Origin of the sequence: Paraburkholderia sp. RCC_158 (assembly GCF_041355255.1) — a bacterium.
GTDB classification, from domain to species: Bacteria; Pseudomonadota; Gammaproteobacteria; order Burkholderiales; family Burkholderiaceae; genus Paraburkholderia; species Paraburkholderia graminis.
Genome location: NZ_JBFUPM010000031.1, coordinates 1 through 56057, shown reverse-complemented (window position 1 = coordinate 56057; position 56057 = coordinate 1). Strand labels below are relative to the sequence as shown.

Below are 56057 nucleotides of genomic sequence, written 5' to 3'. Positions count from 1 at the left end.
CAAAAGGAGCAACCCTACAACGAGGTGTATCAACTCCTAACTGCGTTGCTGTATCAATTTATAACTGCGCGCGACAGTGGCCTCGTTCGTTCGGACCGGATCTGCGAGTTTTTAGTAAGCGTCAGCGGATCCCGTCTTGAATCGCGACTTCCCGAATGTGAAGGTGATGCTTTCGTGAGAACGAGGGCGATGCGATGGAAGATGAGAACATTAAGGCTGCAACGGCGATGGGTACGCGTCGCCCACGGCAAGGGGAAGCGTTCTGGGGCGAAATGGTCACCACCTGGAAAGCGAGCGGTGTCGGCGCTCGGCGGTTTTGCCGAGAACAGGGTCTGGCGGTAAGCACCTTCAGCCTGTAGCGCAAGAAGCTCTCAAGCCCGGTCAGAGAGATTAAACAGCCACTCGCGGTTACTGCGGATGCGGCATTCATCGTTTCCAATCTGGATGGTGAACTGGCTCCCTCAAGGCCGCTTGTTGCAACGCCAGCGGCTGATGTATCGCCGTCGCGTGACGGGGTGACGCTCTCGCTCGCTGGCGTTCGTATCGAACTGAGCGGCGTTCACGCCGAGCGCATCGTGCGATTTGTACTCGGGCAGCTCGGAGGTGGTCGGTGCTGATTGCTTCGGACGTTCGCGCTTACATCTGTCGCGACCCGGTCGACATGCGCAAGGCGATGGATGGGCTGTCTTATCTCGTCGAGCCGCTACTTGCGCAGAAGCCTGCATCGGGCAATCTGTTTGTCTTCGTGGCGCGCGATCGCTCCAAAGTGAAGATTCTTTATTGGGACCGGACCGGCTTCGCACTTTGGTATAAGCGTCTTGAAAGAGGCCGTTTCCCGTCACCCTCGTTACTCGCTCGGCGCGGCTTCACGCTCGCGGAGCTCAACGCATGGCTCGAAGGCATCGAGATCCCAACGCGAGAGCCGCACCACACCGTGGCAGTGACGCGCGTGACGTGAGGTGCTCCAGCGCAGCCCCGAGCTTGTAAACGTGGCTTGAGTTAGGCATCATGGAGCACATGCATCACCAATTTCACGAAGACAGGCGGCATTATCGACGTGCGGACTACCGCGCTGAACTCCGACCTAAAGAGCATCCAGACACAACAGAAGAGCCTGAACGATTACATCGCGCAGGTGAGGAGCCAATACTCGGCGCAGTTCACGGCGCTCAATACGTTGATGGCGACGATGAACAACAACTCGCAGTACCTGACGCAACTGTTCGGCGGCACGAATAGCGCCGGCGCACTCGCGACCAACAAGTAACGTCACGGAGAACGCACATGGAGCCCTCTGCCCTGATCGGGAAAGTGCTGGCGCTGACCGGCGAGATCGAGCAAGCGGCCGCGCTGGCCGACTGGCCCGAAGCCGCGCGGCTCGCCGAAATCCGCTCGCCGCTGATCATGTCGCTCGACGCGCAGCAGGTGCAAGGCTCGCTCGACGTGATCCGCTCGATCGTTGCGCGCGACGCGGTCCTTTACGCCGATGCGCAAGCCACCCAAGTCGAACTGCAGGCCGAATTCACGGCCGCGATGCGCCGCGCGAGCGCAGTCGATCAGTATCAGAAGGCGGCACAGCTTTAAGCGATGTCGCTTGCGCCGCTCGACGACCACGTTGGCGTTTATGTCACGGCGTCGCGCCGCGGTCGAGACCGATGCGCCGGGCTGCAGCGTTTCCTTGATGACTTGCTGCTTGAATTCCCGCAGGTATACAGGATGCCCCTGCTTGGGGCAGCCATCTTTCGTTGCACTCTCCGACATCTCGACAAACCGTAACTGAACAGCCAGTTGGACCAACAATTTGCAACGTCTTTGCGTCGATCCCATGAACGTTGACTTTCGGTTAGGTGTATTCCGCCGGGGTTGGCGCAAAAAGTCGAATGAATGGGAGCGTGAGGTCGCTTAAGCTCTTAGCGATGTTTGTGATGGGCCAAGGAATGTATCGATATAGAGTTCGACGCGGTCAATCCAGTGCGATTGAAATCACTCCGACGGCCGTCCCGTGTCTCTTGTTTGCAACGATCCGAAATCAAGAACAAGACACCGGAAACGCGGTATTTCAAGGTCAGCCAGTACGGTCATTGCACCGGTCGGCATAAGGATTCCGGCGCGACGGCGCCCGCTTCCGGTTAGCTGATCGCCGTCGGCGGGCTGACCGTATCAGAGCGCGTGACGACCAGCCTGTAACCAAACTCCCGATGCTCAAATAGCCTGCTTCTTCATCAGCAACTTCAGTAGCACGGGCAGCAACAGTAACACCAGCGGCAACTGGACAATCAGCCCGGAAATAATCGCAATCGCAAGCGGCTGCTGCATGGCCGAGCCCTGACCGAGCGCGAAAGCGAGCGGCAGCAGCGCGAGGATTGCGGCGATCGTGGTCATGGCAATGGGCCGCAGGCGATTGCGTCCCGCCGCGGTCAGCGCATCCTCGAACGGCATCTCTTCGTCGCGGGTAAGCCCTTGCAGTTCCGACACGTAGAAGATTGCCACCTCTGTCACGATGCCGATGATCATCGTCATACCCATCATCGCGGAAATATTCAGTTCGGTGCCAGTGACCCATAAGCCAATGAACACGGCGCCCGCCGCAAGCAAGGGCATTGCCATGACTGCCAGCGCTACGCGGAAACGCTCGTAAAGAAACAGCAGCAGACCGAATACCAGCGCGACCGCCGCGCCGAAGACTGTCAACAAGCCCTTGAAGGCAATCTGCTGTTGCTGATACAGGCCGCCCAGTTCGTAGTACACACTGGCCGGTAAGAGGCTTTTGTCGCCGAGCACCTTCTGCACGTCGGCGATCGTTGAGCCCAGGTCACGGCCGTCGATGCGCGCGGTCACCGCCACCATCCGCTTCAGATTGTCCCGGCTGATTTCCGGCTGCCCTGTCACAGTGATCTGGTCAGCCACGCGATTCAGCGCAAAAAGGTGACCGTCGGGCGCGCGGATCTGTAGCTGGCCCAGTTGCGTATCGGTCAATGCCGTCGCTCCCGTCACGCGCACACGAACGCCGACCGTTTTCGGTCCATTCTGGAACTGTGTGGCCACGTTGCCTTCGACCATGTCGGAAACGGCTTGCGCGATCGACTGCGGGTCCATGCCTTCTGCGGCAGCGGCTTCGGCCCGTATATGCAATTCGAGCGCGTCGCCCGCCGGATTGATACCGTCATTCACATCGACCACGCCCTGAATCTTCCCGATTCGCGCGGCCACCGCGCGTGCGGTTGTGTCGAGCGTGTTCTGGTCGTCGGAATAGATCTTGATCTGGACGGGTTGCGGAACCGCCGTCAGGTCGCCGATCAGATCTTCCATCAGCTGCGCGAGTTCGACATTCACGCCGGGCACCCGAGTCTCGAGTTTCGAGCGGATTTCTTCCATCACGGTTTCGATTGGCTCACGGTTGCCCGACTTCAGCCGCACAAAGAAGTCGCCCTTGTTGGGCTCGTTCAGATCGCCGCCGAGACCCGCGCCAGTGCGCCGTGAATAGGTCGCGACATTCGGATTCGCCTGGATGATGGTTTCGACCTGCTTCATGAGGCGGTCCGTCTCGCTGATCGAAGTGCCCGGCTGCGTGTGATAGTCGAGCACGAAGCCCCCTTCGTCCATGCTCGGCATGAAGCCGCTCCCGACGCGGGTGAAGGCGAAAGCGGCCACTGCGATGAGCGGCAAAAGACCGATCAGTACGAGAGCCGGGCGAGCGGTGACGCGCTCGACGAGAGCCGCGTAGCGCCGGTTCATCCACGCGGCGAAGCGTGTTTCGCGGTGCTCCTCGGCGTCTTTCGGCTTGAGCCAGCGATCGCACAGAATCGGCACGGCGAGCCACGTGACAAGAAAGGAAATGAAGAGGGCGCTTGCCATCGTTATTGAGAGTGCCTTGAAGAAGGCACCGGTGACGCCTGACAGGAACGCGAGCGGCACGAAAATGATCAGCGTCGCCGCCGACGACCCCGCGAGCGGCCGTGTGAATTCGAGCGCCGCGGCCATCACGCGGCCGTGAAAGGCGCGGGCGCCGCCCTCGCGCATACGCCGCGCGATATGCTCGATCATCACGATCGCGTCGTCGATCACCAGGCCCACCGCGGCGGCCATGCCACCGAGCGTCATGATGTTGAATCCCATGCCAAACACGTCGAGCAGCAGGATGGTCGCTGCCATCACGACCGGTACGAGCGCGACAGCGATTGCAGTGATCTTCCAGTTGCGCAGGAAAAAGAACAGCGTCAACGCCGCCAGTACCACGCCGATCATGATCGCGTCGCGTACGCTCGTCGCCGAGGCGATTACGAGTTCGCTTTGATCGTACCAGTTCGCCAGATGCACGCCTCGCGGCATCTGATGCTGGAATTCCGCGAGCTTCGCGCGAATCGCTTTTGCCATGGCCACGCTGTTCGCGCCCGGCTGTTGATAGACGTTGATGAGAACCGCCTCCTGGCCGTCGGCGGTCACTCGCATCCACTGGGGCACGACGCCCTGACGCACGGTCGCGATGTCGCCGAGGCGAATCTGCGTGGCGCCGTTTGCCGACACGACGACGTCGCGCAGTTCGTCGAGCTGCGTGATCCTGCTGTTCGCAATTACCAGATACAGCTTGTAGTGATCCTCAATCCGGCCGTTCGCCATCAGCACATTGCTCGCGCCGATGGCCTTCGACACATCGGCGAGCGAGAGCTTGTACGCGGCGAGCCGCGCGGGATCGATCGCGACTTCCAGTTCGTCCTGGGCGCCGCCTGTCACGTCCACGCGCGCGACACCTTCCACGGAGGAAAGCAGCGGGCGCATCTGGAACTGCGCCAGATCGCGCAAGGCGGAGAGCGACTGGTCTTTCGACGTCAGGCTGTAGGCCAGCACCGGAAACACGGTGGGGTCCATGCGGCGCACCTGCATGGAGGTGCCCTGTGGCAGCGTGGCGAGAATTTCGCTGATGGCCGATTGGGCTTGCAACGTCGCTTGCGCCATGTCGGTGCCCCAGTTGAAGTTGAGCGAAATTTCCGCCGAGCCGCGGCTGGTTTTCGATTCGACGTCGAGTACATTCGGCACGCGGCGCAGTGCTTCTTCAACAGGCATGGTGACGAGCGTGGCCATCTGCTCGGCGGGGCGGTCGCCTGCGTCGAGAGAGACGACCGCACGTGGAAACGCGACGTTGGGGAAAAGCGAGATGGGGAGCCGGAAAGCGCTCATGACGCCTGCAATCGCGAGCAAGGCGATCACGAACAGCAGCGAACGCCGATGCATCTGCATCCATTGGCCGAAGTTCATCGCGGCGCGCCTCCACTGGCTCGCACCCCGATGCCGTCTTCCAGCTCATAGTTGCCGCTGAGCACGAGACCTTCGTTAGGGTCAAGCGCACCGTCCACGCCGTAACGGTCGCCGTTCTCGACCTGGATCGCCACGGCGACTCGGCGGGCCCTGTTTTGCGCATCGACCTGGAAGACGTACGTGCCCTTGTCGCCCTTGAGCACCGCCGCGCGCGGCACGATCCAGTAAGTGCCGTTTCTCGTGGCGATGTCGGCGTTCACGCGCGTGCCCGGAATGAATGCGCTCTGTCCGAGCGGCACGTTCGCGCTCACATCGACAAGCTGGCTCTGCGGATCGATCGAGGCGCCGACCAGCACGACGCGGCCATCTATCGCTTTTTTGGCGAGCGTGGACGACAGCCCGTGCAGCGTCACTGTGTCGCCGGCGTGGATCTGGGCCGCATCCGACGGTTCCACGCCGAGCGTCACGTTGGCGTGCATATCGCTGCCGGTGCCGCCGGTCAGTTGCAGTATCGCCGCACCCGCCTGGATCTGGTCTCCCTGCGCAACCGATAGCTGAATGACCACGCCGTCGAACGGCGCGGTCACGATCTTGTTGCCACTTTCGACGCCGCTCTGGTTTTGCGCGGCGAGTGCCTGCCGCGCGTCATCCGCAGACTTGCGGGCGGCCGCGAGCTGCGAATGCGTCGCGAGCCCCTTGTCGAACAGCGATTGCGTGCGCGCGAGTTCGCCTTGTGCGAGCGTGACGGCGCTCTTCGCCTGGGTCGCGGCGAGGACGGCGACCGGATCGGCCTGCACGACGACGAGCGGCGTGCCGCGCGTCACGGTCTGTCCCGGCTGCACACGGATCTGCACGACACGCGCAATGTACGGCAGATTGATCGTGGTGACGTTGGAGGCGGAAGCCGCGACGATGCCGTAGGCGCGCACGGGTTGTGCGATGGCGCCGTGCTGAGGGCGCACCGTCTGCACTGATACCGTGGGCTTGTCGGGTGAAGAGTCCGCTGCTGCAGAATCGGCCGCGCCGGATGAATGACAGGCGGAACACGTGAAGACGACGCCAGCGGCTATCATCAGTAGCGCAATATGCACTCGCCGCGTCGCAGATAGGTTATTTCGCATTGGTTTGGGTCAAGTTCTCAGCGGGGGAGACGGCGTCGGGAATCGCGCTGCCTAGCAGCGCTTGCAGAGCGACACGCTGCTCTGCGAGCGTCTCGCGCAATGTCGCGACCTCGATGCGTTTGGTGAGTGCTGCACCTCGCGCGTCGGTATATGAGCCGAGCGTGAGGTCATGTTCCGCGTAAGCCGCGGCAGCATGCCTGGCCGCGAGATCGACGTCCGGCAACGCAGACTCGGTCTGCTGCAACTGGCGCGAGAGGATCGCGTTGTCGGCGCGCATGTGCGCTACTTCGGCGTGCGCCTCATTCAGGCGCGTTTGATATTCGTCCCGCAGACGCTGGCGGGTGGCTTTTTCGATCGCCACGTTCCCCTGGTTCCGGTTGAAGATCGGCAAACTCAGGTTGATCTGGAACCCGCTGGTATAGATGTTCGACGTGTCGCGCGCTCGCACGAAGCCCACGGACAGGCTCGGAAACTGGCTGAGAATTGCCGCGCGATATTTCTGTTCCTGCGCCTCATAGCCGGCTTGCAGCGCGATCAGATCGGGGCGGCGCTGCGCCAGTTTCGCGAGCGCGGCGTCGAGCGTTGCGTCCTGGAGCGGAGCGGTTTCGCCGGTGTCGGCGAGTCGCAGTTGTACGTCGGGCGCGAGTCCGAGCAGCGCGTTCAGATCGCGGTGCGTTTGTTCTGCGGCGCGTTCAGCGTCGGTGTACTGCTTGCGGGCGTCGCTATACGCGGTCAGCGCGGCGGTGAGTGTGTCGTCGGTGAGGTCGCCGTCGCGGCGCGCTTCGGTCATACGCTCGTAGCGTGTCAGCGAGAGATCGCGCTGTTGCCGCAAGAGCGGCAGTGTGTCCTGCTGAAAGCGCGTCTTGATGAATAGCTGCCGTGCCTGAGCGACGATCTGCCATTCCTGCCACAGCAGGCCGAGATCGGTTTTGGCGACCGTCGCATCGGCGGATTGCTTGTTCGCGCTGCGAAGCACGATCGCCATCACGTCGATGCTCAGGCCGTAACTGAAGGCGCGTGTCGTGCCCACGGCCCCTGGATAGTCGCTGGACACGCTCAACTGCGGATCGGGCAGTAAACCCGCCGAATACGCTTGGGCGCGGGCGATGCCGAGATCGTCGCGCGCGAGCTTGAGGTCTGGATTGTTAGCCACCGCAAGCATAGCGACTTCGTCGATGTCGAGTCCGTCCGACGGATCAAAACGATGTGCGGCCAACTCGGGTAGCGGCATGGTCGAAGGATCGATCTGGAGACGCTCGAGCGTCCTTTCAGATGTGGCGGTTCGCTGAGGTAAGAGGGGCTCCCGGTGGTACCACGTGCAGCCGCTCATCAGTAATGTGCAGATCGGTATCAGGGCGTGGTGTTTCAAGGACGAGCGGGCGGTCAGATGGTCCGTCGGCATGGCACGACACGTCGTGATCAAGCAACCAACCGCTGTCGTCACCGCTGAAACAGCGGCCGCTGCGATCCTGGAAACGGTCAAAATCGGCCCCCGAGAGAAAATGTATGGCATGCCGGGATGGGATGCCCAAAACAGCACGCCATTGTGCAAAATGCCTCCTTAAGAAACCCTTAACGCTCCGCTCTGCGCCTCTCAGCATGGCTGTTCGGCTCGGGGTTCGATGCTGTCGCTCCTCACGTGCGCCATCGTTCGCACCTCGATCGGCACGTGAATGCAAGCGCGCGAAACTAACGGCTGCCTGGTCCCTTGGGCGCGTCGTTCCAGGCAGCCTTGATCGAATCGCCGGAAGGACCCGGATGCCGCATAAGCATCCGCTAAGGTTCAATGCGTAGTCTGAGTCTGTGCGTCGCGATATGTCCTGGCGTTGAAGCCCAAGGTCGGACACGGAACAAGCCGGCGTGCGCAATCCACGGATCAAGTACTCGGAAGGAGTTCATCATGAAAAGTCTGTTCTCGATTAGCCTGATTGCTATCGCCACCACCCTGCCAGTTGCGAGTTTTGCGCAGCCCGCAAGCGGCCCGCTCACCCGTGCGGACGTGCGAGCGCAAAGCGCAGAGGCGGCGCAAGACCATCGCATGCAGTCGAAGGTGCACTATCCGGCTGGCCAGCAAGCCGCGAACCAGAACCCATCCGCGCAAACAGGGGGTTACGGTCCGCAAACTGGCGGATCGTCGGAATCGCGGGTGCTGTCCTCTGAAAATGCCGTCTCGTCCAGCGCGGTTGGCGGAATCTTCGCTCATCACTGAACGGCGAAAATGCTCGGTCCTTCGTCGAGACGAAACCCGCGGACGCGGCCCAACTAACCGCATTGCGGCTGCCCGTGGATTGACGGCGGCTCACCGTTGACGAAAGCGTGATCGAGGTGACCGCGGCGATTGACAATGGCGGAAAGCCAGGAGATACAGCACCATGCGATTGTTGTTAGCGGAAGACGATGAAATGATTGGCGAGCCGGTGGTGGAGTTCATGCGGCGGGCCGGTTACGCGGTCGACTGGGCACGTGATGGACGCGAGGCCGAGCTCTCACTGGATCACGATGTCTATGATGTCGTTCTGCTCGACCTCGGTCTACCGAGGGCGGATGGCGTAGAGGTTCTCAGCCGGTACCGTCGACGCGGCGGAAGCGCAGCGGTGATTATCCTGACAGCCCGCGATGCAGTTGAAAACCGAATCGCGGGTCTCGATGCCGGTGCGGATGACTATCTCGTCAAGCCATTCGATCTCGACGAACTGGCTGCCCGTGTGCGCGCGATGCTACGCCGCCGCACCGGACAAACAAACCCGCTATACACCCACGGTGACCTTACGCTGAACCCGGTTAGCCATGAGGCGTCCGTGAGGGGCGAACGGTTGTCATTGCTACCGCGGGAATTCAGCCTGTTACAGGCGCTTATCGAAGAACCGAAGCGAGTATTCACGCGTTCTGAACTCGAAGAAAAACTGTACGGCTGGGGCGAAGAGGTGGGCAGCAACACAATCGAAGTCCACGTATCCAACCTGCGGCGCAAGATAGGCGCCGAGCATATTGTGACGGTGCGCGGGGTCGGCTATCGGCTCAAGAGGGGAGAATGACGTCGATCCGCCGCTGGCTGCTTGGCTGGTTAATCGCGGGACTAGGCGCTGCCGCATTGATCGCCGGTTATGGCATCTTCCTTACGGCGCGATCAGAGGCAAGCGAACTATTTGACTACGAACTGCGCACGGTGGCGCTTTCCCTGCCGGCCACAATCACCGACAGCAAATCGCTTACGCACCACAGCCCCGACTTCGAGGGCCTCACAGAAGACAGACTTGTCATAGAGATCTGGGGCAACGCGGAGACGCCGATTTACATGTCGCTGGGCGGCATTGATCTTCCCCGGTTTCCCGCCGGCATTCGCACCATCGAGCACAAGGAGGTTCACTGGCGTCTGTTCGGCTCGCAGCAGGGCGATCGTTTTGTCCAGGTCGCGCAACCTGTATCAGTGCGCAACGATCTTGCACTGCGCCTGGCGCTACGTACTCTGTGGCCGTTGGCGCTGTTCTTTCCGGTGACCATACTGATTGTGCTTCTGGTTGTGGGCCGCGGGCTGTCACCGCTCGAAAGGATTTCAAATGCGCTCGCGACGCGTTCCTTAGACTCGCTTGCTCCATTGCGTCTGGACGGGCGCATTCCGGTCGAGCTGAACCCGCTCGTCGCTGCGTTGAACGATCTGCTCAACCGCCTGGATATCGCTTCCCAGTCGCAGCGCACATTCGTGGCAGATGCCGCTCACGAACTTCGTTCGCCACTAGCCGCCTTAAAGCTTCAGATACAGGCCGCTGAGCGTGATGGCTCAGTAGCCAGTTCCAGGACGTTCGAGCGTATCGAGGGAAGGCTCGACAGGATGATCCACCTCGTGCAGCAGCTTCTGACTCTCGCGCGCGAAGACGCGCCCCGCACTGAGCAGTTGAAAGTGGTCAGCCTGCGGCGATTGGCGGAGCGTGCAGTGGCAGATGCTTCTGTCCTCGCCGAGGCCAAAAAAATCGATCTCGGACTGGAGTGCGACGATGCTTCGTCTGCACATGACCTCTACAACGTACATGCAGAAGCCGGCGGTCTCGAAGTCTTGCTGAACAACCTGATCGACAACGCTATCCGGTATACGCCGGAACATGGCAAGGTCGACGTGATACTCGCCCGAAATGGAGCCGAAGTCAGCGTATCGGTCGTCGATAGCGGCCCCGGGATTCGCGAGGCGGAACTCGAACGGGTTTTTGACCGCTTCTATCGCAGCATAGGGAGCAGGGAGCAAGGCAGCGGTTTGGGGCTAGCGATCGCGTCGCGGATCGCAGAGCGGCAAAACGCCACGCTCAGCCTGGAAAACAATAGCGGGCGGCCGGGACTGAGTGTTGTTTTAAAAGGCCTGCGCAGCGGTTAGCGAGTGTCGCGATGATCTCGCTGAATCAGATGGCCATGCCCGCAAACGCCGCTAACCGACGCTTGCCGTGGAGCCGAGCGCGGCTTCCGCAGGTGCTTCTGGAGCTGCCATGTGCGTTGCGCAGGACAGTAACGCTGCAACGGGTCGAAGTTCGACCGCTCTAGGGAGCGCACAATCGATCCCCTTCATTGAAAAGGAGGTCGACATGGAAACACTTAATTCTTCGAGCGCTTGGCGCGTGCCATGGGACTAGGGGCGGTTGACCGGACACCAGCCCCCGCAAAACTCCGTGAGGTCTGGGCGATTCGAACACGAATTCAAATGTCATGCAACGCCCGCGAGTTCGCGCTGCTCAACTTGGCGATCCACGGCAAGCTTCGGGCGTGCGATGTTACCCGACTGCCAGTACAGGACATTTGCATGGGAGGCCACGGCAAAAGCGGCAGGCCGTGCTGCCGCGCGGCCCAAAGAGCGGCACCGCGAGCGCAGCCACCATGGCATGAGCGACGCGCCGACGCAGCCGGCAAGCACAATTCATTCGGATGCCGGTAATGCGTACGATGCCATTGCTGGTCTCCGTCAGCGTTCGCTCAAAACGAACGGCTTCCCCGTGAGACGGAGATGCAGGACGACGAGCCACAGCCGCGGGCAATCCGACGCGAGATTGACCGGTCCGGTGCACAGAGAGCCAACGCTCGCATAGCGGTCTTCGACGGCGGCCCTGAACGCGGCTTGCGCGAACTGGCGCGCGACCACTACGCCGCCCGCCATCAGCGCGATACAAGAGAGGCGGAAAGCCGCTGACACAAACAGATGCTCGACGCCCGGCTCCACGAAGACTGTCACGCAGGCGAGCAAGTCGGCGGCGACAGCCGTGAGCGAGGCTACCATCAGGTGAGCACGCACCATGTCGGCGGTGACTGGCTTCATGGCTTAATTTCGTGGCGGATGAAAAGCATGTACGGCTTGTTGCGACGAACCGGCTCCTGCTTCAGGATCCGCTCGTCACAGTCGACAAAACGTCACCGGGGTCGCGATGAATTCCATCGAGGTACTGGAGGCGCGTTGAGCCGTACTGACAACTGAACGCCACACCGCACGCTCCTGTCACTCACAAGACAGTAAGCCGTTGCGGGCTTGTAGTGAGTCAAGCTGAAGGAAACCTTAAGCAAAGCGTGGTAGAACCCGCTATGAGTGACCGAAGGCACAGGCAACGACGAAGGACCCGAGATTGACCGGTCAGCCCCGGCCGCCGCGGTGGCGGCTGGCTCGCTTTCCGGCCAATGTGCGCCGGGAAACCGGGATGCGACCGCTGTGGGTGCATCGCCACGGGAAGCCCAGATGCTCGACCGGTGCCGCGCGCGTGGCGGTTTGACCGGCTGGCGCGTTAGATCGAGCACGTCCGCTTCGGTACGGGCGGGCGTGCTCCCTGCGGACCGTGCGGAGAGTACCAATACCGCCCGCAACGCGAGCTTCGTCACGTCGCCGGCATACTTGTGGCCTCTGCGACGCGCGCGCCGCATTCGGACTGGAAAACGGGCCTTCTTTCACATCGCGATTGGAGGCCGAACTCCGTGCGCCTGATTCGGCGCGATCGTGGTCCGGCGATTGCAACTGCCACTACGAACAATTCTAGTTTTGTAGCCGGCGACTAGCAGCCGCTGAACGGAATCTGCAATCGGTCGGCCAGGAAAAAGCGGTCTCAGGTCGCTTTCTACTATTTGTCGCGATAGCAGGCGGCCTGGCAATCTGCCCACCGATCCGATGCGATCCCCTCCAGCAAGGGGCATTTGACGAAAGCGGCGTCAAAGTACGTTCAGACGATGACGGTATCCGAGGCGAGACAGGATCAGCGCTCTCGCAAAACCGCAAGGTCTGTTCCGACCGACATTCGATTGTGGCTTGTCCGCGACCGATACCGAACGCGCGCGAATAGCCGCGCCCATGCCATATCATTCGGTTCGATGCGGAACGTCATTGGGAAAAGGATACGGTGCGTGGGGGCCCGGCCATTCCGGTGCGGGCGGTGCAGTGAACACGTCGCATCCCTCAAGGCTGGCCACAAGCATGCATGTGAGGAAAACGGCCCCGAGCCTCCACAACGTCGTCGTTCGAGCGTCCATCCCGCACCTCCTGGCGCACCACACTGCTACGCTGGTTGGACCGGCGACTGGGGCGCAGGTTGCCGCGATGGCTTTGACAAAGTTTTGGCCCAACGTGTTCTTTGACGTTACGCGTGGGCGGTCCATCCTTCTGGCGCCGCCCGCTCCTGCCTATGGCATCCCTCGCCTTGCGGTTGACGAAGTTCATGCCGTCGGAACATGGCAACCGCATCGTCAAGGGCGCCAGCCTGATCTTCGAGCGACGCCGCTGCTGCCGCGGCCTGTCCGACGAGCGCGGCATTCTGCTGGGTCACGGTGTCCATCTGCGTCACCGCACGGTTGATCTGCTCAATGCCGCGCGACTGCCCTCGCAAAGCCGCGCTGATTTCGCTGACGATACGGGTCACGTCGCGCGCAGCGCTCACTATTTCTACCATGGTGACCCCGGCGTGGGTCGCGAGTTCGGCTCCATTCTGAACCTGTGCAACCGAGCCACCAATCAGTTTCCTGATTTCTTTCGCCGCTGCCGCCGGGCGTTGCACCAGTGTGCGTACTTCGCCTGCCACCACCGCGAATCCACGCCCTTCTTCTCCGGCGCGCGCGGCTTCGACGGCGGCATTCAGCGCAAGATGTTGGTCTGCAAAGCGATACCTTCAATGGCGCCAATAATATCGACGATCCTGTTCGATCCCGATGCCATGTCCGCGATCACGTCAACGACTTGGTCGACAACTTCGCCGCCGCGCGCGGCCGTTTGCGACGCGTTGTCGGCCAGCGCACTGGCTTCCCGCGTGCGTTGTCGGCGTTCTGCCTGCCCGTCGCGGTCAATTCCTCCAGTCTCGATGCTGTTTCCTGCAGCGTCGCCGCCTGCTGCTCTTTGCGCGTCGACAGATCGGCGTTACCGCTTGCGACCTCACGCACGCCGTGTGTGATCGCCGCGGTTCCATGACGAACCTCACTGAAGGCAGCAACGAGACTCTCCTGCATGCGGGCAGGTGCACCATCAGGCGGCACATCTCATTTGCGCACACGCCGGCGATTTGACCCGTGAGGTCACCGGCGGCGATCCGCTCGAAGTGCTGGATCGCCGCGTTGATTGGCCGCACGATCGACGCCGTCACCACATAGCGCGCGAACAGCCCAAGCGAGATAGCCACGAACCCGATCGCGCCAAACAACCAGCACAACTGCTGGAAATGCCTGTTGGGCCGATGCGTGCTTTCTGCTGCCGCACCTGAACATTCTCCAGCGCGAGCTGGGTGCTTTTATAGTTGCTGAACACCTCGTCAGGGGCGTGGCGCTCCGTGGTCCGGAAGGTGATGAAATCGTTCGGGTCGAGCGCCGCGACTTCACGAGCCAGCGCCTGTTTCATCAACTGCTCACGCCTGGCGCGCAGTGCGTCAGCCAGCCCCTTCTTCGCGTCGTCTGAGATTGACCCGCTCGGACGGACGGATTTGCAGTCAGAGATTCGTCGTGGTCTGGCCTCCGTTAAGCGTCGAATCGCGGGTTGTCCACAGACGGGCAGCGGGTCGCTTCTCACACCACAACGCTGCCCGGCAGTGAGCAACCCGCAGAGCGACACGGTATTTGTCTTCGCGCTGAGGTTTTCGAATTCGAGCGGAGAACAATAGCCGATGCTGCTATGCAGGCGGCGCACGTTGTACCAACCTTCCATGAACCACTGGTCGAGACTCCCAGCAGCCGTGCCATCGTGGCGATGGGCCGGCGAGGCCGGTTCGCTCTCATAAATCCGTGTCCTTTGAGGATACGGCTCCTGTCTCGCGGGCGAACCAGGCGGCCGCGTGAGAGAGTATGTCGCGCTCCATTTTTAGCTGCCGATTTTCGCGGCGCACACGCGTGAGTTCTTGGCGCCCAGCCGTGCTCAGACCATCGTGACGCACGCCGGCATCAATGTCAGCTTGGCTACCCAGTTGACTATCGTCCGCGCTAGGTTGGAACTCCTGCGCCAACTCCTCAGGCGTTCGCCCCGCCTTTACCAAGTCCACTATACGAGTCCGGAATTCCGCCGGGTACGGTGCTCAATGCCCGCCATTTTGACACCCGCTTGTCCGAAGGATAGGTGTCCGTTTCGGCGGGTCAATCTCAGTCCGACGGCGGCTGCAGCAGATAGGCCGCCAGTTCACGGTCATTATCTGCGAGCCCGGCGTGTACCCGGGTGAGCACCGCGTCGGTGGGTTTTCCCTGCGCGACGAGCGTTTCGTAGCCGCCCAGGTCGACGCGCACCTGCAAAATTGCTTCGCCGCTCGCGGCGAGGTGGCGCAAGGCGACCGCCTCTTCGGTGCACATCTTCTCGAGCGCGGCGTTGGCCGCCTTCAGATCGGCAACAGACGTGAGGATCACGAACATCAATGCGGCCGTACAGCCTGTGATCGTGAACGTCAGGCCGGTACGGACAGTGATATTTCTGAACATGGTAGTCGTCCTCGACCCGCGGAACAGAAAAAAGCGGCGAACGGATTTATCCGTCGCCGCAAGAGGAGCACTTCTCGTCGATGAATCAGCCGTGAGGGCGGCGCCCAGGATCAGAAGCGGGTGCGCACGCCTGTCGTCAGTTCGAGCTGGTTGGTCGCACCAAACGTTGATCCGACCGTATAGCCGCCATGAAGCCTCATGTAGTCGCCGGCCAGATAGACTTCGGTGCGCTTGGACAGGTGATAGAAAACCGAACCGTACAACGTTTCCTTATACCCATTGTGCAGGCCCGAAGCCGGGTCGAACGCACCGATGTTCGCGTTCGGAATATTGCCGTCCGCGTTGTAGGCGGCGTTCTTCACCCGCATCTGCTGATAGCCGAGTTCGTAATCAAGCGGACCCTTCGGCGACAGCTTGAGCGACGCGGTCCATGCATTGTCCTGACGCTGACCGAGCGCCCCCTGATTGCCGAGATAGCGGAAGTAGCCCGCATTCGCGCGCAAAATGCCGAAGGTATAGTTGCCACCCACCGAATAAGACTGGTTCGTAATGCCGGCGCGGTTCACGTGGTTGTAGAAGGCCGACACATTGAACGGCCCACCGTTATAGCCCACCGCTGCCTGATAGTTGGAGTTGGAGCCAAAACTCGTCGAGTTGCCGAACGCGTAACCGGCGCTCGCAAAGATGCCATTGCTGAAGAGCTTCTTCCAGGCGATGCCATTGTTGTAACGCGTCCCCGTCGCGCTGGCGGCATAGAAAATCATCTGCTTGAAATTGTTCGAGTTCGTCCAGCCCCCCTCTTCCGTCGTCAGCCGCGCGCTGCCATACGGGTCGCCATAGATCGTCGATGCATCGCGTGCGATGGTGTTCTGGAAACCCGCCGTAATCTTACCGAACGTGTCGTTCTCGATACCGACCCATGCATCACGGTCGAAGATCTGGCCCGGGTCTTCCATCTGGCCGTTGGCAACAACAAACTCGCTCTCCAGCCGGAATATGATCTTCGTACCGCCACCGATGTCCTCGGCGCCCTTCAGGCCCCAGCGGCTGCCACTGAACCACGGTTCACCGTCATTGCCCATGCCGATGACGTGATTGCCGTTAGCGTCCGCGTGCGTCCTGTAAGTCGGGAAGCTCAGGTCCATCAGTCCATAGAGCTGGACACTCGACTGGGCGTAAGCACCGCTCGCCCCCAATGCCCCCGCTGCGACTGCCAGGGTAAGGTACTTTTTCTTCAAGTTCGTCTCCTCAGGTTGCTACGTTGAAAGCCGGTTCTGTTCGCGGCTGCCGCGGCCCTTCCGGCTGGATACCGGGCCCGGTATGCGAATGGGGTGATCCTAGTTACCCCAATCCTTCACGCTCCTTTCCCGTACCTTTTGTACAACTAAGTGTATCCACCGATATACGTCACGACGCCCCCGCCCATTATTCCGGATCCCTCTGCCGGAGGATGTAGCCCAGGCCTCGCAGCGTCATGATCTGGGCGCTTGAGCGCGCGAGATGTTTGCGCAAGCGGTGGATATAGATGTCGATGGCGTCCGCACTCGGTTCGTCGTCCAGACCGAACACGCTTTCCATCAGCATGGTTTTCGACACCGTCTTCCCCTGTCGCAACATCAGCGTTTCAAGCACGGTGTGCTCGCGGCGGCGCAACGCGAGGGGTATGTCGTGACGAACAAACTCCCGCGTATCGGATATGTACTGCAGGTCGCCACAGGTGAGACGCGAAGTCATGCCACCCGATTGCCGGCGGATCAACGCCTTGATACGTGCGACCAGCTCCCGTGCTTCGAACGGCTTGACAACATAGTCGTCGGCACCTGCACTGAAACAGTCGACCTTGTCCTCCGTCGAACCATGCGCGGTTAGCATCAACACCGGAACGATGTCGCCGCGGCGGCGCAGTCGTGCCAGTACCTCGTTGCCGTCCATTCGTGGCAACCGGAGGTCAAGCAGCACCACGTCGTAGCGCTGCGTCGTCAGCATTGCGTCCGCCCGTTCACCGTCAGGCGCACAGTCGACCGCGAAGTTCTCCTGGCGCAGCAGATTGTTAACCCAGTGCGCGAGCTCAATATTGTCTTCCACCAGCAGCAACTTCATCGCGTTATCCTCAATCACGCCGTCTCGGCAAGCGGACCGTGACGACAAGCCCAACATGCTCCGCCTGTGACCTCAACGCGACCGTTCCACCGTGCGAATGCGCGATTTCGCGCACGATCGACAGGCCCAGGCCCGTTCCCTCGATGTCAGTTGCTCCGCGATAGAAACGTTCGAATACATGGGCGCGCGCCTCGGCCGGAATGCCAGGACCGTTATCGATCACCTCCAGTACAACTTCGTCGCCTTCCTCCCGGCACCTGGCGGTAACCCGTCCGCCCTCCTGCGTATAGCGGATCGCGTTATCGACCAGATTCGTGACGAGCGCCGTCATCAGCGTTTCGCTACCTGTGACGCACACCGTCGCGGTGAACTCCGCGCCTAGGTCGATCTTGCGTCGCTGCGCGGCCACCACGAGTTCTTCCAGTACGCACGACACGACAGCGGTCAGGTCAATGCTGGCGGGCATGTGGCGAGGCGGTGACGATTCGGCCTGAGCCAGTAGCAGCAGCTGGTTGGTCATTTCGGTCATCTTCCCGCTGCTGCGACGTATCCCCGCCAGCGCTTCGGTGAGCAGTGGTCCGCAATGGCCGCACGGCCGGGCGCACTCGATCTGAGCCGCCAGCAGGGCAAGCGGAGTACGCAACTGGTGTGCGGCGTCCGCAATGAATTTCCGCTGGTTGGTCGCATGCAGCTTCAGTCGCGCGATACACTGATTGATCGCGTCGACGACAGGGCGCAACTCGGAAGGCAGGCGCTGGATCCGGACAGGCTCCAGTTGCGAAGCGTCGCGATCGGCGACGTCATCCTTCAGTCTGATGAGCGGACGCAACTCAAAGGTCAGCCCCAGCAGGACAAGTGCCACCACGAGCGCCAGCATCAAAGCCTGCCGGACCAACTGGGGACGCCATAAGGTCTGCAGCATGGCACGGTACGATGCCTGCGTCTTCGCCACAACAACTGTCACCGGCTCCGTCGCGCCGGAGTCGTACAATTCCCGCTCATAGGCGACCGCTCGAATGAGCCGACCCTCGAGCATGGTGTCGTAAAACACGGGGCGCGGCGTTGCGCGCGCGGGAAGCGCCAGGTCGGGATTGCCGCCGAGCAGGCCCGCGCGACCCTTGACTACCCTGTAAAACACCTGATCCTGGTCGGGCGACTCGAACATCTCGAGCGCCGCCGGCGGAATCCTGGCAACCAGCACGCCATCTTCCCAGTTGACCTCCTCGCCGATGATACGCGCAGATGCGAGCAATGCGCTGTCCTGCAGAAGACCGGCAGTCGCACGCGCCGCATCATAAGACATCAGGCCGGTGACGACTACAAACACGGCGACCGGTACCAGCAGCCACCCGAGCAGGCGTACACGCAGGCTATCCATCATCGTTGACTCCCCCGCACAGGTTCCGCGCGTACTGCCACTGCGCTCAGCACCGGTCTTTTACTGCCCCTGGCTGATCGCAAGTGCCACCTTCCGCGTTCTGACGCTCAGAACGCAGCAGGTCTCCATTTCAGCAGGCGCTTTTCCAGCGTGGTCAGCAGATAGTCCGCAGTAAGCGCGACCACCGCGAGTACGATCATCGCTGCAAAAACCCCGCTGGCGTTAAATGCTCCCTGCGCGGTCGAGATTAGCAGGCCAATACCCTGCTTTGAGCCGAGGAACTCGCCCACCACCGCGCCAACCAGGGCGAAGCCGAAGCTCACATGCAGGCTGGCGAGAATCCACGACAGTGCGGAAGGAATCACGACCGAGGTGGTCAATTGGCGCTTCGATGCGCCCAGGATCTGCGCATTTGCGATCATGTAGCGGTCAGCTTCCCGTACGCCCTGGAAGGCGTTGCCGAACACGACGAAAAAGACCATGACGACGGCCAGTGCCACCTTCGACGCCATGCCGAGGCCAAGCGCGATCACGAACACTGAACCGAGGACAACGCGGGGAATTGAATTCGCGATCTGGATGTAGAGGCCGAACACGTCGGAGAGCAGTTTGTTGCGGCCGAGCACAACGCCGCAGACAATGCCGCCAACCGAACCGATCAGAAACCCAAGGAATGTTTCCTCAAGCGTGACCCAGACCTGCACCAGCAGCGGGCCCTGTGATGTGCCGTTGACGAACCAGTCGACGATCTGCTGGAAGATCAGCGACGGCATCGAGAAGAAGAATGGATCGATCCATTTCGTCCGCCCGCCGATCTCCCATCCGCCGAGCACAACCACCAGTACCAGGACACGCAGGCCGATGATCAGCGCGCGCCGCTGGCGCAGCCGTCGCTGTGCATTTCGCTCAACTGCGGCCAGCGAGGTAGCGTCGATGCCTGGTTCGGCGATGTATTCAGAGGTTGCCATGAGTGTATTTCTACCGTGAGTTTGTGTCATGCGATCTGCACTTCTTCACGCAGATCGCGCCAGATATCGCGCGAAATCTCGATAAAGCGCGGATCGTAGCGAACCTCCGACGTCACGCGCGGCCTCGGCAGATCGATCTCATAGACTTTTTTCAGCGTTGCGGGCCGCGCGCTTAGCACGAACACCCGATCGGCCAGCGCAATGGCTTCTTCGAGATCATGGGTGACGAACACCACCGAGCCTGCATTGGCCGACCACAATTGCAACAATTCATCCTGCATCAGCGTGCGCGTCTGCATGTCCAGCGCCGAGAACGGCTCGTCCATCAGCAGGATTTCCGGCTTGTTGATGAAAGTCTGCGCGAGCGCGACGCGCTTGCGCATGCCGCCCGACAGTTGATGCGGATAGTGCTTGCCAAACTTCTCCAGCCCGACGCGGCGCAACCATTCGTTCGCCTCGTCGTGCGCGGCGGACTTCGAGCGGCCGCGATACAGCGGGCCAGCCGCGACGTTATCGAGTACCGAGCGCCACGGGAACACCGCGTCGGCCTGAAACACGAAGCCGATGCGCGGATCGATGTCATCAACCGGTGCGCCCATCACCCGCACTTCCCCTGTGGTCGGCTTGAGCAGCCCGGTGATCATGCTGAGCGTGGTCGATTTGCCACAACCGGTCGGCCCCACCACCGCGACGAACTCGCCTTTGGCGACGGCCATGCTGAAGTTGCGCAACGCGACTGTCGCCTTGCCATCGGGGCTGATAAAGCGACATGACACCGAGCGAAACTCGATGACCGGCGCATCCTTGGTAACAGCGTGGTTCATTCAGTACATCCATGGAAATAAGCGGTGCCACAACGGCGGCACCGCGAGCGCAACGGGGTCTGACGACGCCCGTTGCACAAACGCTCTGAGCGCGCCAGCGATCTATTTTGAACTGACAAACTCGTTCGTGTAGGTTTTGCCCAATTCAATATGCTTGCCCTTGACCGACGGGTTGAACGCCGCCAACACCTTGAGTACGGTCGCCGGACCATCAGCCGGCATCTTGCCGTCGACGGTGTACATCGGCAGCGACGCCTTCAGGGCGCTCACGTAGAGCGACTTGTCTTTCTGATAGTCATCGGGCATCTTCGCCGCGATTTCCTCGGCGCTATGCGTGTGGATGAATTGCATCGTGCGGACAAAGGCATGCGCGAGTTTGGCGGCTTCAGCCTTGTGCGAATCGGCCCACGCGGCCTGCACGTAGAGACTCGATGCGGGGTAGGTACCGCCGAGAGCCGCCTTCGTGCCCTCGACGGAGCGCATGTCGACGAGTACTTTTGCCTCCCCGGATTTCAGCAATGCTGACACGGTGGGCTCCGTGGTCATGCCAGCGTCGATACGATTCTGTTTGATTGCCGCGATGAAGCTGGCATCTGCACCCACCGGTAGCATCGTGTATTCGGTCGACTGGATGCCGTGCTGTCCGGCGAGATATTGCGTAAGGAAGCTGGTCGACGAACCAAGACCCGTCACACCGAGCGTCTTGCCCTTCACGTCGCCCATCGATTTAAGCGTATCGGCCGCTTTCGTGGACACCATTTCAACTTCGCCCGGCACCTGCCCAAAGACGACAATCGCCTTGGCTTCCTTGCCCTTGGTCTGCAGATCGATCGTGTGGTCATAAAAGCCGACAACACCCTGGACCGCGCCGGCCAGCAGTTCGTTCTCCGCGTCTACACCGGCAGGCTGCGACAGCAGTTCGACATCGAGCCCTTCGTCCTTGAAATAGCCGAGTTGCTCGGTCAGCCGCGCCGGCAGATAGATCAGCTTCGTGATGCCCCCGACCATGATCGTGATCTTCCCGGAATCGGCAGCCGTGGCGTGTTGCGAGGTGAGGCCGAACAGCAGGCTGGAAGCAACAGCGATATGGCGAAACGCGCTCAGGTTCGGTCGCATCGATAGTCTCCGTTATTTGTCGGCAGCGAGGTGCTGCCTGTCTGCATCGATGGCGCGATTATGGCGGCATGAATCCTTCCCGCGGCTTTCATGACAAGCCCGTTTTCTTAGGGGATTTCCATAAGACGGGCCGTCGCCAGGCGCGAAAGCACGGCCAGATTGTGGTCTGCATCGGTCTCCTTTCGCCTGATCCTGGGAGTGCCTGATGCCATCGTGGAAAACCCCCACCGAAAATCCCCCTGGTGAAAGCCGGGAGAAGGATTCAGGTTCGTAGAATCGCACCGTCGATATGGAAGCCCCCTTCTGCATCCAGAGGTGACCGCGCAATCGGAAGAATGACTTTCGAGGCCGGCGTTCCCACGTCGAACACAGCGTCGGACAAACTGCCCGAACAAAAACTATCCCATCCCCTACCTGACGGCGCGCGCGCCAGTGATTCCGCCAACATGACTGACGATGGTATTGACCATTACCTGATTCGCGGCGTGACGTCGCAACGCAAACTGTTCCGGCCCGGCGATTGGGCCGAACGCCTGACCGGAGTCATCACGCTGTTCGTTGGGGAACGAGGCACCGGCATTCATATGACTTGCACGCGACTTGCGACGCCGGTTATGGAGCGGGATCTTAAATGCCTGCGCGTCGCGCAAGAGTTGCAACGTGTCTGCCCGGACGCATTTGAGTTTGTGATGCGGTTCGCCGGGGACAACGATCTGGCAGTCGACATCTGCCGTGTTGCCAACGAACGAACAGGGCGCGTTCCAAACAGTGGGCCGGAGGCTTCTGTAAAGAAAGCAAACAATGATGTGAGTGCGTCGGCGAATCCAGCTGTCTCTACCGGCGCATCAGGATTGCATACAGGACGTGATGAGGAGACCGTTGATGGAGACACTCACTGAAGTGCGTGCACCTATGTATGCACTGCGTGTGGACACCGTGCCACGGTGTTACGGACGGATGTCTCGCATGCGCGGGAGCTGGCCATCTGCGCACGATGCGACGGCCAGTGTGGCTGAGGGTTGCGGAAAGAGCGGACCCGGCGGCAGGCGTCGGCGGGGTGCTCGCGGGCCGCGAAAGGCCGTGGTAGCTTGGCCTGAAAGGGTGCCACGAACAGGTCGAATCGCGCGGATGACGCGTGGGCGCAGTCAGGGTGCAGGCTATACGGCCTATGCGGACTGCCGCCCGCAACAGACACTTTCCGGATTCAAGGTAGATTGCCATGGTTCATGTTCTGATTGCCGATGATCATCCCGTCGTGCGGGCCGGCCTCAGGCACCTCATCGCGACAACGACGGGGATCGTGGTGTCTGCGGAGGCGGCGCAAGGCACGACCGTACTCGATTTGTTGCGTAAGCGGGAATTCCATCTGCTGCTTCTCGATATGTCGATGCCCGGAATGACGGGCGTTGACCTGATCCATCAGGTACGGATCGAGTCGCGAACGCTGCCGATTCTACTGCTTGGCGAGGGCAAGGAAGCAGCCGTCGCTGCCCGGGCGCTTCGCGCGGGCGCGACGGGCTACGTCACGAAGGACGCCGATCCGGAGATCCTGCTCAGCGCAATCCGGAAGCTCGCGAGCGGAGGACGGTTTGTTGATCCGCGCCTTGTCGGCGCGCTCGTCTTCGACCCAAAGTCCAGCGACGCACCGGCCCGTGAACTGCTATCCGGTCGGGAGTTTCAGGTATTCCAGATGCTGGCGAATGGCAAGCGTATCAAGGAAATCGCCGAAACGTTTGCCCTGAGCGCAAAGACGGTCAGCACGCACAAGATGCGACTGATGCAAAAGCTCTGCATTGCCAACCAGTCAGAATTGATCCGTTATTCGATCCGGCATGGTGTGGTGGCTGCCTAGCCACGCCGATGGCGACCGAACATGAAATGCGGCACTGTCAGGTTGGCGAGCGTAGACTACGTCTATAATGAACACATAGGTGTTCTTATCATATGGCTTGATTGGCTGCGGTTGAGACAGTCCATTCTTGCGATGTGGCGAGGCGTTTTTTTAGAGTGGCGCGGTAACATGCCGCACTCATCTGATGTCTGGGCAAGGCGAAGTGCTGCCGGATCGGGCCGAAGCATAAGAGAAACGCCTGCGTGCGACGCGCATGGCGAAAACCACACATCTGGCGTTCGCGCCTGCGGGTTGCCCGGTGTGCCCAGCGGGAACAAACCGCGCTCGGTTTGGATGGCCTGCCCGACGGCGTGTAGGGACGCATTCGGGCCGTTTCCAGCACCCTCATTCTGACACCTTCGCACGCGTTTCGAGGCGGAGCGCCAAGGCGGGACCGGCAGCAGCGCCGTTGAGCCTGGAGCCGGGATCGCGGTGATAGGCACGATATTCCGCTGGCAGGATCTTCATGTGCGTCCGGAAAGTTCTGGCCAGATGAACGCCGCTGCTCATGCCCGCGCGTCGCGCAACGTTGTCCACCGGGAGGTCAGTTTCGACGAGCAGCCGGCGGGCAATCTGTAGCCGGAGATCAAGCAGATAGTCCGCAGGCGAGACACCCAGTTCACGCTGGAAGCGGCGCGAAAAGCTACTGGCGTTCATCGCCGCTGCGGCAGCAGCATCACCCGTCGTGACCGGGCGATGACAATTGTCCTGTAGCCAGCGCGCGGCAGCGCGTGCCCTGCCGGCCGGGCTGGTGCCGGACTCCCCGAGCGCGAGATTGACGACCGTCCTGGAAACGATCGAAAGTTCCTGCGCAACGCGCTGTGCCAGCATGTCGCCCAGATCGCGACGGATAAGTGCGAGTCCAGCGCTCAAAGCTTCATCAAATGCTTTTGATCTTGGACTGTCAGCATCGGGGCGCAAGGTAACCGGTGTCCCGCCAGCTGGCAGCGAGTTTCCGCAGAGATACGTAATCTGCCTCGCGTTCACACGGCCGGATGACAGCCACTGAACCGGCGGCTTCAGATTCGGGGAACACGCGTGATGATCCGGAGCCGCAACGAAAAGCGCGTCGAAGCCAAGATCCCTGTGCATCTCGAACGCATCGGTAGACACCGGCAGCGATGACGCCACCCGGACTATCCCTCCGCGCTCGGACAGGAAGGTCACATCGTACGCACCTGGACTAGCGTCAGGGCAGGTGAGCCTAGAAGCAAGACCGAACGCCTCGACGATGACGCTTGCCCCGAGGAGATCGCATCCGTCAACCAGCACGATGGCGATTCGTCGCCTGTTACGCGGCACCGGCCGCCGCGATGCCATGCTTTGAACGTCTTCCGTGTCGGCGCACTGCGTGTCGGTTCTTTTCATTCGTCTCTCCCCGCGTAACCTCTCCGTTTATCCGCCAGGCCGATTCGCCTGACATTCATTGCTCCATCTCATCGTGCCTCGGTTGAACGCGATTCCATAGGGCGAACCGCACGGATAACGAGCGGCGGCGGGCGACAATTGCCCTGTTTTCTGCGCAACAGGAGCCCAGTTGCGCCAGCGCCTCAACGGGTTGCGCGTTTTCTGGCCGCCGCAATGTCTGCCGCCGTTTTTGGCCCGCATTGCCAGCGGCACCCGTGTCATTCCAAAGAAACGCCCGCAATCGTGCGCACCCCTCCTGACATCGTTATGCGTTTTACAGCCGCGCTAAAAGCAGCCCATTTCATATCCGAAGCGGCTCAATCTGCCCGTTCTGTTCAGCTGCGACCGGTAGTCCTACGACGCCCTCATTGACAGATGTATTCATCCTGGACGGCCTCGAAAAGCCCGGTCGAAGCAGCCTTGAAATGGCTGTACTTCCGGTAGGTCTTGCCGTTGACCGTCACCGTCTCGCTCCATTCGCTTTCGTCCGCAGCCTGGCCGTGTGCTTCAACGCTTGCATTGCTTCGCGCACCGGAGCTTGAAAAACTTGCGGGCGTGGCGCTTTCCTTCGCGACAGTTTTACTGGAGGCGCCGATCGATGCGGTTACCGGATTGCTGAGCCGTGCCTCGTCCGAAGGCCATTTCGGCGCGACATAGCCCCATCTGGACGTGGCGGTATCCATGTCGATTTCCCTGGTCGACCACCCCACCACCGTTGGGCCGTCGTTGAGCGGCGACAGTTCGACGGCCACAATCTGCGGTCCACGGCGCGCGACGAGAAGGCATTTGCCACCCTCTGAAACCTTAAGCGGAATCGCATTTTTCCAGATAAGCAAGGCCGGGAACAGGACGCTGGGCGCGGCCTGCAAGATCACCGGGTTGCTCGCGAAAATGACCAGCACGGGTGCCGTCGTTTGCGCGTTGGCGCCAGCGACCGCGGCAAGCGATAGCGTCATAAGTATCAGATGATTTTTCATACGGCGCATCGGCAGGAAAAGGAGGGTTGGCATTTTCGGCGGACATCGAGAACGACCAACCCTTGAGATGCAGAGAAGGCATGGCACGTCTCCTTTTCTTCATGGTGCAGTTTGCCATCGCACGCAGGGACGCTATTTCGCCAGAGAGACCTCGATGTTGTCGTGCATGACCGGCGTTGACATCGCGTCAGCAATCTCATCATGTTCGACCTTCGCCGAAGTCGGCACTGCCTTGACTTTTTCTGCCGGGGGCTGAGCCCACGGATCCGTCATGCGCTCGCTGGCCGCGGCGACGACAGGCAGACCAAGTCGGGTGCGGACGAGCGGGTCACGATATTTTTCGTCATCCGAATACTGCGCAGCATCGGCCGCGTGGGCAAGGGGCGCGGTGGTGCCGGGGCAGAGATGGCCGGTGGCTTCGACCGCCTTGCGGTTGGCGTCGCTCTGGCACAGCAGCGCCAGAGCAACATCCGTCAGCCCCATCGCGCGGAACTCGCGCGCATCCAGTCGCCGAACGCACGCCTGATCAACCTGCGTCGTACCACCTGTCAGGCCGAAGCCGGTAACCGACACGCCGAAGCTCGTCGAGCCCATACAGGTGTCAGAGAGCGTCGTCGTGAGCGCTGGCGCCGCAATGCTCGGTGTCGTTCGCACCGAGTACGAGCTCTGGTTGTAGTCCACTGTTGCCCTCGTATCATACGCGCTCGATCCTGCGCCCGAGGCGGCCTTGCTGGCCGCGTCGGTTGCACTGCCCCCTGTCGTGCCTGCTCCAGTTGATGCCGTCGGTGCCGGCACAGTGACCGACACGCTGACGTTCGAGGAGCCGCCCGACGCGGTGGCTCGTCCGATGCCACCAACCGACGACGCGTTCGAACTGGTGGTGGCCGAAGAGTTCGAAGAGGTTCCGATGTTGTTCAGGCTGGAGCCGCCGCCCTGGCCGATGCCGACCGAACTCGAACCCGAGATTGAGCCCGACGATGAATTTGCGGTCGTATCGGCATGAGCGGCGTGCCCAACACAAAGCAGAACTGCGCATGCCAGATACAAGGTGGTCCTGGTCATTGTAAGTCTCCCGAAATAAAGGTGGAACGCCGCAACAGCAATCAACGACAAGCGATTCCAGAGCACGATTTATAGTTTTTATGCGTGTAAACGAGGCGGGGCCAGTTCGACCAATGATCTCTGCAGGCGCCGCCTCCAACGGGTCGGCTAGCGCCAGCCGCGCCCGAGCGAGCTCCATGCGTTGGCCGCCGCATCCGCGCCGGAGAGCCCCGTCGCGGACGATCCGCCGTGGCCATATCCGCCAACCGTCGAGGTGTTGGTATGGCTGGTCGACGCGTTCGTGGCGTTGCCGGTCACGCCGAAACCGCTACCTGCGAGCGCCTGCGCGTTACTGTTTGCCGCGCCGTAGTCAGTTGCCTGGAAGAAGCCGGAGCCCGACACGGCCGCGGAGGTTTGGCCAACCGACGTCGAACTCGAGCTGGAATTCGTTCCTGTCCCAGCCATCGCGACGACGGAACAAAGCGAGAGCAGCGCAGCAGCGGTTATTCTCAGTTTCATGATATGTACTCCTTATCAGACCGTTTAAGAGTCGTCCGCGTTATCGTGGCGTTCAACAGCATCCCATTCCTGCGAACTGACTCCTGGTGCCCCGAATTCAGGGCTGGCACCTGTGCAGGCGGAACGCTTAATGCCATCCGTTGCCGAGCTTGCTCCATGCGTTCGCGGCTGCGTCGGCACCCGACATGCCCCCTGCAGTCGAGCCGCCGAAGCCGAAGCCGCCGACCTGCGAGGTGTTGATGTGGCTCGTCGTTGCGTTGGTCGCGTTACCCGTGGAGCCAAAACCTGAGCCTGCGGTGGCCGAAGCGTGGCCGTTTGCAGCACCGGCGTCGGTTGCCGTAAAGTGGCCAAAGCCGATCACGGCGGCAGCGGTCGAGCCGCCGGAGGTCGAGCTCGAGCTCGAATTCGTACCCGTAGCAAAGGCCGCGACGGAAGCCAGCGAGAGGACTGCTGCTGTGATGAGATTGCGTTTCATGGTCAGTCTCCAGTTTGGAGGCGCACGGTTATCCAGCTACATGAGCGCCGGCATGTAGCAGGTATGGCAGGAGCGTTTTTGCCTGACTTCAGCCGTACTGGGTCAGGGGCACAGGACCGATCGTCGTCCCTGTAAGGACAGAGGTCCGCGCGGAATTTCTCGACGAAGTCTTCCGACTTCCGATGAAAGAGTGATCGGGATGCACTGGGCATCGAGGGCAGGAGCGCGACCCTGTTGCGTCGCCCCGTGGTCAGCTGTCTTGCTGACGGCAGCCACTGCGCCTGATGATGCAACCGAGCCAGTGGCCCTGATGCATGTTTGCTGGTTCTTCATCACTGTGCCCGGCATCGAATAATCGATGCGCTGTCTTTTATCGTTCTGTTTTGAACTACACCCGCTTTTTTATGACTCTACGGAAGATGGACTGTGAGAACCGTGGGACATCGAACATTTACGATTGCGTCCGTGAACCGTTCTGTCGGCAAGCGCTCATTCATAGCAAGGGCAAGTGCCCATGACACTTGCGGCGGCGGTCGTCATGTCGGTGGATCAACGTCGCCGTCGGGCCCGTCCACGAAGAGCCCTCGAAACGCCATGGCCTGGGGCGCCTCACCTACCGCCATGAGTTGGACGTTGACCCCTTGTCGGCCCGCATTGCCCGCTTGCACAATACAGCTTTGGTCTGCAGCGAAAACCGCGAATTATTATCGATGCAGTCCCAAGTCTTTATCGCCGCTGGTACAGCGGCCGGCAAACGGCACGGAGGGGGACGGCCATCGAAGGCTTGTATTGGCAACCGGGCGCTTCATCCCCGTCTGCTTCTCGCATGCCGCAGAGCCGTACGCGCGGCTCTCTGTCCGCTGGCTTCAATTGGGCACCGCTTCAAGGACGGTCGCCAATCTCGGCCCCGCTGGTCTGGCGCCATCCCAGCCAGGAGTGCAGCGGCAGGTTCAGTTTTTGTGTTGCCGCTTGTTCGTCTGCGGTGCCCGAATAACTTTACCCTAGCCCCGTTTCAACACGCCGCTCATGGAACCGAACGTGCAGATCTCGCGCATCCACCTCTCGGACGGGACATCACGCCTTCACACACGAAAGTTACGGCCAAGAACCGGTCAAGCAAGTCAGTATGATTCCCGTGAGGCGAGGCTAGCCGCCGTGCGGATGTAAGCGCGGGTTAGCATCGCTGCCAGAGCCACATTGAGTGGGGATGGACCGCCGCTCAACGGTCTATTTCCGGCACGGAGGCTAGCATGCAAGACGATAGCACGTTGTACGTAGGGCTTGACGTTCACAAGGATTCGATCATGGTTGCCTATGCGGTCGATATGAGCGAGGTGGAACTGCTCGGCAAGATCGGCACGACACAGATCGAAGTCGATCGCCTATGCAAACGACTGCAGTCCAAAGGGCGCCAAATCCGCGTGGTCTATGAGGCCGGCCCCTGCGGTTATGGCCTGTACCGCCAGCTCATCGACAAGGGTTTCGACTGCATGGTTTGTGCACCATCGCTGATTCCGCGCAAACCGGGCGAGCGCGTCAAGACTGACCGGCGCGACGCGATCAAGCTGGTGCGCTCTCTGCGCGCGAGTGATCTGTCTGCCGTGCACGTACCGACCGTGGAGGGCGAAGCGTTTCGCGACCTTGCCCGTGCCTGGTCATCAGCGAGAGAAGACCTCAAGCAGGCGCTGAGATGGATAGTTGTGCGTACTTGCGGAACATTCGGCACACGTCACCTCTGCACATACGCCGGTGGGGCCGAGCTGTCGGTGAAGGCACGCGACCTGCATAACGGGGGCCCAACGTTCGTTTCGCTATCCTTCAAGGCGCCCCGCGCGTTGAAGACGGGGTTGGATTTTCGCATACGCTGACCGGCATGGACCGTTAGTTGCGTGCTGCGCCGGCGCTTCTTTCTGTGGTGAGCTTTTTCGGGATTAGCAAATGCCCCCGCATGACGAGCAGTCCCGAAGTTGCCACCCTCGCTCGTTGGCACGGCCAGCGTTGCATCGACAGCTAATTCGGTCGTCGCGAAGTGCTCCGCGTAACGAGCGCCGTAAATGGCACACTGCAGAAACCGGCGGCCATCGCAATTGACAATCTACATAACAGCCATTCATCGGAAGTAAAGAGCGGGCAAAGTCATTCTGTCAAGGCCTATTACTTTGAATACCTTAAGACACTCACAGCGGCCTTAGTACCTTCGAATGAAAGAAAGTAACTCGATAAGACTAGCTTTGCAGGCCACAGCCTTCGCATTGGCCACGATGGGAACTGCCAACGCCTCAGGCTGCCTCAAGGGCGCGGTCGTCGGCGGGTCGCCAAACACTACGCGGGCCACCATGTCGTCGTCGGTGCGCTCGGCGGTTGCATGGTCGGCAGGCACCTCGCGAAGCAGCACGCTCAAGAGCAGGCTCAACAGCAAGCCGCACACCGTCAGGCAGCACGAGCGAAATAAAAGGTCGCCGGCTTGATGTCCCCGGTGGAATCAGGAAATCGCTGGTCCACCGGGCAACTGACAACTACGATTAGGTCGTCAACTCGGCGACAGACTCGACTGCGGCCACCGGAGCGGCCGCGGTCGCGCTCGTCTGCGGTGTCAATTTCACCGAAGACTTTTTGGCCGACGCTTTCTTTGCCGGCACCTTCACGCCCACAGCGTTCTTGGCAACAGTTTTCTTCGCCGTCGGGGCTTTCTTGGCAGCAGCCTTGGTGGCCACCGGCTTCTTGTCGCCCGCGGTAGCGCCGTCAATCAGGAACTTCGTCCGGTCCTTTGCATTCGCAATCCACGCTGGCGCGCGGCCACGCCCACTCCATGTCGTCGCGCTCTTAGGGTCACGATAGAGTGCTGGCTGCTGCCCGCGCAGGTAATTGCCGACAGCTTTTACTCGGCTTGCAACCTTCGCCGTCTTCTTGCCGGCAGGTTTGGCCTTGCCCGCAGTCCCCTTGGTTCCAGCTACCGTCGCTGGAGCGCCATCTGCAATCAGGAATTTCGTCCGGTCCTTCACGTTGGCAATCCACGCAGGCGGCCGCGCATGACCACTCCACGTTTCGCCTGTTTTTGGATTCAGATACTTGGGAGGTAACTTGCCCTTTGTCTTCGCCGTTCCTTGCGCTGCGTTATTCGCAGCCTTGGCGCCCGGCTTGGGTCCACGCTTTTTGCCGCCAGCGTGCGCATCAATGTCGGCAGTCGTTAGTCCGTGTTCTGCCATCAAGCTCTTAATCTTCTCGATAACAGCGCTCGACTTTTTCGCGAGCAGCGCGTCGGCTTGCGATTGCAGTCGCTGGATTTTTGCTTGCAAGGATTCCAAGGTCGCCATTCGCACCTCCGCAGTTGAGATGTCAAACTATGCCATGTTGACGAGGAGGTCGGCTAGTCACACACGAGGCCGAGCAGGGAGAGTCGGCTGGTCCGCGTCGTGTTTCCTCCTTCGACAAACAGAACAGGGCGGCGGCTTCCAGGTATCAGAGTCGTTAAATCACCTGAAAACCCAGTGTCTTCTGGGCCGCGTTTGCTACGGGTGCCAAACAAACAGTGCGGAACCAACGATGGGTCGGGCGGCACGTGCGCCAACTCAATTAGATTCCCACGAATTGCTTGCGAATTGCATCCTTGAGAACGTAGTGCAAAGTCGTCATTCCGAGCACTGAAGCGACGATGATAGTAATCCAGGAGTCTGCATCAAGTGGGACCATACCGAGCGCATTTTGCAAGGGTGGCCAATAAACTGCCGCAAGATGAAGCAGCGGGGCTGTGGCCAAAAGTGTAGTCTGTGCGGTGGCGGCCATTCGCCGCCTCGCGTCAATGGCACGGCGGTGTTTCCGGGTGGAGTAGCAGGTATGGCACCGACTGCCTTTCTGCATAACCTGAAGCACAACGGCGTCATGCATGAAGTCAACATCTTCTTGCCGGCACGACGGATAACGTTCCCCACATAGCGGACGATAGGAAAGCCACCGTCGTCGACCTGGGACATGGATGCTATGCCGTCACCGTGCGCCATGGGTTTATGGAGATTCCCAACGTCCCGGCGATTCTGGAGCTCGCCCAACAGCAGATGCCGAACTGGCACTACGAAGCCTCAGACACGTCATTCTTCCTCGCGCGCGACACGATTATGGCGACCGGCGCAAGCAAGGCGATGCCGCCATGGCGCGAGAAGCTGTTCGCATTTCTCGCGCGAAACGCAGCGCACGGGGCGGAATATTACAGCCTGCCTGCAAACCGCTTGGTGGAAATGGGCGGCCAGATTAACCTCTAAACTGGTGTGCGGACAGACTTCCAGACCACGAGGCTCCCGTGCAGTTCAGCATCCTTCGCCACCACTCAGTTCCGGGTGTAACCGGATGTGCAACAACGGCAGCCAGCGTCCCGGAAACGTCGCGGCAATCCGGCTTATTCGCGGCGGCTCACCTGCCAGAATCACATAACGTATTCTGACTGCGGTGCCGAAGGCCGTGCGCGCATCAAGGCAAACCCATCGCTGGGCAAGCAGTAGCGTCGCTGCACTAAACAGGTCAAAGGCCACCGGTGAAATACCACCCGTGGTCAGCGTTGCAGCAACGCAAAATATCAGCGCACTGACTTCGGTTATGACCAACGCCGCCAGCAGGACCGTCAGTCATGCCTTGAGCCGGGTTCTGCAAACAACCATGGATGGTCTCCCCTACCTGTTCGGGCGGCGTTTCTTTTCTGTGGTGCATTCGGTTCCAGTCGCTCTGACGGTGGCATCAACGGTGCGCAGCCGCCATATGGAGTTACGAAATCCCGACGCACTGAAGAATTGCGCTAAAGCCGTGGGACCACAGGAACGGCATCGTCGGAAAGATGGCGCCGACCGAGAACAGGCAGAACGAGACGGCAGCAGCCGACCACGGGTTGCCGCCCAGCTCCGCCGGGTCCAGTCCAAGTTCCTCCCGTGTCAACGTGTCAAGAGCCTTATCCTTGTCGCGCATCATCTGTGACGCCACGCGCTTCGCCTCATCAGCTTTGAGCCCTTTCGCGCGGTAAATCAGCGCAAGCTCGTGCTCCTCGGCCTCGGGCGACATCTCCAGCTCCTCGGCTTCCTTCGCAATCTGGGTGCTGGCGAGCTCCCGGGCGTTCGTCACCGACAGCCATTCGCCCAGTGCCATCGAGCAGGCGCCCGCTATCAGACCAGCCAGCCCTGTCAGCAGTATTGCCTTGTTGCCAGTTCCCGCACCGGCGACGCCCATAATCAGACAGAAGTTGGAGACGAGGCCGTCGTTCGCGCCCAGCACCGCTGCGCGCAGGTCGTTGCCCGACGACACTCCCTTATGCCACGACTCCGCTGCGGCGATACGCGCGCCTTGCGACATGTCCCGGTCGCCGCCATGGGCCAGCGTCTGAACCACTGCGGCGTGGTGATGCTCGTCGGCTGACATGCGCCCGGCGTCCGGTTGTCCGTGATACTTGTTGCGGTCCGCGTACTCCGCCGCAGCAAGCGTGGGCAAGACGAAACCTGCACCGAAGAACCGGACCAGTGTCTGCATCAGGCGTGTCTTGACGGCCGGACCGGTTCCCTTCGTAGAAATCCCGTTGGCTTTAAGCTTTTCCGCCCACAACTGCGCGTGCTCACGCTCTGACTTGGCCAGGTCGCTGTACACCTGCTTACGGGTCTCGTCCTTCTCGACGCTGGCAAGCGTTTCATATAGCGCGGCGCTATGGAGTTCATCAGAGAAGTTTGCCTTGAACCGGTTTATTTCCTGTTTCGATGCCATAGGGAAGTCCGTGCAAGATTTTTTCTGCACGTAGCGTAGTTGATTCAGGAGACCTTATTCATAATGTCCCTAAACCGCGCCCTAACCGAGAACGCCAACGGTTCTCATGCCGATTCGGGCGGCATCCGCATCCTGGCGTCAATTGGCGGCAGAAAGGCCCCGGCTGAACCCGTCAGAACACAATATTGGTGCGCACACCCATCACCGCTTCATGGCCCACCGGCTGCGATGCGTTCTCCGGATTCGGGATGCCACCCGCCGACGGAACGCGTACTGGAAGTCCGCCTCCAACTGCCACCATGGCGTGACCTGATACAGATACGTCGCCTCGATGATGGTCTCGGCGCTGCGCACCGGATACCCGGGCGTGGTGAACGCGCCCGTATCGCTATCGAGTCCTCGCGCATGCGAGCCAATCTTCGCATAGCCCACTGCGAGCCCTGCGATGTCGTTGTCGCGCCCCTTGAACGGCGCCTTCAACGTCACGCCACCGTTCACGCCCAGGTCTACCAGGTTGCGGTCGCCTGGTGCGCCCATGACTCTCGCAAATACGCCGACCGACTGCGGGCTGTCCGCACCCGGACGCCAGACCATCTGGTCAGCAACGGCATAGAAGCTATAGTCGCCGCGATGACTTGCCGCCACCCCGGTACTTGCCGGATTCGCCAGCGACTGTCCGGAAGTGTCGAAGCGCGGGTCCGCAAAACGTTGCGTGTTGTACCAGAAGCCCAGCTTGTAGGTTCCAGGCAAACCGCCCTGCTGTGCGTCCGTCGGATTAGCCGGGGACTGATTGATGGCGTACTGCACCTCGCCGATGAACAGCGCGCCGTTGTGCAGGTTGAAATTGGTGCCGTGGCTGTTCAGTTTCTGCGGGTCACCGACATCGCTGCCCGCAGGATTGCCGTCGAACACACCAGCCAGCACGGTCCACGAGTCGGAAGATTTTATGCGCAGCCGCACGCCCAGCGACGACAGCGGGTAGGCCAGACCGCCGGCAGGCATATCGACCGACGGCAGAATCGGCCAGCCGAACGTCAGGTTCATGAACGACATGGCGTACTGGCTCACCATGAATTCCTGGTCGAGACTCTGCTGACCGACCTTCACATCCACTTTCCCTGACAGCAACGACTGCTGGTACCACAGTTCCCAGAGCCGGGCCGTGTCATCGGCTTCGATGCCGCTCGCGCTTTGCAGCGTCAGCAGATTGCGCTGACTGAGGCGGGTGCCATGAATCTGCAACGCCGATGCATTGAAGGTGCCGCCGCCCGGCAGCCCGAACGCCTTTTGCGTGTCCACCACGACACCGAATTGCGTGAGCCCGTCGTAGGCGCCACCGCGTTTGACACCCCCGGAGAGGTTACTCAGGTATTCACTGGTTTCCTGCAGGCTGAGCGTCACACCGTGGTCGCCGAGCCAGGGCTGCAGGCCACCCATGCCACCGAAAAGTGTCGCACGGTCCCGGAAACCGGTCGGCGCAGGCGGTGCCGCCTCCGTCTTCGCCGCGTCCGTTCCGGATGGCGTCGACGACGGCGCGGCCTCGGCGGGCGTGGCGGCAGGCGCGGCTTCGTTGCTCGCCTGGGCGAGCGCGGGTTGCACAAGGCCCAGAGACAGCAGGCAGGTCAGGCTGAGGGGAGCACCGGACATCAGCAATGTGGTCTTGAGGTTTTTCTTCATGACAACTGGAGGCGAGATTATCAGGCGGACAAATCCGTTCGTTTTATGGATATCACACGCAATGTGTGGCGGAACCGTGACTGGGCCTTGTTCAGGAGAACCACCAGCTCAGTCGTAACGAGCGGCCCAGCTCTTTGCCGACGGAGGAGGTGCACAACATCGCGCCCAAGGCGGAAGCGGCTAACGTGACGGCGACAATCGCGTACCCGGTAGGCGTTAAAGGGTTGTCTGCACAGGCCACCCGAAGTGCAGCGCGCACGGCCATCTTTCCGGCCCGACGCAGGTGGCTTGCTGCTGCCGACCTGTGGGTTCCGTCGGCGTGACCTATGACGCCGGCGCGTGTCGCTGCCGACGCCTGCGTCGAAACGACAATGAGATGCGCGCGGGCGGCAACCCGTAGCGGGTGTGGCGCATGCACAGCGCCACACAAAGACGTAACAAATGATTTGACGAACATAGCCTCACTCCCGTCTAGCCTGACCAAGTCAGGCGACGTATAAAGACGTGATGGCGTCTCGCAAGTGAACTTGCGAAAGGCGGCCAAACAGAGGGAGCGTGCTGCTGACAGACCGGCAGAAAGCCAGTCAGTGATGAAGCGCGCTAACCCGACGAAAGCGAGTTAGCGGCGAAGGAGTGTTCCTGCGGCGGCTATCTCGCGGTTACTTCGCCAGCACAGGCCGGCATGGGACTTCCACTACTGGAGCATGCGTCCACGAGGGACTCCTTTTGATGAGACCGGCGGATTGTATTCGGCACGCGTGTCAAACGGCAAGTAAAAAAAGCACAAAGGACATCGCATTCCGAAACTCACTCCAGATTCTCCGGACAAACGATTGCGCTTCACCTGCTGCACCATCCGGATTCTTTCGCAACCCTTTCGTGCTGTCATTCGGAAAGGCTGTGCGGTGTCGAGAAATTATATTCGCTCTGCTTAGCGAATCATGTTGACTTCAGTTTCGCGCGCCGCCTAAAATTCGAAAATCCTCACGAACGGGGCTGATGCCTTGGACACCTGCAATAGTCGACCTTCGAACAGTTTCGCTGCCTGACCGGCAGGACGTCCGCGCTCTTTTGACCCAGCCGCCGTCCTGCCCTCAGGCAGACGGTGCGCGCCATAGTTACCCTCTCCGTGCACCCTTATTAGCGCCACATGGCCGCAGCGTTTGCGCGTCCGTGGGCACCGCGTCGCGAGCGTCAACTCGCGGCTGCGTTCGCCCGCGCCTGTCTGATTCACTGGCGAGGGCTGACGCGTGGAGCAACACGCATCTACTAACCGCAGACAAGGAGCCGCCATGCCGGACAGTGACAGTTATCCCATATGCCGCTCACCTTTATGTTTGCCTTAGGAAAGCGAGTAGACCTTCGTCGATGCGCGCATAGTGCGCCCGACCTCCAGGTCTGCTGGCTTTCCGCGAACCGCGTCAAGCCAGACGCCTGGAGAAATATCATGCACTTCGGCCTCCTTGTGCCGCAACTGCCGCACGTTGAAGAATCGGGCGTCCACTACGACGCCATGCTTGCCCTGCGCGCCAACGAACCGCACAGGCTCGCTGCATTCTGGCAGCGCCTTAAAACTCTCGTTTCGTAACCGCCCGCGCCCTTTTCCGCGATACGCATGCGACGCCGTCGTTCAGACGGTACATGCCCTTACGTATGCCGGAGGCGCGCAGTTTCCTTTCAATAACCAGAATCGGGGAAGAAGAATGGCCACTCCCGCTAACGTCTCACCGCCACGCAGCGCCGTGCTTGACACTGCGCATGTCGGCGACATCAAGGGTGCACTCGGCACCATTGCCCACCACGACACCGCCCCCCCCACCGGCTGGTGGGCACGCTTCCGAACGCTGCTCGCCATTCTCGGCCCCGGTCTCATCGTGATGGTCGGCGACAACGATGCCGGTGCCTTTGGCACGTACACCCAGGCTGGGCAGAACTACGGCAGCACGTTGCTGTGGACTATGCTGCTGCTCGTGCCCGTCCTCTTCGTCAATCAGGAAATGGTGGTGCGACTGGGTGCTGTCACCGGTGTCGGCCACGCGCGCCTCATCTTCGAACGCTTCGGTAAATTCTGGGGTGCCTTCAGCGTCGTCGACCTGTTTATCCTCAATGCGCTCACGATTGTGACCGAGTTCATCGGCATCACCTTCGTCCTCGACTTCTTTGGTATCTCCAAGGTTCTGGGGGTCTGCATTGCTGCGGCGCTAACGATGGCCGCCGTCAGCACAGGCAACTTCAGGCGGTTCGAACGCTTTGCCGTCGTACTGTGTCTCCTGAGTCTGCCGCTGGTGCCGGTGCTGGTATCGATTCACCCGCCGGTTGGCCAGATGACGCACGATTTCTTCATACCCAACTGGCCCGCCCATTCGAAGCTGAGCGATGTAATGCTGCTTGTCATCGGCATCGTCGGCACGACGGTCGCGCCGTGGCAACTGTTCTTCCAGCAGAGCTACATCGTCGACAAACGTATCACGCCGCGCTTCATGAAGTACGAGAAAGCGGACCTGTGGATTGGCATTGTGTTCGTGCTGACTGGCGCGGTGGCGATGATTTCATTCTGTGCGGCGCTGTACGCCGGCAAGCCTGAATTCGGCAATTTCGTGGACGCAGGTGGCGTGATTGGAGGCCTGGAAAAATACGCCGGTCGTACGTCAGCCACCCTCTTCGCCGTGGCTCTGCTCGATGCCTGCATCATCGGCGCTGCTGCCGTGTCTCTGTCGACCGCCTACGCGATTGGCGATGTGTTCAGGATTCGCCACTCGCTGCATCGTCCCGTGTCCGACGCGAAGGGTTTCTATGTCGTCTACTTCGGCATTGTTGCCGCCGCTGCAGCGCTTGTGCTGATTCCCGGCAGCCCGCTCGGAATCCTGACCGAAGCAGTGCAGACGCTCGCGGGCGTCCTGCTTCCCAGCGCAACGGTCTTTTTGCTGCTGTTGTGCAACGACGAGGCCATATTGGGTCCCTGGGTGAACTCAAGGAAGCTGAACCTGTTCACTGGCGCCGTCGTCTGGATACTCGTGATGCTGTCGATTATCCTCATCGCGTCGGTCATGTACCCGGACATCACCGGTCGAACCATTCTTGAGCTCCTGGGCGGGGGAACGTTGCTCGCCGTTGCGGGGTTCGCGGGAACGGCTTTTTTGCGCAAGCTCCGGCACGAGCCCGCGACCGGGGCTGTTCACGATGACGGGGTGGCCTGGCCAAAGGAGGCCCGCGACACGTGGCGTATGCCGGCCCTGAATGAGCTGCCCCCGCCGAAGCTGACGCTGTCCAACCGCGTCTGGATGGGGGTGTTGCGCGGCTATCTCCTGGTGGCGGTCGCGCTGCTCATCGTCAAGGTCGTCCAGATGACTGTGCAGCTGTAGAGAAATCGCGTCGCCCGCTGCGCAACTGACTGGCAGGGGCGACCCACGCAGAATGGCTTGTCAGATTGGGGGCTGTTCATTGGGTCTTGTGCGCATGCGATACGTCGTCCGTTTTCGAATTAGGCGTGCCGCCGCAGGCACGAATCGACTCAGCCAACATGACTCTCCATTTCACCCTGCGGCTGCTCGCCCCGCCTTTGCGTGTGGCGTGGTCATCGGCCTCGAGCGCCAGATGCGCCAGCGCACCGCCGGTCTGCGGACCATCACGCTCGTGGCTAGTGGTTCATGCCTGTTCGTTACCTCGGGGTACTGACCGGCAACGGAACCACGGGACTGACGCAGATTGCTGCTCATGTCGTCTCCGGCGTTGGTTTTCTCGGCGATCGTCGCATTGGACACACAGCCGCTCGATGCCGGACGCGTTGCCGAATTCACGTTCCGGCGTAATGGCGGGCAGCGCGAATTGCAACTGGCGATATACCACTACACGCGGGCGCGTGCCTTCGGGCGAATCGCGGCGCTCCTCGATTCATTGACGCCGGAGCAACGGGCTGCGGCGGAGCGCGAGCCGGCGTTCCTGCTGGTGCGATGCGATCTGTCGACGAACCAACGCGAGCGCTGCAGCATGTGCGGTAGTGTCGCGATAAGGCTGACAAGGCCTGATCAACTGGTTGCTAGCTTCGACGCTGATTTTGTACACAGCGGTCGAACAAGCCCGAGGCGCACATCGATGTCGAGCACTGCGTGCTGATGATGCTGCGATATGTTTCGGTATGCGAAGATGAAGGTATCAACAGGTCGAACACGATCGCGACGCTGGGCAGAGCGTCGACGATGCTGCGAAAGGCCCGGACGTGAGATCAGTTTTGGCAGTGCCGGCTTTGTCGCGGTAAGAATCGAAGGTCGAGCGAGATCGATATGAAAAGTACTGCTTACGTTGCCGGTTCGTAGAATTGATCGGCAGCGGACCGATGGGTCCCGCGAGCACACTTCATCTGCCCTTTCACGATCATGTGCATGAACTCGATGCCGGCCAAAAGGATCCGGGCACAGCGAAAAGTTTTGAACCCCAGCATGGGGCGCGTGCGTCGCTTGATCGCCCGATGGTCCTGCTCGACAACATTGTTGAGGTATTTTGACTGGCGGATCCTGATGGGCGTTTCACGATCATCATTGAGCGCTTCGAGTGCGGCGAGATTGGCGCCGCTTTTGTCAATGGTGACGGTCTCGGGCACGCCATTCTGGGCGATCAACTTCTCAAAGTAACGCCGGGCTGCAGTCTTGTCCCGACGGGCGCGTATCAGAAAGTCAATGGTGTTGCCGTCCTTGTCGACGGCCCGGTAAAGATACCGCCATTCGCCCTCGACGCGAACGTACGTCTCGTCCATGCGTCAGCTCTTGCCAACTGGCCGCTTGCGCAGGCGGAACGCTTTCTCCAGCACCGGCAGCAGCTTGACGGCCCAGCGGTGCACAGTCGAATGATCGACCGAAACGCCGCACTCAGCCATCATTTCTTCGAGGTGCCGCAGGCTCAGTGGATAGGCCACGTACCAGCGCACGCTAGTCAGGATCACGTCGAGCGGATAATGCAGGCGTTTGAGCACTAGGGCCACCGCCGGATTCAGCTTCGTCATCGAGCTTTCGGTCGTTCATGTCATTCCGCGCATCATACCGGTTCGCCTTATCGCAACAGAACCAAGTAATGTCCCACGAGTACAACCGCTTCGGCGCAGAGCGCGCGCTGTTTGCTGTGCGCGAGCGCCGGCCGTTCGCTGCGCCCGGTGGGCGACCTGGTTCGCTTCGTGTAGCACCCGGTAGAACGTCGATTCTAACGCTTCGACGCTTTTACCGTTGAATGCATTGCTTTATCGCATCGCCATACCAAATAGCTCAACTGGTACAAACTCTACGGCAGTACAACAAATTTCGTCCTGCGTGACGGCCCGCCTTGCGGCTCACGATTAAAGCGTTCGCGATCGGGGCGCTCGTCACGACCCCACCGGGCAAGCTACAGCGTCGCCGTTACTCCGCCATCCACGTAAAGAATGTGGCCGTTCACGAAGTTCGACGCGTCGCTCGCCAGAAACACAGCGGCGCCGACGAGATCTTCCACATCGCCCCAGCGTCGCGATGGCGTGCGTCCAATCAACCACTCGCTGAACGTTTCATCGTTGACGAGCGCCTCGGTTAGCTCCGTCTTGAAATAGCCCGGCCCAAGTCCATTGACCTGGATGCCATGTTGCCCCCAGTCGATTGCCATGCCTTTCGTCAGCATCTTCACCGCACCCTTGCTCGCGGTGTAGGCAGCGATATTGGGACGGCCCAGTTCGCTTTGCACCGAACAGATGTTGACGATCTTCCCGCGCTTGCGAGCAATCATGTGCCGCGCGACCGCCCGACCAACCAGGAACACGCTGTCGACATTGGTCCTCATCAATTCTTCCCATTGGGCATAGGAAAACTGTTCGAGCGGCGCACGGCGTTGCATGCCGGCGTTGTTGACAAGAATGTTGATCGCACCGACGCCGCGTTCTATATCGGCGACCGCAGCGTCGACCTCAGTGGCCGATGTCACATCGAAACTCGCGGCGTGAACGGTCGCGCCTTCATCGCGCAAACGGCTGACAGCCTCTGCCAACCTCGTCGCATTGCGACCATTCAGAATCACTTCGGCGCCGGCACCTGCCAATCCTTTGGCCAGCGCATAACCGATACCCGTACTCGACCCGGTAACCAGAGCACGACGCCCCGACAGATCGAACATCTTCAGATTGTTGTTCAACTCAACTCCTCTTCAACGCTAATTCATCCGACTTCAGTCCAGCCACGTCCAGCGTGCCTAGCCATTGCATGACCTCTCTGAGACCGCACGCGCTGCGCAGCGAAGCGGAAGAAGGTGGAGCACACCATCTTCCCCTACAGTTGACTCGAGCGTTGCAAATTGATCCGCCACCAATGCCGCTGGAAAACTCATGATCCAGCCGCCCAGAAACCCGTGCTATCGATGCCGACAAGGTGATGTCGAGAAACATAAATCTCAGCCCGGCGACACGCGCGCACATGCGCTCCCGATAGCAACGTCGCAACGCGGAACGGTACACCACCATCCATGCGCATCATCCACGAGCTCAGGGAGACGGTCCATCCACGGTTCGCTGTCACGGTCGCACACCGCGATTCCACGACGTATCCTGTCACGGCTTTGCGGCGGGTGATGGTCGTCCCTTTCGATGAAAACGCCCTCCAGCGCCACGGCCATCTCGCGTGCAAGCGCCGACTTGCCAGAGCCTGACACGCCCGTCACCACTACTTTATGTGTCACGTTGCAAATCCAGCCACGTCCTCTCGGCAGGCGATCCAATGAATCGCGCCGGCCATTCGACCGGCAGCGGTGCGAGGATGCAAGCCCACCGCTACGTCACACACTTTCTGCCTCAGGACACCGGCGTGAACTTGAGCTGGTCGATCGGCGTGACCTTGTCGGTCCGGGTCAGGCCATAAGGCGTCTTCGGTCCGAGCCACTTGTCGAAGATACCGCTCATCTCGCCGCTCTGTTCCATCGATGCGAGGGCCTTGTTGACCGCGCTCAGCATGGCCGGCTCGTTCTGCCGCAATCCCACCGCGATCGGCTCGATCAGCATCGGCTCCGACGCAATCGCCACTGCTCCGTCCGTGCCGTCCACCTGCTTCGCGATCTTCGTGGCGGTCATCTGATTGGTCACGAAACCTTTGACCTTGTTCTGTTCGAGTGCCAGAAATGCCGAGCTGGTATCGTGAAACGTCACCGCCTGGCCATCCTTGATCGAGATTGGAATCGACTGAGCGGACGTTGAGCCGTCGGCAGCGCTGATTTTCTGGCCCGCGAAATCGGTCAGTTTCTTGCTCGCGTCCGCCTTCTTCACGACAAGAACTTCCTTGGTGGAGTAGTACGAGTCGCTAAAGGCAATCTGCGTAGCGCGAGTTTTGGTGTAGGCCAGGTTGGCGACCACAATGTCAACGCGCCCCAGCTTCAATTGCGGAATGCGGGCCTCGACAGCCAACGGTTCGAGCTTCGCCTTCACGCCCAACTGTTTCGCCACCGCGTTGCACAGGTCGACGTCCATGCCTTCGAGCTGGCGCGTCTGCGCATTCGGATACGAGAACGGCTCAACGTTCGAATACACACCGCAGCTCAACTCGCCGCGGCCCTTGATATCGGCCAATTGATCGGCATGTGCCGGGGCAATCGATGCAACGGCGCCGCCAACGACCAACATCCCCGCGAAAATCTTCTTTACCTGCATCGTGATGCTCCTGAAGTTTATGTGTAAAGCAATCGACTGCTGATCAACGGTGGTCAAACTGAAACTGAATCTGAATCTGAACCTGTATCTGTGCCGCGAAAGCCATACCGCCTTGCTTGCTTCAATGCTTGCCTCAATGCGAGCGAAGATCGGACAGGAATCGCTGCGCCCGCTCGTGTTTCGGGCGCAAGAAAAATTCCTCCGGCTCAGCCGTTTCGAGAATCTTCCCTGCGTCCATAAACCAGACGCGATCGGCAACCTCGCGCGCAAACCCCATCTCGTGCGTGACGCACATCATCGTCATGCCTTCCTGCGCGAGGCGCTTCATCACGTTCAACACTTCGCCGACCATCTCGGGATCGAGCGCGCTGGTAGGTTCGTCGAACAACATTGCCGGCGGATCCATCGCCAATGCTCTCGCAATCGCCACACGCTGCTGCTGGCCACCGGACAATTGCGGCGGAAACGCACTGGCCTTGTTCGACAGGCCAACGCGCGCGAGCAAATCCGCCGCTTTACGTTCCGCATCCGCGCGCTTGAGGCCGTGCACGCGCATCGGCGAAAGCGTGATGTTGTCCAGCACCGACAGATGCGGAAACAGGTTGAATTGCTGAAACACGAAGCCGACACGGCTGCGGTAAGCATTCAGACCCAGCTTCTTGTCGTGAATGTTTTGACCGTCGAAGAAGATCTGCCCGCGGTTGATCTCCTCGAGCCGGTTAACGGTGCGAATCAGCGTCGACTTACCCGATCCTGATGGTCCGCAGACCACCACGACTTCGCCTTTGCGGACTTCGGCGTTCACGTCCACGAGAGCGTGATATTCGCCGTACCATTTGTTGACGCTGGAAAACTTGATCATGCGAAATACCTCGAAGTGATTGAGCGCCTAGTTCTCGCTGGGCAGCGGATCGGTCAGCGCGACGTTGGCCGCCTTCCGGGTCCTCGATACCGCACCGGCCCGCTTGCGCGTCACGCGCCGCTCCAGATACTGTGCAAGCTGTGTGAGCGCGTAACACAGCGCGAAATAACTCAAGGCGAGAATCAGGTACACGGGAAAGGGCTTCGTCAGCAGCCGGTTGTTGATCTGATCCGCCGCGAAGGAGATTTCCTGGACGTTGATGATGTAGCCCAGCGAGGTCTCCTTGATCGTCGATACGAACTGCGTGACCATGCTCGGCACCACGTTGTAAAGCGCTTGCGGCAGGATGACTGCCCGCATGGTCTTCATGTAGCTCATGCCGAGCGCTCTCGAGGCTTCCGTCTGCCCTTTCGGCAGCCCCTCGATGCCCGCACGGATGATTTCCCCGAGATAGGCCGAGTCATAGATGACGAGCGCGCACAGCATCGTGACAAACCCGGTGACCGGATAGCCGGTCAGAACAGGCACGAGAAAGTACACCCAGAAAATCACCATCAGGAGCGGGATGCCCCGCACCATGTAGACGAGACCTGTGGCCGGCGCCCGCAGAAACCGGAAAGGACTGATGCGGGCCAGGGCGACCAGGATACCCAGGGGAAATGCGATGACGAGCGCTGAAAGCGACAGCAAGATCGTCAGTACGATGCCGCCTAGCGGGCCATGCGGATACTGCCCGATGAGCAGCAGTGTCCAGTTATCGCGCAGGATATCGAACATGTCACTTCACTCCCGGAATGCGGTAGTGCATCGCGATTTTGGCGCCGCACAGCATGATGACGAGGGAGAGGCCGAGATACACCGCCGTGGCGATGAAATACGACTCGAAGGACAGAAAAGTTTCGTTCTCGATCTGTCGGGTGACATAGGTCAGTTCTGCCGCGCCGATCGCCATCGCAAGACTCGTGTTCTTGAACAGCAATACTGCGTGATTGACCATCGGCGGAATTGCATTGCGCAGCGCTTGCGGGAGCACGACGAAACGCATGACGTTCAGGAAGTTCAGACCCAGTGCGCGCGAAGCTTCGTACTGACCGTAGGGAATCGCACGCAATCCGCTGCGGATATCTTCGGAGAGATAGGCTGCGCTGCACAGGCCGATCGCCACGACCGCAAAAATGAACTGACCGTTGTAGTGGTTCAGCACGGTCTGCACCGATTCCGGCAGGACGTTCGAAATGCCGAAGTACCAGAACAGGATCTGGACCAGCATCGGCACATTGCGATGGTAGGCAACGAATGACGCGACAAACGCCGTCGCGAGGCGATTGTTGGTCAGGCGGATCAGCGTGAGAAGAATGCCCACCACCAGCGACAGTATCCACGCCAGTGCGGCCATCGCGAGGGTGAGCTCGATCCCATGGAGAAACAGCACCCCATAGTCGCCTCGCAGCACCGTCGCCAGGTCAAAATGAAGTTTCATGTTGCACGTCCCAATGATTCGGATCGAAGCGATGATCCGGGTCTGACTCGACCCGCGGCACCATCGTCATTCCCCCGGAAGCCGTCATTGACTTCCGGGTTGAATTGATACTAGCTCGCGAAAAAAGGCTGTTGCAGAGGCCTTTCTTCTGGTGCAATAAGTTTCGGGAATGATGAATCGGAACGGCGTCCGGCAATGCGACAGGCGTGGTTGTGCATGGCGTCTGTCTCCAGTATGTAGCGCCTCTGCGGGCGCCTCATCGTCAGTGGCGCGCCCCTTTGTCGGAGCGCTCACGCTTGAGAAACAACGGCGGTACTACACCGGCGCAGCATGCTGCGCCGGTCATCGCTCAGGCTGCGGCTGTCGGGCGCGTCAGTACTCGCGGGTTGACCGGTGTCGGCGGCTTGCCGGCCGCTGCGCCGTGCCCTAGAGCGGCGATCAAATTGTCTGCGCAAAGCGCGGCCATCGCGCGCCGCGTGCTGACAGACGCACTGCCGATATGCGGCGTGAGCACCACATTCTTTTGCGCAAGAAGCGCCGGGCAGATAACCGGTTCACCTTCGAATACATCCAGACCGGCCGCCGCGATGCTGCCTTCGTTCAGCGCCACCGCCAAAGCGGCATCGTCCACTACGCCGCCGCGTGCGATGTTGGTCAGCGTGGCCGACGATTTCATCTGCTTGAGCTCCGCGGCGCCAATCGCGTGATGTGAGCTGGCCGAGTAAGGCACCACGATGATGAGGTGATCCGACTCGCGCAACAGCGTTTCCTTGTCGACATAGCGTGCCTTGCAGCTCTCCTCGACATCGGGCGCCAGTTGCGAGCGATTGTGATAGATCACGCGCATGCCGAAGCCGAATGCGCCACGTCGCGCAATGGCCTGCCCAATACGTCCCATGCCGAGAATGCCGAGCGTCGAACCATGCACGTCGTTGCCGACGAACATGTCGAAGCGCCCGGTTTTGGTCCATTCGCCGGCACGCAGGAAATGTTCCGACTCGGTGATGCGGCGCGCCGTTGCCATCATCAACGCGAAGCCGAAGTCGGCGGTGGTATCCGTCAGGACGTCCGGCGTATTCGTGACCAGCACGCCGCGCGCGGTACAGGCTTCCACGTCGACGTTGTTGTAGCCCACGCCGATATTGCATACCGCCTTCAACTGCGGGCAAGCGTCGAGCAAGGTCGCGTCGATGCGGTCGCTGCCGGCCGTCATGGCCCCCACCTTGCCCTGCAGCCTGGCAATCAGCTCTGGTTGCGTCCAGATCGTGTCGTCAGGGTTGTCGGTCACGTCGAAGTTCGCGCGCAGGCGATCGACGATATCCGGAAATGACGCACGGGTAACCAGTACCGATGCACGCATGGAAAACCTCCTAGTTGAACTCTGGATTGCACTTACTCGTTGTGATCAGCGGGATCGCGTTTGATCGTCGTCAGCCCGCCCGGCACCTGCAGCGTGGGCAGAATTTCCATATTGCTGATGTTGACCGCGAGCGGCGCGGCGATCGCAAAGGCGATGGCGTCGGCAATATCGGACGGCAGCGGCAGCTCGAAGCCGTCGATGAACTGCTTGCGCGCCGCCTCGATGTCGCCATGCACGTGGCCAAAAATATCGGTCGCGACACGGCCCGGACAAATCTCCGTCACGCGTACACGCCTGCCGGTCGCATCCACTCGCAACTGGCGCGACAACGCATGGATGCCGGCCTTCGTCGCGGAGTAAATGGAGTTGCCGTTGAAGTTGTAGATCCCTGCGATCGAGCTGATATTGACGATATGGCCGCGATCGCGGGCAACCATACCCGGCATGGTGAGCCGCACGATATGCAGAACGGCTTGCAGGTTGACTTCCACCTGAAGGTCGATGTCTGCGGCAGCGGCATCCAGAATCGAACCTTTCGTCGATACGCCGGCGTTATTCACGACGATATCGAACTGCACTTCCTGCGTCAGCTTCGTGACGGCCGGCAGATCGCACACGTCGATCGCGTGCGGGATGCAACCGGTTCGCTCCGCCAGCTCATTCAGACGTTCCGCGTTGCGAGCGAGCGCATGCACTTCGAGTCCTTCACGGCAGAAGCGCTCGACGATCGCAGCGCCCATTCCGGTCGAAGCGCCCGTCACCAACGCGGTCTTGTAGTCTGAAAACGGCATGAATGACCTCTATCTGTAGTTCTGAACTGTCGCCCTTTGAGGCGTGCGATAAGCCTGTTACCAATGTATACGCCGTGAAAACGCGGGGCAAAGACGGATTGGCTTTGTGGCGATAAGACTGGCTTATGGTTGGTCGATTCGGGTTGGCCGATGCAGGTTGGCCTGCGCGCGCCTAGCGTACAAGCTTCGACACCGGCACGACGCGCCCGCCCGCTGATTCGATCACGCCGCGCACCGTGCGCGCGAGTTCGACCGCACCAGGCGTATCGCCGTGCAGCAGGATCGATTGGACCGCGATCTTGAGCTTGTTCCCCGTGATCGTCGTGATCGTGCCGTCTTCGAGCAGTTCCTTGACGCGTGCCAGGACGGCCGCGCGGTCTTTAATGACCGCGCCTTCCAGCTTGCGTGACACGAGCGCGCCCTGATCGTCGTACGCACGGTCGGCGAGAAACGTGTTGGCCGTGCGCATCCCGATGTGATCGGCGGCCCGTTCGATTTCCGTGTTCGTTGAAACGCTGATGATCAGATCGCGGTCGAATTCGGCGAGCGCCCGCACCAGCGGCTCGGCCAGTTCATACGATGCCGCAGCCATGTTGCCCAACGCGCCGTGAAAGCTCATGTGCGTGACCCGATGTCCGGCCCGCTTCGCGATGCCCGCCAGCGCGCCCATCTGATACACGACGTAATTCGCCAGTTCAAGCGGGTCCGCTTGAATCTGCCGCCGGCCGAAGCCCATCATGTCGGGAAAGCCGACATGCGCGCCGACGTCGATCTGGCGCGCGAGAGCCATCCGCACCGTCTTGTCCATGATGACGGGGTCGCCCGCGTGATAGCCGCATGCGACGTTGGCGGACGAGACGATATCGAGCATCGCTTCGTCTTCGCCCATTTGATAGGGTCCAAAGCCTTCGCCCAGGTCCGCGTTCAGGTCGATTTCCACTATCCACTCTCCATTCTTTAAGCGGTCTGTGCCGGGCTATCCGCAGCGGACCACACCGGCTCAGTGTCTATCTATCGATATACGTCTACGCCGACGGCGAGAGTTCGAGCAAGGGCGTTCCGTAACCGACCGTTGCGCCATGCGCGACGCACAAGCGCATAACCATGCCATCCGCCGACGCGACCACAGGCACGCACAATTGCGCGATCTGCAGCAGGCCGACAATGTCGCCCGGTTTGACGTGATCGCCCGCGCTCACTAACGGCGTTGAGCGTGCCGGATGCGTCGACAGAAAGATGCCGGCCGACTTTGCGGTGATGCTGACGGCCTGCGTCTGCGTCCGCGCCGTGTCCGCTGCGCACGCGAGTCCGCCAGGAACCACAGCCGAAACCGCCTGCGCCGACGCCGGCGCATCCGCACCGATCGAGCAAGGCGCCTGCTCCATCGTCAACCGAACCGTCGCCCCTGGCTTGCTGATTTCGATGAACTCGATATCGACTTCTGCAAGCCACGACGTGATCTGCCGAAGCTCGCCGATATCCACTTCGATTTTCTGTGTCATGTGTCAGTGTCGGGAAGGGCAAAACAGTGCAACGAGATTGCGCACCCTGACGAGATAGCTGTCCAGTTCTTCCAGCGCCGTGACGGCTTCCGCGTACGTCGTCTGAGCAAAGCGAATCTTGGTACCAATACGCGCCTGCGCGAGCCGCCACAAATCGGCTTCGATCACGGTGCCGATCTTCGGATAGCCACCCGACGGTTGCGCATCCCGCAACTGAATGATCGGCTGGCCGCTATGCGGCACCTGGATCACGCCCGGCACGATGCCGTGCGAGCGCTTTTCGATCGAATGCGTCGCGACCAGGGTTGGACCTGCGAGGCGATATCCGTAGCGATCGCTCTGCGGCGTCACTTTCCACCCATCGCGCCAGAACGCTTCGAGCGATTCCGGCTCGTAGCAGTCGTACTCCGCGGCCGGCAGCACGCGCACCACGGTTTCGCCTGCGTCGGCTGCGGGAAGGGACAGCGGCGCGGGCAACGAGTATTCAGGCGGCACCGTGCCGAAACCCGCGGCGAGCACCGCATCTTGCGGCACGACGCGCTCGGCGAGACCCACTGCCTTCACCACATCGCCCTTCTGCAACTGACGACCGTTGAAGCCGCCGAACTGGCCGCGCAACTGCGTGCTGCGAGAGCCAAGCACCACCGGTACATCGACACCACCCGCGAGCGACAGGTAACAGCGCGTGCCACTGGTCGGCACGCCGATCGTCAGCACGTCGCCTTGTTTCGCATGCACGGTCCACCACGGCAGCACGGGCCGGTCGCCCAAGCGCGCCGAACAGTCGGCACCGGTGATGGCGAACGAAAGATCTTCAAGGAAGCGGATACGGAAGGGAAACATCGGAATTTCGATGCCGGCCGCGTCGTCCGGATTGCCGAGCAACAGATTGCCAACCGCGAGCGCCAGGCGGTCCATCGCGCCGGCCGTACCGACGCCGTAGCGCAGATAGCCTTCACGCCCCTGGTCCTGCACCGTCGCGAGCGCGGACGAAGACAGTATCTCGATCATGAAACAATCCTCTCGACGCGAAACCGGATCATGTCGCCAGGTGCGAGCGTGGCCGGGTTATCGCGCGCGGGGTCGAAGAACGACATCGATGTATGACCGATCGTGTTCCAGCCGCTCGGTCCCGTCGATGCCGAGACCCCGGTCTGCACGCCACCGATCGACACCGCGCCGCCAGGCAAGCCCAGCACCGGCACCTTGCGCCGCGGCGTGGCGATACGCGGGTCCATACCGCCCAGATAGCAGTACCCCGGATGGCTGCCGAGCGCATAGACCGTGTAGAGCGGCGCGCAGTGCAATTGCACGACCTCATCGACAGAGAGGCCTGTGTGATTCACCACGTCCTGCAGATGCGGCCCGAACTCGCCGCCGTATTCCACCGGCAAGTCCACCACCCGCCCTTCGATCTGCAACTCGCCCGCCGCGGCCCACGCGTCGCGCAACGCGGCGCCGAGCGAGTCCGGGTCTGCGGGCGGCGTGGAAAACGTCAGCATCAGATTGGTCACACCGGGTACCGCTTCACGCACGCCCGGCCATGATTCGACCTCGCGGGCGAGCGTCCAGATGCGGCGTTGCCCATGCAGATCGAGCGCGCCCGGCGCTTCGAACAGCATGGCCATCGTCCCCAGCATGCTGATGCAAAGCGCCTGCTCCGATTCATCCTGTTTCATCGCAAGGACAGTCCTCTGTGAATCCGGACGCAGCCGTTCGACTACATCCCCGTGCGCAATCGACGCATGCTCAACAGTCAGCGTCATGTCTGTTTCCTCTTTGCGAGCCAACGCTCCAGATGATGAATATCGACGCCGCCCTCACTGAACCCTGCGTCCTCGAGCATGGCCTGATGCAATGGTACGTTGGTACGAATGCCTTCGATGCGCATCTCCGAGAGCGCAATGCGCATGCGCGCCAGCGCCTCTTCGCGGGTTGCGCCGTGGGTGATCACCTTGGCGATCAGTGAGTCGTAATACGGCGGCACGACCGCGCCGCCACTCATATGCGAGTCCACCCGCACGCCATTGCCACCCGGCAGTTCCCAAACGGAAATCTTCCCCGGACACGGGGCGAAGGTGAACGGGTCCTCGGCGTTGATCCGGCATTCCAGCGAATGCCCGAGCGTGCGAATGTCCGGCTGACGAATCGTCAACGCGTGCCCTTGGGCGATCCGGATGTGTTCCCGCACGATGTCGACGCCCGACGTCATTTCCGTCACGGGATGCTCGACCTGCAGCCGAGTATTCATTTCGATGAAGTAGAACTGGCCGTTCTCGAACAGGAATTCGAAGGTGCCCGCGCCGCGATAATTCGTCTGCCGGCAGGCCTCGACGCAGCGCTCGCCCACTTGCCGGATCAACTCCGGGTCGATGCCTGGTGCGGGCGCCTCTTCCAGGACCTTCTGGTGACGCCGTTGCAGCGAACAGTCGCGCGAACCGAGCCACAGGGCATTGCCGTGCGTATCGCACAAGACCTGAATTTCGACGTGACGCGGATGCTCGAGAAACTTCTCGACATAGAGTTCGGGCTTGCCGAAGGCGCGGCGTGCTTCTTCGCGCGTCACCGACACGGCTTCTAGCAACTGCTCGGGACCCGGCACGACGCGCATGCCTCGGCCGCCGCCGCCGCCCGCCGCCTTGACGATCACCGGATAGCCGATCTCCTGCGCGACCCGCAGGATCTCGGTGGGATCGTCCGGAAGACCCCCGTCCGGGCCCGGCACACAGGGCACGCCGGCCGCGCGCATGGCCCGTTTGGCGGCAACCTTGTCGCCCATCGTTCGAATGGAGTCGGGCTCGGGGCCGATGAAGGCCATGCCGGCGGCTTCGACCTGCGCCGCAAAATCCGCGTTTTCCGACAGGAAGCCGTAGCCGGGGTGAACCGCTTGCGCGCCGCTCACGTGCGCCGCAAACAGGATTGCGGCACGGTTCAGATAACTCTGCCCCGGCGCGGCGGGACCGATGCACAGCGCCTCGTCGGCGAGCCGCACATACCGGGCATCGGCGTCGGCCTCGGAATGGACTGCGACGGTTTTCAGACCGAGTTCTCGGCAGGCGCGCTGGATTCGAAGCGCGATCTCGCCGCGGTTGGCAATCAGTACTCTGTTGAACATGGTCGATCAGCCGATCCGGAACAGCGGCTGCCCGGATTCCACTTCGCTGCCCGGAGCCACAAGAATCTCCAGAACGGCGCCACTGAGTTCAGCCTCGATCGCGTTGAACATCTTCATTGCCTCGATCGTGCAGAGCATCTGCCCTTCCTTGATCGTGTCGCCGGTATTCACGAAGGGCGCTTCGCCCGGCGCCGGCGTCAGATGAACGACACCGAACATGGGCGCACGAACGAATTGCGGCTCGCTGGCAGTTGCGCGGGCTGCACTGGGAGCGTCGACGGATTGCGCAGGCTCGGCCAGCGGTGATTGAGCCCCTTGGCTCCCTTGCGTCCCCTGGGTAGACGCCACGGCTACACGTTCATCGCCCGAAGGCGCCTCAGCCCGCTTGCCGCGCCGTTTCGCCTTCACAAGCTTGACCCGTTCCTCACCTTCGATGACTTCGAGCTTGGCCAGCGGAGAGTCCGCCAACAGGTCGATAAGCGCCTTAATCTTCTGGAGATCCATCTTTGAGTCCGTAGCCGGTTGGACGCGCGCCGGTCGATTGGCGTGCGCGAAGCACCGCTGGGGCCGTACGGCAACCCGATTCAATCTCCGGTTGCCCCGCCCGCCTGACGGCTAGCCTCGTCGCGCCGGCTCACTGCGAGCCGGGGCGATCGACGATGGACTCAATGTATCCGGCGCATAAAAAATGCGCCAAGAGGGTTTGGCTTTGTAGCGATAAGGCGCGCTTATGTATCGGCGCCGGACTCGAAACGCACGTCGAGCGCAAGGTCGCCGGCCAATTCCAGCAAGATATCCTTGACGGCCGCGGCGGGCTCGGAAAGCGGCAAATGGTCGGACAGACAGACCGAAAGCGGAATCTTGATGACGGGTGAAACGATCCGGCATTGCACGACGTCGCCCGCCGCGGCCACGACCCGTGCGGTGGAATCGGGCAGGATGGTCGCACCGATCCCGGCGCTCACGGCGGCCGACAACGTCGACGCGGATTCGATTTCGGCCACGACCTTGGGGATCATCTGCACGCGCGCGAAACCCTCGTCGACGTACTTGCGCAGATAGTTGTATGGACGCGGCAGCAGCAAAGGCACGTCGCGCAACGCCGTCACGGCGACCTGCTCCTGCGTGATCCCCATGCTGCGCGGCGCCACGAGGAACAATTCCTCGTTCATCAGAAGCTGGAACGACAGGCCGTGGACGGGCTTATCGCCATACAGCACGGCCATGTCCATACGCCCGTTCATGATCAGCTCGCTGAGCGTCGTGCCGAAATTCTCGTTGATGTAGAGCAGGATGTCCGGATGCCGGGCGCGCACGGTCCGCAACAGCGGCAGCGAGAGCGCCGACGCGCCGGTGCCGGGCGCAAGCCCCACCGAAACCTGGCCTGACAGCGTCTGGCCGGCGCCCTTCACGTCGGCCTGAGCCTGTTCGTACTGGCGCAGGATCAACTGCGCGTGGCGATACAGTGTGGCGCCCGCCTCAGTGGCCGTGACGCCCCGCTTGGTGCGCACGAGCAGCTGCTGCTGGAACTCGTCTTCGAGCGTGATCAACTGCTGGCTCAGCGCCGGCTGGGCGATATGAAGCACTTCGGCGGCCTGCGTCAGGCTGCCGATATCGACGATCTTCACGAAGTACTTCAAACGCCGCAGGTTCACGGTAGTCGCGTCTCAACGTTAAGTGATGGCAACGATGATAGGGCAAGCGCCGCCCCGCGCACAGTGCTTAAAAAAACCTCACTCCCGCTTCTGCAACGCTAAAAGCGTGGCCTGTCAGCGTATTCCCGCATGGACCCCGATCGGTAAATGCCGGACGCGCACGCGTACCGTCCTGTCATAAGTGGATGTTATTGCGCCAGCGGAAAGACGTCTTGGCTTGAACTTTTTCGCGCGCTTAAGGTGAAGCCTCATCAAATGCCGTTGAGGAGTCAAGTGTGAGTGCATCGCGAATTGCCGCCCGCGTCCAACGAATCAAACCTTCGCCGAGCAGCGCCGCGGCGGACCGGGCCGCGGAACTGCGGCGGCAGGGGAAGACCATCGTCAACCTCGTGGTCGGCGAGCCCGATTTCGATACGCCCGCGCACATTCGCCAGGCCGCTTTCGACGCGATGGAACGCGGCGAAACGCGCTATACGCAAACCGCGGGCACACCGGCGCTGCGCGCCGCCATCGCGGCGAAACTGCAACGCGAGAACGGCCTTTCGTACGATCCCAAACACATCATCGTGACGTGCGGCGCCAAACACGCGATCTTCAACGCGCTCGCCATCACCGTTGAATCAGGCAATGAAGTCCTGATTCCCGCCCCCTACTGGGTGTCCTACCCGGACATGGTGCTCGCCTGCGACGGCGTGCCGGTCGTCGTGCCCTGCACCGAAGCAGACAGTTTCAAGCTCACGCCCGCCACCCTCGAAGCGGCGATCACGCCCAACACGCGCTGGCTGATCATCAATTCGCCGACCAATCCCACGGGCGCAACGTATAGCGCCGCAGAACTGCGCGCATTGGCGGGTGTGCTGTTGCGCCACCCGCAGGTGCTGGTGATGATGGACGACATCTACGAACACATCCGGTTCGAAGGCGAGGCATCAGAGCACCTCCTGTCGATTGAACCCGAACTCAGCTCGCGCACCCTGGTTGTCAACGGCGTGTCCAAGACCTACGCGATGACCGGATGGCGCATCGGCTACGCCGCCGGCCCCGCCGACCTGATCGCGGCCATGGACACGCTCCAGTCCCAATCCACCAGCAACGCCAGTTCGATCAGTCAGGCCGCGGCGCTCGCGGCGCTGAACGGCGACCAGACATTCGTGCAGCAATCGGTGCGAACCTATAAAGAACGCCGCGACCACGCACTCGAAGCGCTCAACGCGATTCCCGGCATCAGTTGCAAAACGCCAGGCGGCGCTTTCTATCTGTATGTCAATTGCAGCGGCATGATCGGCCGCACCACGCCGCAAGGCAAGCGCATCGAGGGCGACGTGGATGTCGTTCTGTATCTGCTCGAGCACGCCGGCGTCGCACTGGTTGCCGGATCGGCGTATGGCGTTTCGCCTTTCTTCCGGATGTCGATCGCGACAAGCATCGACATTATCGATGAGGGCTGCCGGAAGATTGCCGCCGCGGTCGCCGCACTGAACTGAGAGTAAGGCGACGACGTGAATACGTCACGTCGTCGCTTTGTAAAAAAGACATGCCGCGCCGAGAGGACGTGGCAGTCGGTTTGGAGTTTTCCATTTTTCGTCAATCTGCAAGGGGATCTACTCGTGAAAAAGCATACATTAGGCATACTAACTGGATTAGGACTGGCAGTTTCTGGGATCGCGCACGCGCAGTCGAGCGTCACCCTGTACGGCATCATCGACGAAGCGGTGCGCTATGACACCCACCAGAACAAATCCGGCGGGAAGCTTTTCACGATGGGTAGCGGCGGCGAGATTCAGGGTAGCCGCTGGGGTCTGCAGGGTACTGAGGATCTCGGTGGCGGCCTGTCCGCGATCTTCCAGCTCGAAGGCGGCTTTACACCGAATACCGGCGTGACGCAGCAATCCACGCCGTCCGGCACCGCCCGCCTGTTCGGCCGCACCGCGCTGGTGGGCCTGAGCAGCACGTCCTACGGTACGTTGACGATGGGCCGGCAATACACGCTGGTGCATGAAATGGGCTGGACGCACGATATCTATGCGTTCGCCAATTACACCGGCACGGTCGGCTTTCAGGGCGCCGGTCTGACGGGCGGCGGCCGTCTGGACAATTCCGTGCGATATACCTCGCCGACGCTTGCCGGTTTTACCCTCAAGGGCTCGTATACGTTTGGCGGTGTAGCGGGAAATACTCACCAGAACTCGTCGCCGAGCTAAGCTCGAATCTGGTGTATGGGGGATTTGAGGCGGGAGATTGAAGGCGGTGGAGGTTTCAGCTGAGAATC

At 61.0% G+C, this 56057-nt stretch carries 49 protein-coding genes and 9 pseudogenes; 20 read left to right on the top strand and 38 right to left on the bottom strand.

Going from position 1 to position 56057, the window contains the following annotated elements:
* From AB6809_RS33380 to AB6809_RS33365, 4 genes and pseudogenes are all read left to right on the top strand, one after another.
* Nucleotides 1-342 (top strand): hypothetical protein (locus tag AB6809_RS33380; RefSeq protein ID WP_371028172.1); only part of this gene is annotated, 342 nt, incomplete at its 5' end.
* Nucleotides 343-610: 268 nt separating this feature from the next.
* Nucleotides 611-958: an IS66 family insertion sequence element accessory protein TnpB gene (gene tnpB / locus AB6809_RS33375; protein ID WP_371028171.1), complete on the top strand. Its 348-nt coding sequence runs from the start codon at nucleotides 611-613 to the stop codon at nucleotides 956-958.
* A gap of 54 nt (nucleotides 959-1012) precedes the next feature.
* A pseudogene (fliD, locus tag AB6809_RS33370) lies at nucleotides 1013-1267 on the top strand (flagellar filament capping protein FliD); the annotation flags it as partial.
* A 17-nt stretch (nucleotides 1268-1284) separates the two neighbouring features.
* Nucleotides 1285-1584: a flagellar protein FliT gene (locus AB6809_RS33365; RefSeq protein WP_371028170.1), complete on the top strand. Its 300-nt coding sequence runs from the start codon at nucleotides 1285-1287 to the stop codon at nucleotides 1582-1584.
* A 36-nt stretch (nucleotides 1585-1620) separates the two neighbouring features.
* Here the strand turns inward: AB6809_RS33365 and AB6809_RS33360 are convergent.
* The 4 genes and pseudogenes from AB6809_RS33360 to AB6809_RS33345 all read right to left on the bottom strand — a co-directional run.
* Nucleotides 1621-1761, bottom strand: a pseudogene (locus tag AB6809_RS33360) (transposase); the annotation flags it as partial.
* 441 nt (nucleotides 1762-2202) lie between these two features.
* Nucleotides 2203-5253 carry an efflux RND transporter permease subunit gene (locus tag AB6809_RS33355; protein WP_371028169.1) on the bottom strand — a complete coding sequence of 1017 codons (3051 nt, stop codon included), beginning with the start codon at nucleotides 5251-5253 and terminating at the stop codon, nucleotides 2203-2205.
* A complete protein-coding gene (locus tag AB6809_RS33350) occupies nucleotides 5250-6215 on the bottom strand; it encodes an efflux RND transporter periplasmic adaptor subunit (RefSeq protein WP_371028168.1) in 966 nt (321 codons plus the stop codon). Before AB6809_RS33350 ends, AB6809_RS33355 begins: the two co-directional genes overlap by 4 nt.
* A 148-nt stretch (nucleotides 6216-6363) precedes the next feature.
* Nucleotides 6364-7605, bottom strand: a complete 1242-nt coding sequence (locus tag AB6809_RS33345) for a TolC family protein (RefSeq protein WP_371028167.1) — start codon at nucleotides 7603-7605, stop codon at nucleotides 6364-6366.
* 85 nt (nucleotides 7606-7690) lie between these two features.
* Between AB6809_RS33345 and AB6809_RS33340 the strand changes: the two genes are divergently transcribed.
* The 4 genes from AB6809_RS33340 to AB6809_RS33325 all read left to right on the top strand — a co-directional run bounded on the left by AB6809_RS33340 (nucleotide 7691) and on the right by AB6809_RS33325 (nucleotide 10737).
* Nucleotides 7691-7939, top strand: coding sequence for a hypothetical protein (locus AB6809_RS33340; protein ID WP_371028166.1), 249 nt, complete (start codon nucleotides 7691-7693; stop codon nucleotides 7937-7939).
* 335 nt (nucleotides 7940-8274) lie between these two features.
* Entirely contained in the window at nucleotides 8275-8583 is a 309-nt protein-coding gene (locus tag AB6809_RS33335) for a DUF4148 domain-containing protein (RefSeq protein WP_371028165.1), read from the top strand.
* 163 nt (nucleotides 8584-8746) lie between these two features.
* A complete protein-coding gene (locus tag AB6809_RS33330) occupies nucleotides 8747-9409 on the top strand; it encodes a response regulator (protein ID WP_371028164.1) in 663 nt (220 codons plus the stop codon).
* Nucleotides 9406-10737: a sensor histidine kinase gene (locus AB6809_RS33325; protein ID WP_371028163.1), complete on the top strand. Its 1332-nt coding sequence runs from the start codon at nucleotides 9406-9408 to the stop codon at nucleotides 10735-10737. Before AB6809_RS33330 ends, AB6809_RS33325 begins: the two co-directional genes overlap by 4 nt.
* A 579-nt stretch (nucleotides 10738-11316) precedes the next feature.
* Here AB6809_RS33325 and AB6809_RS33320 read toward each other — a convergent pair.
* The 10 genes and pseudogenes from AB6809_RS33320 to AB6809_RS33275 form a co-directional block, all read right to left on the bottom strand.
* Nucleotides 11317-11667, bottom strand: a complete 351-nt coding sequence (locus AB6809_RS33320; RefSeq protein WP_371028162.1) for a hypothetical protein — start codon at nucleotides 11665-11667, stop codon at nucleotides 11317-11319.
* Nucleotides 11668-12967: 1300 nt separating this feature from the next.
* Nucleotides 12968-13614: pseudogene (locus AB6809_RS33315) on the bottom strand (methyl-accepting chemotaxis protein).
* Between the two features lie 342 nt (nucleotides 13615-13956).
* Nucleotides 13957-14514 (bottom strand): hypothetical protein, encoded by a 558-nt coding sequence (locus AB6809_RS33310; RefSeq protein ID WP_371028161.1) that lies wholly within the window; start codon nucleotides 14512-14514, stop codon nucleotides 13957-13959.
* 428 nt (nucleotides 14515-14942) lie between these two features.
* On the bottom strand, nucleotides 14943-15272 hold the full coding sequence (locus AB6809_RS33305) for a Tar ligand binding domain-containing protein (RefSeq protein ID WP_371028160.1): 330 nt from the start codon (nucleotides 15270-15272) through the stop codon (nucleotides 14943-14945).
* A gap of 110 nt (nucleotides 15273-15382) precedes the next feature.
* Nucleotides 15383-16510: a porin gene (locus tag AB6809_RS33300; protein WP_371028159.1), complete on the bottom strand. Its 1128-nt coding sequence runs from the start codon at nucleotides 16508-16510 to the stop codon at nucleotides 15383-15385.
* A gap of 187 nt (nucleotides 16511-16697) precedes the next feature.
* Entirely contained in the window at nucleotides 16698-17372 is a 675-nt protein-coding gene (locus AB6809_RS33295; protein ID WP_371028158.1) for a response regulator, read from the bottom strand.
* 10 nt (nucleotides 17373-17382) lie between these two features.
* The gene (locus tag AB6809_RS33290) at nucleotides 17383-18753 is read right to left on the bottom strand and encodes a sensor histidine kinase (RefSeq protein ID WP_371028157.1); all 1371 of its coding nucleotides are present in this window, start codon (nucleotides 18751-18753) and stop codon (nucleotides 17383-17385) included.
* Nucleotides 18754-18857: 104 nt separating this feature from the next.
* Complete coding sequence (locus tag AB6809_RS33285) at nucleotides 18858-19718, bottom strand: ABC transporter permease (RefSeq protein ID WP_371028156.1); 861 nt, start codon at nucleotides 19716-19718, stop codon at nucleotides 18858-18860.
* A 26-nt stretch (nucleotides 19719-19744) separates the two neighbouring features.
* Complete coding sequence (locus AB6809_RS33280) at nucleotides 19745-20542, bottom strand: ABC transporter ATP-binding protein (RefSeq protein ID WP_371028155.1); 798 nt, start codon at nucleotides 20540-20542, stop codon at nucleotides 19745-19747.
* A gap of 102 nt (nucleotides 20543-20644) precedes the next feature.
* Nucleotides 20645-21658, bottom strand: coding sequence for an ABC transporter substrate-binding protein (locus AB6809_RS33275; protein ID WP_371028154.1), 1014 nt, complete (start codon nucleotides 21656-21658; stop codon nucleotides 20645-20647).
* 335 nt (nucleotides 21659-21993) lie between these two features.
* Between AB6809_RS33275 and AB6809_RS33270 the strand changes: the two genes are divergently transcribed.
* Nucleotides 21994-22557 carry a DUF3579 domain-containing protein gene (locus AB6809_RS33270; RefSeq protein ID WP_371028153.1) on the top strand — a complete coding sequence of 188 codons (564 nt, stop codon included), beginning with the start codon at nucleotides 21994-21996 and terminating at the stop codon, nucleotides 22555-22557.
* A gap of 320 nt (nucleotides 22558-22877) precedes the next feature.
* On the top strand, nucleotides 22878-23510 hold the full coding sequence (locus AB6809_RS33265) for a response regulator (RefSeq protein ID WP_371028152.1): 633 nt from the start codon (nucleotides 22878-22880) through the stop codon (nucleotides 23508-23510).
* 384 nt (nucleotides 23511-23894) lie between these two features.
* Here AB6809_RS33265 and AB6809_RS33260 read toward each other — a convergent pair whose 3' ends face one another.
* From AB6809_RS33260 to AB6809_RS33250, 3 genes are all read right to left on the bottom strand, one after another.
* The gene (locus AB6809_RS33260) at nucleotides 23895-24917 is read right to left on the bottom strand and encodes a helix-turn-helix domain-containing protein (protein WP_371028151.1); all 1023 of its coding nucleotides are present in this window, start codon (nucleotides 24915-24917) and stop codon (nucleotides 23895-23897) included.
* 404 nt (nucleotides 24918-25321) lie between these two features.
* Nucleotides 25322-25933 carry a hypothetical protein gene (locus AB6809_RS33255; protein ID WP_371028150.1) on the bottom strand — a complete coding sequence of 204 codons (612 nt, stop codon included), beginning with the start codon at nucleotides 25931-25933 and terminating at the stop codon, nucleotides 25322-25324.
* Nucleotides 25934-26065: 132 nt separating this feature from the next.
* Entirely contained in the window at nucleotides 26066-26614 is a 549-nt protein-coding gene (locus AB6809_RS33250) for a hypothetical protein (protein WP_371028149.1), read from the bottom strand.
* Nucleotides 26615-26660: 46 nt separating this feature from the next.
* On the opposite strand from AB6809_RS33250, the gene AB6809_RS33245 reads away from it, so the two are divergent.
* Entirely contained in the window at nucleotides 26661-26936 is a 276-nt protein-coding gene (locus AB6809_RS33245; RefSeq protein ID WP_371028148.1) for a hypothetical protein, read from the top strand.
* A 206-nt stretch (nucleotides 26937-27142) separates the two neighbouring features.
* On the opposite strand, the gene AB6809_RS33240 is transcribed toward AB6809_RS33245, so the two are convergent.
* Both AB6809_RS33240 and AB6809_RS33235 read right to left on the bottom strand, forming a co-directional pair.
* Nucleotides 27143-27493 carry a hypothetical protein gene (locus tag AB6809_RS33240; protein ID WP_371028147.1) on the bottom strand — a complete coding sequence of 117 codons (351 nt, stop codon included), beginning with the start codon at nucleotides 27491-27493 and terminating at the stop codon, nucleotides 27143-27145.
* Between the two features lie 127 nt (nucleotides 27494-27620).
* Nucleotides 27621-27968 carry a hypothetical protein gene (locus tag AB6809_RS33235; RefSeq protein ID WP_371028146.1) on the bottom strand — a complete coding sequence of 116 codons (348 nt, stop codon included), beginning with the start codon at nucleotides 27966-27968 and terminating at the stop codon, nucleotides 27621-27623.
* A gap of 1250 nt (nucleotides 27969-29218) precedes the next feature.
* Here AB6809_RS33235 and AB6809_RS33230 point away from each other — a divergent pair.
* Nucleotides 29219-29653: pseudogene (locus tag AB6809_RS33230) on the top strand (transposase); the annotation flags it as partial.
* 516 nt (nucleotides 29654-30169) lie between these two features.
* Nucleotides 30170-30420 (top strand): annotated as a pseudogene (locus tag AB6809_RS33225) (hypothetical protein).
* Between the two features lie 70 nt (nucleotides 30421-30490).
* Here the strand turns inward: AB6809_RS33225 and AB6809_RS33220 are convergent.
* Nucleotides 30491-31282: an H-NS family nucleoid-associated regulatory protein gene (locus AB6809_RS33220; RefSeq protein WP_371028145.1), complete on the bottom strand. Its 792-nt coding sequence runs from the start codon at nucleotides 31280-31282 to the stop codon at nucleotides 30491-30493.
* A gap of 418 nt (nucleotides 31283-31700) precedes the next feature.
* Between AB6809_RS33220 and AB6809_RS33215 the strand changes: the two are divergent.
* Nucleotides 31701-32224 (top strand): annotated as a pseudogene (locus tag AB6809_RS33215) (hypothetical protein).
* A 45-nt stretch (nucleotides 32225-32269) separates the two neighbouring features.
* Here the strand turns inward: AB6809_RS33215 and AB6809_RS33210 are convergent.
* From AB6809_RS33210 to AB6809_RS33200, 3 genes and pseudogenes are all read right to left on the bottom strand, one after another.
* Entirely contained in the window at nucleotides 32270-32563 is a 294-nt protein-coding gene (locus AB6809_RS33210) for a hypothetical protein (RefSeq protein WP_371028144.1), read from the bottom strand.
* Between the two features lie 157 nt (nucleotides 32564-32720).
* On the bottom strand, nucleotides 32721-33701 hold the full coding sequence (locus AB6809_RS33205) for a VIT1/CCC1 transporter family protein (protein ID WP_371028143.1): 981 nt from the start codon (nucleotides 33699-33701) through the stop codon (nucleotides 32721-32723).
* A 172-nt stretch (nucleotides 33702-33873) separates the two neighbouring features.
* Nucleotides 33874-35378: pseudogene (locus AB6809_RS33200) on the bottom strand (carbohydrate porin).
* A gap of 1447 nt (nucleotides 35379-36825) precedes the next feature.
* Between AB6809_RS33200 and AB6809_RS33195 the strand changes: the two are divergent.
* The 4 genes and pseudogenes from AB6809_RS33195 to AB6809_RS33180 all read left to right on the top strand — a co-directional run bounded on the left by AB6809_RS33195 (nucleotide 36826) and on the right by AB6809_RS33180 (nucleotide 39491).
* The gene (locus AB6809_RS33195) at nucleotides 36826-36966 is read left to right on the top strand and encodes a hypothetical protein (protein WP_371028142.1); all 141 of its coding nucleotides are present in this window, start codon (nucleotides 36826-36828) and stop codon (nucleotides 36964-36966) included.
* 115 nt (nucleotides 36967-37081) lie between these two features.
* Complete coding sequence (locus AB6809_RS33190) at nucleotides 37082-38740, top strand: NRAMP family divalent metal transporter (protein ID WP_371028141.1); 1659 nt, start codon at nucleotides 37082-37084, stop codon at nucleotides 38738-38740.
* A gap of 158 nt (nucleotides 38741-38898) precedes the next feature.
* Nucleotides 38899-39121 (top strand): annotated as a pseudogene (locus AB6809_RS33185) (MgtC/SapB family protein); the annotation flags it as partial.
* Nucleotides 39093-39491 (top strand): tetratricopeptide repeat protein, encoded by a 399-nt coding sequence (locus AB6809_RS33180; RefSeq protein WP_371028140.1) that lies wholly within the window; start codon nucleotides 39093-39095, stop codon nucleotides 39489-39491. The pseudogene AB6809_RS33185 and the gene AB6809_RS33180, both read left to right, overlap by 29 nt.
* A 181-nt stretch (nucleotides 39492-39672) precedes the next feature.
* On the opposite strand, the pseudogene AB6809_RS33175 reads toward AB6809_RS33180, so the two are convergent.
* From AB6809_RS33175 to nac, 15 genes and pseudogenes are all read right to left on the bottom strand, one after another.
* Nucleotides 39673-40374 (bottom strand): annotated as a pseudogene (locus tag AB6809_RS33175) (IS6 family transposase).
* A gap of 374 nt (nucleotides 40375-40748) precedes the next feature.
* Nucleotides 40749-41504, bottom strand: coding sequence for an SDR family NAD(P)-dependent oxidoreductase (locus AB6809_RS33170; protein WP_371028174.1), 756 nt, complete (start codon nucleotides 41502-41504; stop codon nucleotides 40749-40751).
* Nucleotides 41505-42174: 670 nt separating this feature from the next.
* Nucleotides 42175-43023: a transporter substrate-binding domain-containing protein gene (locus AB6809_RS33165; RefSeq protein WP_093641600.1), complete on the bottom strand. Its 849-nt coding sequence runs from the start codon at nucleotides 43021-43023 to the stop codon at nucleotides 42175-42177.
* 133 nt (nucleotides 43024-43156) lie between these two features.
* Nucleotides 43157-43885, bottom strand: a complete 729-nt coding sequence (locus AB6809_RS33160; RefSeq protein WP_371028139.1) for an amino acid ABC transporter ATP-binding protein — start codon at nucleotides 43883-43885, stop codon at nucleotides 43157-43159.
* Between the two features lie 27 nt (nucleotides 43886-43912).
* Nucleotides 43913-44662, bottom strand: coding sequence for an amino acid ABC transporter permease (locus tag AB6809_RS33155; RefSeq protein ID WP_371028138.1), 750 nt, complete (start codon nucleotides 44660-44662; stop codon nucleotides 43913-43915).
* Between the two features lies 1 nt (nucleotide 44663).
* Nucleotides 44664-45365, bottom strand: coding sequence for an amino acid ABC transporter permease (locus AB6809_RS33150; protein ID WP_371028137.1), 702 nt, complete (start codon nucleotides 45363-45365; stop codon nucleotides 44664-44666).
* Nucleotides 45366-45714: 349 nt separating this feature from the next.
* Complete coding sequence (locus AB6809_RS33145; RefSeq protein WP_371028136.1) at nucleotides 45715-46725, bottom strand: 2-hydroxyacid dehydrogenase; 1011 nt, start codon at nucleotides 46723-46725, stop codon at nucleotides 45715-45717.
* Between the two features lie 32 nt (nucleotides 46726-46757).
* On the bottom strand, nucleotides 46758-47516 hold the full coding sequence (locus tag AB6809_RS33140; RefSeq protein WP_371028135.1) for an SDR family oxidoreductase: 759 nt from the start codon (nucleotides 47514-47516) through the stop codon (nucleotides 46758-46760).
* A gap of 172 nt (nucleotides 47517-47688) precedes the next feature.
* Entirely contained in the window at nucleotides 47689-48456 is a 768-nt protein-coding gene (locus tag AB6809_RS33135) for a LamB/YcsF family protein (RefSeq protein WP_200619686.1), read from the bottom strand.
* An 85-nt stretch (nucleotides 48457-48541) separates the two neighbouring features.
* Complete coding sequence (locus AB6809_RS33130) at nucleotides 48542-49018, bottom strand: acetyl-CoA carboxylase biotin carboxyl carrier protein subunit (RefSeq protein ID WP_371028134.1); 477 nt, start codon at nucleotides 49016-49018, stop codon at nucleotides 48542-48544.
* Nucleotides 49019-49021: 3 nt separating this feature from the next.
* A complete protein-coding gene (locus AB6809_RS33125) occupies nucleotides 49022-50029 on the bottom strand; it encodes a biotin-dependent carboxyltransferase family protein (RefSeq protein ID WP_200619684.1) in 1008 nt (335 codons plus the stop codon).
* On the bottom strand, nucleotides 50026-50697 hold the full coding sequence (pxpB, locus tag AB6809_RS33120; protein WP_371028173.1) for a 5-oxoprolinase subunit PxpB: 672 nt from the start codon (nucleotides 50695-50697) through the stop codon (nucleotides 50026-50028). Before pxpB ends, AB6809_RS33125 begins: the two co-directional genes overlap by 4 nt.
* Before the next feature lie 83 nt (nucleotides 50698-50780).
* On the bottom strand, nucleotides 50781-52133 hold the full coding sequence (accC, locus tag AB6809_RS33115; protein ID WP_371028133.1) for an acetyl-CoA carboxylase biotin carboxylase subunit: 1353 nt from the start codon (nucleotides 52131-52133) through the stop codon (nucleotides 50781-50783).
* A 6-nt stretch (nucleotides 52134-52139) separates the two neighbouring features.
* Nucleotides 52140-52637, bottom strand: a complete 498-nt coding sequence (gene accB, locus AB6809_RS33110) for an acetyl-CoA carboxylase biotin carboxyl carrier protein (RefSeq protein WP_371028132.1) — start codon at nucleotides 52635-52637, stop codon at nucleotides 52140-52142.
* Nucleotides 52638-52861: 224 nt separating this feature from the next.
* Entirely contained in the window at nucleotides 52862-53788 is a 927-nt protein-coding gene (gene nac / locus AB6809_RS33105) for a nitrogen assimilation transcriptional regulator NAC (RefSeq protein WP_371028131.1), read from the bottom strand.
* 275 nt (nucleotides 53789-54063) lie between these two features.
* Between nac and AB6809_RS33100 the strand changes: the two genes are divergently transcribed.
* Complete coding sequence (locus tag AB6809_RS33100; RefSeq protein ID WP_371028130.1) at nucleotides 54064-55272, top strand: aspartate transaminase; 1209 nt, start codon at nucleotides 54064-54066, stop codon at nucleotides 55270-55272.
* Between the two features lie 15 nt (nucleotides 55273-55287).
* Complete coding sequence (locus AB6809_RS33095; protein WP_371028129.1) at nucleotides 55288-55989, top strand: porin; 702 nt, start codon at nucleotides 55288-55290, stop codon at nucleotides 55987-55989.
* Nucleotides 55990-56057: the final 68 nt, after the last annotated feature.

Excerpts from the sequence above, each read along its gene's own strand:
- AB6809_RS33275 (WP_371028154.1), bottom strand. The coding sequence starts at position 21,658 with ATGCGACCGAACCTGAGCGCGTTTCGCCATATCGCTGTTGCTTCCAGC.
- AB6809_RS33220 (WP_371028145.1), bottom strand. The coding sequence starts at position 31,282 with ATGGCGACCTTGGAATCCTTGCAAGCAAAAATCCAGCGACTGCAATCG.
- AB6809_RS33280 (WP_371028155.1), bottom strand. The coding sequence starts at position 20,542 with ATGAACCACGCTGTTACCAAGGATGCGCCGGTCATCGAGTTTCGCTCG.
- AB6809_RS33270 (WP_371028153.1), top strand. The coding sequence starts at position 21,994 with ATGACTTTCGAGGCCGGCGTTCCCACGTCGAACACAGCGTCGGACAAA.
- AB6809_RS33305 (WP_371028160.1), bottom strand. The coding sequence starts at position 15,272 with ATGTTCAGAAATATCACTGTCCGTACCGGCCTGACGTTCACGATCACA.
- AB6809_RS33290 (WP_371028157.1), bottom strand. The coding sequence starts at position 18,753 with ATGATGGATAGCCTGCGTGTACGCCTGCTCGGGTGGCTGCTGGTACCG.
- AB6809_RS33255 (WP_371028150.1), bottom strand. The coding sequence starts at position 25,933 with ATGAAAAATCATCTGATACTTATGACGCTATCGCTTGCCGCGGTCGCT.
- AB6809_RS33190 (WP_371028141.1), top strand. The coding sequence starts at position 37,082 with ATGGCCACTCCCGCTAACGTCTCACCGCCACGCAGCGCCGTGCTTGAC.
- AB6809_RS33295 (WP_371028158.1), bottom strand. The coding sequence starts at position 17,372 with ATGAAGTTGCTGCTGGTGGAAGACAATATTGAGCTCGCGCACTGGGTT.
- AB6809_RS33180 (WP_371028140.1), top strand. The coding sequence starts at position 39,093 with ATGTCGTCTCCGGCGTTGGTTTTCTCGGCGATCGTCGCATTGGACACA.
- AB6809_RS33170 (WP_371028174.1), bottom strand. The coding sequence starts at position 41,504 with ATGTTCGATCTGTCGGGGCGTCGTGCTCTGGTTACCGGGTCGAGTACG.
- AB6809_RS33205 (WP_371028143.1), bottom strand. The coding sequence starts at position 33,701 with ATGGCATCGAAACAGGAAATAAACCGGTTCAAGGCAAACTTCTCTGAT.
- AB6809_RS33235 (WP_371028146.1), bottom strand. The coding sequence starts at position 27,968 with ATGAAACGCAATCTCATCACAGCAGCAGTCCTCTCGCTGGCTTCCGTC.
- AB6809_RS33365 (WP_371028170.1), top strand. The coding sequence starts at position 1,285 with ATGGAGCCCTCTGCCCTGATCGGGAAAGTGCTGGCGCTGACCGGCGAG.
- AB6809_RS33335 (WP_371028165.1), top strand. The coding sequence starts at position 8,275 with ATGAAAAGTCTGTTCTCGATTAGCCTGATTGCTATCGCCACCACCCTG.
- AB6809_RS33285 (WP_371028156.1), bottom strand. The coding sequence starts at position 19,718 with ATGGCAACCTCTGAATACATCGCCGAACCAGGCATCGACGCTACCTCG.
- AB6809_RS33130 (WP_371028134.1), bottom strand. The coding sequence starts at position 49,018 with ATGACACAGAAAATCGAAGTGGATATCGGCGAGCTTCGGCAGATCACG.
- AB6809_RS33355 (WP_371028169.1), bottom strand. The coding sequence starts at position 5,253 with ATGAACTTCGGCCAATGGATGCAGATGCATCGGCGTTCGCTGCTGTTC.
- AB6809_RS33310 (WP_371028161.1), bottom strand. The coding sequence starts at position 14,514 with ATGGAAGGTTGGTACAACGTGCGCCGCCTGCATAGCAGCATCGGCTAT.
- AB6809_RS33265 (WP_371028152.1), top strand. The coding sequence starts at position 22,878 with ATGGTTCATGTTCTGATTGCCGATGATCATCCCGTCGTGCGGGCCGGC.
- AB6809_RS33125 (WP_200619684.1), bottom strand. The coding sequence starts at position 50,029 with ATGATCGAGATACTGTCTTCGTCCGCGCTCGCGACGGTGCAGGACCAG.
- AB6809_RS33155 (WP_371028138.1), bottom strand. The coding sequence starts at position 44,662 with ATGTTCGATATCCTGCGCGATAACTGGACACTGCTGCTCATCGGGCAG.
- AB6809_RS33240 (WP_371028147.1), bottom strand. The coding sequence starts at position 27,493 with ATGAAACTGAGAATAACCGCTGCTGCGCTGCTCTCGCTTTGTTCCGTC.
- AB6809_RS33195 (WP_371028142.1), top strand. The coding sequence starts at position 36,826 with ATGCACTTCGGCCTCCTTGTGCCGCAACTGCCGCACGTTGAAGAATCG.
- accB (WP_371028132.1), bottom strand. The coding sequence starts at position 52,637 with ATGGATCTCCAGAAGATTAAGGCGCTTATCGACCTGTTGGCGGACTCT.
- AB6809_RS33165 (WP_093641600.1), bottom strand. The coding sequence starts at position 43,023 with ATGCAGGTAAAGAAGATTTTCGCGGGGATGTTGGTCGTTGGCGGCGCC.
- pxpB (WP_371028173.1), bottom strand. The coding sequence starts at position 50,697 with ATGAAACAGGATGAATCGGAGCAGGCGCTTTGCATCAGCATGCTGGGG.
- AB6809_RS33330 (WP_371028164.1), top strand. The coding sequence starts at position 8,747 with ATGCGATTGTTGTTAGCGGAAGACGATGAAATGATTGGCGAGCCGGTG.
- AB6809_RS33345 (WP_371028167.1), bottom strand. The coding sequence starts at position 7,605 with ATGCCGCTACCCGAGTTGGCCGCACATCGTTTTGATCCGTCGGACGGA.
- AB6809_RS33145 (WP_371028136.1), bottom strand. The coding sequence starts at position 46,725 with ATGCGTGCATCGGTACTGGTTACCCGTGCGTCATTTCCGGATATCGTC.
- AB6809_RS33140 (WP_371028135.1), bottom strand. The coding sequence starts at position 47,516 with ATGCCGTTTTCAGACTACAAGACCGCGTTGGTGACGGGCGCTTCGACC.
- accC (WP_371028133.1), bottom strand. The coding sequence starts at position 52,133 with ATGTTCAACAGAGTACTGATTGCCAACCGCGGCGAGATCGCGCTTCGA.
- AB6809_RS33260 (WP_371028151.1), bottom strand. The coding sequence starts at position 24,917 with ATGAAAAGAACCGACACGCAGTGCGCCGACACGGAAGACGTTCAAAGC.
- AB6809_RS33325 (WP_371028163.1), top strand. The coding sequence starts at position 9,406 with ATGACGTCGATCCGCCGCTGGCTGCTTGGCTGGTTAATCGCGGGACTA.
- AB6809_RS33160 (WP_371028139.1), bottom strand. The coding sequence starts at position 43,885 with ATGATCAAGTTTTCCAGCGTCAACAAATGGTACGGCGAATATCACGCT.
- AB6809_RS33150 (WP_371028137.1), bottom strand. The coding sequence starts at position 45,365 with ATGAAACTTCATTTTGACCTGGCGACGGTGCTGCGAGGCGACTATGGG.
- AB6809_RS33320 (WP_371028162.1), bottom strand. The coding sequence starts at position 11,667 with ATGAAGCCAGTCACCGCCGACATGGTGCGTGCTCACCTGATGGTAGCC.